The organism is Sutcliffiella cohnii, from assembly GCF_002250055.1.
In the GTDB taxonomy this organism is placed as follows: Bacteria; Bacillota; Bacilli; order Bacillales; family Bacillaceae_I; genus Sutcliffiella; species Sutcliffiella cohnii.
In genome coordinates, this window is sequence record NZ_CP018866.1 from 4,414,166 (window position 1) to 4,471,836 (window position 57,671).

52 protein-coding genes (1 of these 52 cut by a window edge) are annotated in these 57,671 nt (G+C 38.5%); 14 read left to right on the plus strand and 38 right to left on the minus strand.

The features are described from left to right. Nucleotides 1-131 precede the first annotated feature (131 nt). From glpX to BC6307_RS22140, 4 genes are all read right to left on the minus strand, one after another. Nucleotides 132-1,100, minus strand: coding sequence for a class II fructose-bisphosphatase (gene glpX / locus BC6307_RS22125; protein WP_066421513.1), 969 nt, complete (start codon nucleotides 1,098-1,100; stop codon nucleotides 132-134). Between the two features lie 381 nt (nucleotides 1,101-1,481). Further along, nucleotides 1,482-2,777 carry a UDP-N-acetylglucosamine 1-carboxyvinyltransferase gene (locus BC6307_RS22130; protein ID WP_066421510.1) on the minus strand — a complete coding sequence of 432 codons (1,296 nt, stop codon included), beginning with the start codon at nucleotides 2,775-2,777 and terminating at the stop codon, nucleotides 1,482-1,484. Between the two features lie 319 nt (nucleotides 2,778-3,096). Then, entirely contained in the window at nucleotides 3,097-3,954 is an 858-nt protein-coding gene (locus tag BC6307_RS22135; RefSeq protein ID WP_066421507.1) for a class II fructose-bisphosphate aldolase, read from the minus strand. 295 nt (nucleotides 3,955-4,249) lie between these two features. Next, nucleotides 4,250-4,618, minus strand: coding sequence for a response regulator (locus BC6307_RS22140; protein WP_066421505.1), 369 nt, complete (start codon nucleotides 4,616-4,618; stop codon nucleotides 4,250-4,252). Nucleotides 4,619-4,795: 177 nt separating this feature from the next. On the opposite strand from BC6307_RS22140, the gene BC6307_RS22145 reads away from it, so the two are divergent. Next, nucleotides 4,796-5,335: a DUF2529 domain-containing protein gene (locus BC6307_RS22145; protein WP_066421504.1), complete on the plus strand. Its 540-nt coding sequence runs from the start codon at nucleotides 4,796-4,798 to the stop codon at nucleotides 5,333-5,335. 91 nt (nucleotides 5,336-5,426) lie between these two features. Here the strand turns inward: BC6307_RS22145 and BC6307_RS22150 are convergent, their stop codons facing one another. The 10 genes from BC6307_RS22150 to BC6307_RS22195 all read right to left on the minus strand — a co-directional run bounded on the left by BC6307_RS22150 (nucleotide 5,427) and on the right by BC6307_RS22195 (nucleotide 20,393). After that, the gene (locus BC6307_RS22150) at nucleotides 5,427-7,040 is read right to left on the minus strand and encodes a CTP synthase (protein ID WP_066421499.1); all 1,614 of its coding nucleotides are present in this window, start codon (nucleotides 7,038-7,040) and stop codon (nucleotides 5,427-5,429) included. A gap of 428 nt (nucleotides 7,041-7,468) precedes the next feature. After that, nucleotides 7,469-8,032, minus strand: coding sequence for a DNA-directed RNA polymerase subunit delta (rpoE, locus tag BC6307_RS22155; RefSeq protein ID WP_066421496.1), 564 nt, complete (start codon nucleotides 8,030-8,032; stop codon nucleotides 7,469-7,471). A 761-nt stretch (nucleotides 8,033-8,793) separates the two neighbouring features. Next, nucleotides 8,794-12,045, minus strand: a complete 3,252-nt coding sequence (gene icmF / locus BC6307_RS22160) for a fused isobutyryl-CoA mutase/GTPase IcmF (protein WP_066420541.1) — start codon at nucleotides 12,043-12,045, stop codon at nucleotides 8,794-8,796. Next, a complete protein-coding gene (locus BC6307_RS22165) occupies nucleotides 12,045-12,677 on the minus strand; it encodes a TetR/AcrR family transcriptional regulator (RefSeq protein WP_066420539.1) in 633 nt (210 codons plus the stop codon). Before BC6307_RS22165 ends, icmF begins: the two co-directional genes overlap by 1 nt. 20 nt (nucleotides 12,678-12,697) lie before the next feature. Then, nucleotides 12,698-13,837: an acyl-CoA dehydrogenase gene (locus BC6307_RS22170; RefSeq protein WP_066420537.1), complete on the minus strand. Its 1,140-nt coding sequence runs from the start codon at nucleotides 13,835-13,837 to the stop codon at nucleotides 12,698-12,700. Nucleotides 13,838-14,103: 266 nt separating this feature from the next. After that, complete coding sequence (locus BC6307_RS22175; protein WP_066420535.1) at nucleotides 14,104-15,243, minus strand: acyl-CoA dehydrogenase; 1,140 nt, start codon at nucleotides 15,241-15,243, stop codon at nucleotides 14,104-14,106. A gap of 19 nt (nucleotides 15,244-15,262) precedes the next feature. Further along, nucleotides 15,263-16,114 (minus strand): 3-hydroxybutyryl-CoA dehydrogenase, encoded by an 852-nt coding sequence (locus BC6307_RS22180; RefSeq protein ID WP_066420533.1) that lies wholly within the window; start codon nucleotides 16,112-16,114, stop codon nucleotides 15,263-15,265. A 181-nt stretch (nucleotides 16,115-16,295) separates the two neighbouring features. After that, nucleotides 16,296-16,688 (minus strand): hypothetical protein, encoded by a 393-nt coding sequence (locus tag BC6307_RS22185; protein WP_094366237.1) that lies wholly within the window; start codon nucleotides 16,686-16,688, stop codon nucleotides 16,296-16,298. A gap of 235 nt (nucleotides 16,689-16,923) precedes the next feature. Beyond that, on the minus strand, nucleotides 16,924-18,108 hold the full coding sequence (locus BC6307_RS22190) for an acetyl-CoA C-acetyltransferase (RefSeq protein WP_066420530.1): 1,185 nt from the start codon (nucleotides 18,106-18,108) through the stop codon (nucleotides 16,924-16,926). A gap of 176 nt (nucleotides 18,109-18,284) precedes the next feature. Next, entirely contained in the window at nucleotides 18,285-20,393 is a 2,109-nt protein-coding gene (locus BC6307_RS22195; RefSeq protein ID WP_066420528.1) for a (Fe-S)-binding protein, read from the minus strand. 356 nt (nucleotides 20,394-20,749) lie between these two features. Here BC6307_RS22195 and cls point away from each other — a divergent pair, with 356 nt between their 5' ends. Further along, a complete protein-coding gene (cls, locus tag BC6307_RS22200) occupies nucleotides 20,750-21,952 on the plus strand; it encodes a cardiolipin synthase (RefSeq protein WP_066420526.1) in 1,203 nt (400 codons plus the stop codon). 18 nt (nucleotides 21,953-21,970) lie between these two features. Further along, nucleotides 21,971-22,924 (plus strand): UV DNA damage repair endonuclease UvsE, encoded by a 954-nt coding sequence (gene uvsE / locus BC6307_RS22205; RefSeq protein WP_066420524.1) that lies wholly within the window; start codon nucleotides 21,971-21,973, stop codon nucleotides 22,922-22,924. A 113-nt stretch (nucleotides 22,925-23,037) separates the two neighbouring features. On the opposite strand, the gene BC6307_RS22210 is transcribed toward uvsE, so the two are convergent. Continuing rightward, the gene (locus BC6307_RS22210) at nucleotides 23,038-23,208 is read right to left on the minus strand and encodes a XapX domain-containing protein (protein ID WP_066420522.1); all 171 of its coding nucleotides are present in this window, start codon (nucleotides 23,206-23,208) and stop codon (nucleotides 23,038-23,040) included. 172 nt (nucleotides 23,209-23,380) lie between these two features. Between BC6307_RS22210 and BC6307_RS22215 the strand changes: the two genes are divergently transcribed. After that, nucleotides 23,381-23,887 (plus strand): RNA polymerase sigma factor, encoded by a 507-nt coding sequence (locus BC6307_RS22215; RefSeq protein ID WP_066420520.1) that lies wholly within the window; start codon nucleotides 23,381-23,383, stop codon nucleotides 23,885-23,887. After that, nucleotides 23,880-24,641 carry a hypothetical protein gene (locus BC6307_RS22220; protein ID WP_066420518.1) on the plus strand — a complete coding sequence of 254 codons (762 nt, stop codon included), beginning with the start codon at nucleotides 23,880-23,882 and terminating at the stop codon, nucleotides 24,639-24,641. The genes BC6307_RS22215 and BC6307_RS22220 overlap by 8 nt, the downstream gene beginning before the upstream one ends. A 448-nt stretch (nucleotides 24,642-25,089) precedes the next feature. On the opposite strand, the gene argS is transcribed toward BC6307_RS22220, so the two are convergent. From argS to speE, 5 genes are all read right to left on the minus strand, one after another. Beyond that, complete coding sequence (gene argS / locus BC6307_RS22225) at nucleotides 25,090-26,760, minus strand: arginine--tRNA ligase (RefSeq protein WP_066421579.1); 1,671 nt, start codon at nucleotides 26,758-26,760, stop codon at nucleotides 25,090-25,092. Then, on the minus strand, nucleotides 26,757-27,209 hold the full coding sequence (locus tag BC6307_RS22230; protein ID WP_066421580.1) for a YwiB family protein: 453 nt from the start codon (nucleotides 27,207-27,209) through the stop codon (nucleotides 26,757-26,759). The genes argS and BC6307_RS22230 overlap by 4 nt, the downstream gene beginning before the upstream one ends. Before the next feature lie 135 nt (nucleotides 27,210-27,344). Beyond that, complete coding sequence (gene tnpB / locus BC6307_RS22235) at nucleotides 27,345-28,517, minus strand: IS200/IS605 family element RNA-guided endonuclease TnpB (RefSeq protein ID WP_066421582.1); 1,173 nt, start codon at nucleotides 28,515-28,517, stop codon at nucleotides 27,345-27,347. 494 nt (nucleotides 28,518-29,011) lie between these two features. Beyond that, a complete protein-coding gene (speB, locus tag BC6307_RS22240) occupies nucleotides 29,012-29,884 on the minus strand; it encodes an agmatinase (protein ID WP_066421584.1) in 873 nt (290 codons plus the stop codon). Nucleotides 29,885-29,944: 60 nt separating this feature from the next. Continuing rightward, nucleotides 29,945-30,772 carry a spermidine synthase gene (gene speE, locus BC6307_RS22245; RefSeq protein ID WP_066421586.1) on the minus strand — a complete coding sequence of 276 codons (828 nt, stop codon included), beginning with the start codon at nucleotides 30,770-30,772 and terminating at the stop codon, nucleotides 29,945-29,947. A 221-nt stretch (nucleotides 30,773-30,993) separates the two neighbouring features. Between speE and BC6307_RS22250 the strand changes: the two genes are divergently transcribed. Continuing rightward, entirely contained in the window at nucleotides 30,994-33,060 is a 2,067-nt protein-coding gene (locus tag BC6307_RS22250) for a transglycosylase domain-containing protein (protein WP_066421588.1), read from the plus strand. A 626-nt stretch (nucleotides 33,061-33,686) separates the two neighbouring features. Here BC6307_RS22250 and BC6307_RS22255 read toward each other — a convergent pair. Together BC6307_RS22255 and BC6307_RS22260 are read right to left on the minus strand one after the other, a co-directional pair. Beyond that, the gene (locus tag BC6307_RS22255) at nucleotides 33,687-34,190 is read right to left on the minus strand and encodes a YwhD family protein (RefSeq protein ID WP_066421838.1); all 504 of its coding nucleotides are present in this window, start codon (nucleotides 34,188-34,190) and stop codon (nucleotides 33,687-33,689) included. A gap of 13 nt (nucleotides 34,191-34,203) precedes the next feature. Next, a complete protein-coding gene (locus BC6307_RS22260; RefSeq protein ID WP_066421835.1) occupies nucleotides 34,204-34,878 on the minus strand; it encodes a site-2 protease family protein in 675 nt (224 codons plus the stop codon). Nucleotides 34,879-34,966: 88 nt separating this feature from the next. Between BC6307_RS22260 and BC6307_RS22265 the strand changes: the two genes are divergently transcribed. Further along, nucleotides 34,967-35,155, plus strand: a complete 189-nt coding sequence (locus BC6307_RS22265) for a 2-hydroxymuconate tautomerase (protein ID WP_066421832.1) — start codon at nucleotides 34,967-34,969, stop codon at nucleotides 35,153-35,155. 46 nt (nucleotides 35,156-35,201) lie between these two features. Here the strand turns inward: BC6307_RS22265 and BC6307_RS22270 are convergent, their stop codons facing one another. From BC6307_RS22270 to BC6307_RS22290, 5 genes are all read right to left on the minus strand, one after another. After that, nucleotides 35,202-35,654 carry a GNAT family N-acetyltransferase gene (locus BC6307_RS22270; RefSeq protein WP_066421830.1) on the minus strand — a complete coding sequence of 151 codons (453 nt, stop codon included), beginning with the start codon at nucleotides 35,652-35,654 and terminating at the stop codon, nucleotides 35,202-35,204. A gap of 15 nt (nucleotides 35,655-35,669) precedes the next feature. Next, on the minus strand, nucleotides 35,670-36,968 hold the full coding sequence (locus BC6307_RS22275; RefSeq protein WP_066421828.1) for a DUF2254 domain-containing protein: 1,299 nt from the start codon (nucleotides 36,966-36,968) through the stop codon (nucleotides 35,670-35,672). A gap of 84 nt (nucleotides 36,969-37,052) precedes the next feature. After that, nucleotides 37,053-37,559 (minus strand): YwgA family protein, encoded by a 507-nt coding sequence (locus BC6307_RS22280; RefSeq protein WP_066421827.1) that lies wholly within the window; start codon nucleotides 37,557-37,559, stop codon nucleotides 37,053-37,055. A 32-nt stretch (nucleotides 37,560-37,591) separates the two neighbouring features. Continuing rightward, nucleotides 37,592-38,890, minus strand: a complete 1,299-nt coding sequence (locus BC6307_RS22285; RefSeq protein WP_066421825.1) for an HD domain-containing protein — start codon at nucleotides 38,888-38,890, stop codon at nucleotides 37,592-37,594. A 498-nt stretch (nucleotides 38,891-39,388) separates the two neighbouring features. After that, the gene (locus tag BC6307_RS22290; RefSeq protein ID WP_066422044.1) at nucleotides 39,389-39,613 is read right to left on the minus strand and encodes a YuzB family protein; all 225 of its coding nucleotides are present in this window, start codon (nucleotides 39,611-39,613) and stop codon (nucleotides 39,389-39,391) included. 280 nt (nucleotides 39,614-39,893) lie between these two features. On the opposite strand from BC6307_RS22290, the gene BC6307_RS22295 reads away from it, so the two are divergent. Continuing rightward, a complete protein-coding gene (locus tag BC6307_RS22295; protein WP_066422041.1) occupies nucleotides 39,894-40,589 on the plus strand; it encodes an RsfA family transcriptional regulator in 696 nt (231 codons plus the stop codon). 439 nt (nucleotides 40,590-41,028) lie between these two features. Here the strand turns inward: BC6307_RS22295 and lipL are convergent, their stop codons facing one another. Both lipL and pta read right to left on the minus strand, forming a co-directional pair. Next, the gene (lipL, locus tag BC6307_RS22305) at nucleotides 41,029-41,880 is read right to left on the minus strand and encodes an octanoyl-[GcvH]:protein N-octanoyltransferase (RefSeq protein ID WP_066421942.1); all 852 of its coding nucleotides are present in this window, start codon (nucleotides 41,878-41,880) and stop codon (nucleotides 41,029-41,031) included. A 106-nt stretch (nucleotides 41,881-41,986) separates the two neighbouring features. Next, entirely contained in the window at nucleotides 41,987-42,961 is a 975-nt protein-coding gene (pta, locus tag BC6307_RS22310; RefSeq protein ID WP_066421944.1) for a phosphate acetyltransferase, read from the minus strand. A 309-nt stretch (nucleotides 42,962-43,270) separates the two neighbouring features. Here pta and hemQ point away from each other — a divergent pair, with 309 nt between their 5' ends. Continuing rightward, complete coding sequence (hemQ, locus tag BC6307_RS22315; protein WP_066421946.1) at nucleotides 43,271-44,014, plus strand: hydrogen peroxide-dependent heme synthase; 744 nt, start codon at nucleotides 43,271-43,273, stop codon at nucleotides 44,012-44,014. Nucleotides 44,015-44,341: 327 nt separating this feature from the next. Continuing rightward, on the plus strand, nucleotides 44,342-44,809 hold the full coding sequence (gerQ, locus tag BC6307_RS22320) for a spore coat protein GerQ (protein WP_174522399.1): 468 nt from the start codon (nucleotides 44,342-44,344) through the stop codon (nucleotides 44,807-44,809). Between the two features lie 543 nt (nucleotides 44,810-45,352). Here the strand turns inward: gerQ and BC6307_RS22325 are convergent. Continuing rightward, complete coding sequence (locus BC6307_RS22325; RefSeq protein WP_066416083.1) at nucleotides 45,353-45,721, minus strand: DUF423 domain-containing protein; 369 nt, start codon at nucleotides 45,719-45,721, stop codon at nucleotides 45,353-45,355. 75 nt (nucleotides 45,722-45,796) lie between these two features. Between BC6307_RS22325 and pxpB the strand changes: the two genes are divergently transcribed. The 3 genes from pxpB to BC6307_RS22340 are packed head-to-tail and all read left to right on the plus strand — an operon-like array spanning nucleotide 45,797 to nucleotide 48,178. After that, nucleotides 45,797-46,510, plus strand: a complete 714-nt coding sequence (pxpB, locus tag BC6307_RS22330; protein WP_066416081.1) for a 5-oxoprolinase subunit PxpB — start codon at nucleotides 45,797-45,799, stop codon at nucleotides 46,508-46,510. After that, nucleotides 46,497-47,267 (plus strand): LamB/YcsF family protein, encoded by a 771-nt coding sequence (locus BC6307_RS22335; RefSeq protein WP_066416078.1) that lies wholly within the window; start codon nucleotides 46,497-46,499, stop codon nucleotides 47,265-47,267. Before pxpB ends, BC6307_RS22335 begins: the two co-directional genes overlap by 14 nt. After that, on the plus strand, nucleotides 47,264-48,178 hold the full coding sequence (locus BC6307_RS22340; RefSeq protein ID WP_066416077.1) for a 5-oxoprolinase subunit C family protein: 915 nt from the start codon (nucleotides 47,264-47,266) through the stop codon (nucleotides 48,176-48,178). The genes BC6307_RS22335 and BC6307_RS22340 overlap by 4 nt, the downstream gene beginning before the upstream one ends. 49 nt (nucleotides 48,179-48,227) lie before the next feature. Here the strand turns inward: BC6307_RS22340 and BC6307_RS22345 are convergent, their stop codons facing one another. The 6 genes from BC6307_RS22345 to BC6307_RS22380 form a co-directional block, all read right to left on the minus strand. Continuing rightward, nucleotides 48,228-48,518, minus strand: coding sequence for a hypothetical protein (locus BC6307_RS22345; protein ID WP_066416075.1), 291 nt, complete (start codon nucleotides 48,516-48,518; stop codon nucleotides 48,228-48,230). 89 nt (nucleotides 48,519-48,607) lie between these two features. Further along, nucleotides 48,608-48,898 (minus strand): YwdI family protein, encoded by a 291-nt coding sequence (locus BC6307_RS22350; RefSeq protein WP_066416072.1) that lies wholly within the window; start codon nucleotides 48,896-48,898, stop codon nucleotides 48,608-48,610. Between the two features lie 16 nt (nucleotides 48,899-48,914). After that, complete coding sequence (locus BC6307_RS22355; protein ID WP_066416070.1) at nucleotides 48,915-49,436, minus strand: DUF420 domain-containing protein; 522 nt, start codon at nucleotides 49,434-49,436, stop codon at nucleotides 48,915-48,917. A 628-nt stretch (nucleotides 49,437-50,064) separates the two neighbouring features. Continuing rightward, on the minus strand, nucleotides 50,065-51,753 hold the full coding sequence (locus tag BC6307_RS22370; protein WP_066416066.1) for a methyl-accepting chemotaxis protein: 1,689 nt from the start codon (nucleotides 51,751-51,753) through the stop codon (nucleotides 50,065-50,067). 120 nt (nucleotides 51,754-51,873) lie between these two features. Next, entirely contained in the window at nucleotides 51,874-52,680 is an 807-nt protein-coding gene (locus BC6307_RS22375) for an ion transporter (RefSeq protein ID WP_066416064.1), read from the minus strand. A 13-nt stretch (nucleotides 52,681-52,693) separates the two neighbouring features. Further along, nucleotides 52,694-53,353 carry a uracil-DNA glycosylase gene (locus tag BC6307_RS22380; RefSeq protein WP_066416063.1) on the minus strand — a complete coding sequence of 220 codons (660 nt, stop codon included), beginning with the start codon at nucleotides 53,351-53,353 and terminating at the stop codon, nucleotides 52,694-52,696. A gap of 379 nt (nucleotides 53,354-53,732) precedes the next feature. On the opposite strand from BC6307_RS22380, the gene zwf reads away from it, so the two are divergent. Then, nucleotides 53,733-55,205, plus strand: coding sequence for a glucose-6-phosphate dehydrogenase (zwf, locus tag BC6307_RS22385; protein ID WP_066416087.1), 1,473 nt, complete (start codon nucleotides 53,733-53,735; stop codon nucleotides 55,203-55,205). 38 nt (nucleotides 55,206-55,243) lie between these two features. Here zwf and BC6307_RS22390 read toward each other — a convergent pair whose 3' ends face one another. Further along, on the minus strand, nucleotides 55,244-57,406 hold the full coding sequence (locus BC6307_RS22390; RefSeq protein WP_066416060.1) for a heavy metal translocating P-type ATPase: 2,163 nt from the start codon (nucleotides 57,404-57,406) through the stop codon (nucleotides 55,244-55,246). Continuing rightward, nucleotides 57,378-57,671, minus strand: the 3' portion of a protein-coding gene (locus tag BC6307_RS22395; protein WP_066416057.1) for an ArsR/SmtB family transcription factor. Its footprint extends 93 nt past the window's final position; 294 of the gene's 387 nt are visible here — the last part of the coding sequence; its start codon lies off the right edge, out of view; its stop codon occupies nucleotides 57,378-57,380. Before BC6307_RS22395 ends, BC6307_RS22390 begins: the two co-directional genes overlap by 29 nt.

A 57,671-nucleotide genomic window follows, 5' to 3' on the forward strand; every position in this document is an offset into this window, starting at 1 on the left:
GGACGGAACAGGAAGTTTGATAGGGCCTAAGCGCCGGAGCTAGACGTAACGTAAGTAAAGTTAGTAGTTATACACAAAATTTACTCGTTTATAGTTTCCTAAATGACAAGGAAAAAACCGCAAGCAAATGCTTACGGCTTGATTACTAAGTTAGGTTTTTTCTTAATGTTATGCTGTCCGTCAATAAATCGAACTGTGCCTGATTTTGCTCGCATTACTAATGAGTGGGTTGTTCCATTCGTTCCTTTAAATTGTACCCCTCTTAATAGCTCTCCATCTGTTACACCTGTAGCTGCAAAAATAGCATCGTCTCCACGAACTAAATCTTCCATGCGTAATACCGCGTTTACATCGGCAATTCCCATCTTTTTGCAACGAATTAATTCTTGTTCATTTTGTGGAAGAAGTTTTCCTTGGATTTCTCCACCTAAACATTTTAATGCTACTGCGGCAATTACTCCTTCTGGAGCACCACCTGAACCGAATAAAATATCAACACCAGTTGCATCAAAAGCCGTATTAATTGCTGCTGCAACATCACCATCATCTATTAATTTTATTCTTGCACCAGCTTCTCTTAATTCTGAAACAATCCGTTCATGACGAGGTCTATTTAAAATAACTGCCACAATATCTTCAATGTCTTTATTTTTTGCCTTTGCCACTGCTTTTAAATTATCAATTACAGGTGCATTTATATCTATCTGCCCGACTGCTTCTGGGCCAACTGCGATTTTATCCATATACATATCTGGAGCGTGTAGTAAATTCCCGTGGTCCGCAACTGCTAATACAGCAAGTGCGTTCCAGCCTCCAGAGGCAACAATGCTTGTACCTTCTAACGGATCTACCGCTACATCTACGCGCGGGCCATAGCCTGTTCCGAGCTTTTCTCCAATGTAAAGCATCGGTGCTTCATCCATTTCCCCTTCACCGATTACGACGGTACCTTTCATTGGAATCGTGTCAAATACGTCTCTCATTGCACTTGTAGCTGCTTCGTCGGCTTGTTCTTTGTTTCCACGGCCCATCCAACGAGCGGATGCTAAAGCTGCAGCTTCTGTTACACGTACTAGCTCCATTGATAAACTTCTTTCCATCGTATCCTCTCCCTATAAAGCACTCTTTATGACAATGTGATATACTATTATCTTTTATTAGTATATCACATTTATCAAGTAATGTTATACTGTTTTAGCATTTCTTTTTAATAAAATGATAGGTGCTGAAATGTGGTTTCGTGTCCGGGAGTGGTGAACCGTTGGCTTGGGTAAAATTGTACGATTTAGTTTTCAGGTTGAGATGCTTCGTTATCATAAGCTTGCTTTCCAGCAGGGAACCACGCTCAGGATTGATATGCTGACTTTTCCTTTCGGTATGCACCAGTTTCAATACTGTTTGCATCACTTTGAAGTGGCTTATGCACCAGTTTTTCCGCTCTTTGCACCACGCTCCCATTACAAAAAAAAAAACAGAACCCATTATGAGTTCTGCATTTGTTCTATTTCTTCTTCTGTTAATCTTTCACGCCAGATTGTTGCGCCTAGCCCTTTTAGTTTTTCTTCTAAATGGCTATAGCCACGATCAATATGTTCAAGACCTGTTACTTCTGTTAATCCTTCTGCCATTAATCCTGCAATGACTAGGGAAGCACCTGCACGAAGGTCACTAGCTTTTACCTTTGCTCCTTGTAGTTGCACAGAGCCATTAATGATAGCGGATCTGCCTTCTACTTTGATTTGTGCATTCATGCGACGTAGTTCATCCACATGTTTAAATCGCGCAGAGTAAATAGTATCCGTTACAATACTCGTTCCTTCTGCTTTCGTTAATAGTGCTGTCATCGGTTGTTGTAAATCAGTCGGAAATCCAGGGTGCACTAACGTTTTTACATCAACTGCTTTTAACTTTTCGCCAGGTACAACTAACACTTGATCTTGATTTGCATTAATATCTATTCTTACGCCCATTTCTCGAAGTTTCGCAATCAGTGGCTCGATATGAGTTGGAATTACATTATCTACAATCATTTCACTACCAGCTGCTGCAGCCATTATCATATATGTACCAGCTTCAATTCGATCTGGAATTATTGTGTGACGACAACCATGTAATGTTTCTACTCCGTCTATGCGGATGACATCTGTTCCTGCGCCTTTTATTTTTGCTCCCATACTCGTTAGTAAAGTTGCAACATCAATAATTTCGGGTTCTTTCGCTGCATTTTCAATAATCGTTCTACCTTTTGCTTTTACTGCGGCTAACATAATATTAATCGTTGCACCAACACTTACTACATCGAGGTAGATTCGTGCACCTTTTAACTCTTCCGCACGTAAATAAATAGCACCTTGCTCATTTGTTACTTCTGCACCTAAAGCTTCGAAGCCTTTTATATGTTGATCTATTGGTCGAGGTCCTAAGTGGCAGCCGCCTGGTAAACCGATGACAGCTTTTTTGAATCTTCCTAACATTGCTCCCATTAAATAATAAGAAGCACGTAGTTTTTTAACTTTCCCGTTCGGAAGTGGCATTGCGATCATATTTGCTGGATCAACAACTATGTCACCTTCTTCTGAAAGCTCAACTGTTCCACCAATTTCTTCTAACAAGCTACTTAAAATATCAACATCTGAAATTTTCGGTAACCCATCAATTCGAACCGGTGTTTCTGCTAAAATCGTTGCAGGAATTAAAGCTACTGCACTATTTTTCGCTCCACTAACACGTACCGTTCCATTTAATTTTGTTCCACCAATAATTTTTAACTTTTCCATATTTGACTCCCTTCAAGGCGAGGTTATGTCCAAATGTACTATTACTTAGTATACACAATTTCTGGCATTATCTAAAACAATATTTCTTGAATATTTTATTAATAATACCTTTTGACTAGTTATTATCGTGGAACTATCGAAGTATTTTACATTAATTCGATGAAAATGAAGCTGCGTGAAGCATAGTTTTAAAACGTGTTTTCTAGGGGAAATAAAGGATAGTCTGTAAGAAAAGAAAAAACCGCCATTCAAAAGAATGACAGCCTTTACCTTGTTGAAAAAATATTGTTGAAATGGTGATTGTTGCTTATTTTAAATATTACGCTTTGTTTGAAGAACCGAATTCGCGCATTTTACCTATTACTGTTGCTTTAATAGCGTCACGAGCTGGTCCTAAATATTTACGTGGATCGTATTCTTCAGGTTTAGCAGCTAACGTTTCGCGAACAGCTTTAGCAGATGCGATTTGGTTTTCTGTGTTTACGTTAATTTTTGCAGTACCGAATGAGATTGCTTTTTGAATGTCATGAGTTGGGATACCAGTACCACCATGAAGTACTAAAGGTACTCCAGCGCGGTTGTTGATTTCTTCCATCTCTTTGAATCCAAGGTTTGGTTCACCTTTATAAGGACCGTGTACAGATCCTAATGCAGGAGCTAAGCAATCGATTCCAGTGCGTTTCACTAGCTCTTCACACTCGTTCGGATCAGCGTAAATTACACCTTCCGCTACTACGTCATCTTCTTGTCCACCAACTACACCTAGCTCTGCTTCAACAGATACTCCGTGGAAGTGTGCTAGCTCAACAACTTTTGTAGTTGTTTCAATGTTTTCCTCGAAAGGATGGTGAGAAGCGTCAATCATTACGGAAGTAAATCCAGCATGAATTGCTTTCGCACAAGATTCAAAGCTAGAACCGTGGTCTAAATGAATTGCAACTGGAACTGTAATGCTATAGTCTTCCATTAAAGCTTTAACCATAGCTACAACTGTCTTAAATCCGCCCATATAACGAGCTGCACCTTCAGAAACTCCAAGGATAACCGGAGAGTTTTCTTCTTGTGCTGCTTGAAGAATTGCTTGAGTGAATTCTAAGTTATTTAAGTTGAACTGACCTACAGCATATCCTTCTGCATTTGCTTTCTTTAACATTTCTGTCATGGATACTAAAGGCATCGTTTAATCCTCCTTTATTTATATAAAACATTACTCGAAAAGTTATTTACCAATATAGTTTCACCTAAACAAAAAAGGCTATGTACATTCCTTGTATAAAAGGTAAAAAACTTGTCGACGAAATCTAACCGTTATTAGCATACCAACTAAATTTAAAATCGGCAATAACTTCAAACCGCTATCGACCGATGTAAGCGTTTAAATGTAAAATGTTTTTATTTTCTGCCACATTCCACTGTTTTTAGGCAAAATTTTACCCCTTACCTAAATGGAAGGGGATATGTAAATATTAGCTTTACACTTTTTTAGGCATGTACTTTCGGACAGCCTCTCTTAATTCATCAATATCAAATGGCTTTGCAAAATGTGTAATTGCACCTAAATCTTTTGATTCTTGAATCATATCAAGTTCACCGTAAGCAGTCATTATAATTACTTGAAAGTCTTTATTAATGGCTTTTAAACGTTTTAAAATTTCAATACCGTCCATGCCAGGAATTTTCATATCAAGTAATATAAGATCTGGCGTATGCTTTTCTACGATGTCAAGTGCTTGATAACCGTTAGCAGCTTGAAATGTAGTGTACCCTTCCTTCTGGAATACTTCGTTCAATAAGATTCTAATTCCATATTGATCATCAACAATAAGTAGTTTATTCCCCATCTTGAACACACCTCATTTCTTTCTGTATAATAAATGCATCTTTTACTTTTATTCTACTATCAAAACATATTTTCCTTCTTTTTGAAAAAAAATTTCTACATATTACAATATATTACACTACTTTTACAGGTGTATAAAGGTACAGAACGATATATTAGAAAGATAGGTGTATTCATTTTGTTAAAAATATTTACTACACAATTACAAGGTTCTTTTCAAAAAATCGCTAAAGAAGAAGAGTTTTCATTTGAGGACGGTGCTCGTTTACTAGCTCAAGCTATCGTAGGAGAAGGTGATATTTATATTTATGGTGCTCGCGAAATGAAAGCTGTCGTAGCAGAAGCGATAGAAGGGGTTGAAACGTTACCACGAGGAAAAGAATTACATCGTGATCTCGCATCCTCTATTTCAATAGCTGACCGTGCATTAATTGTCACGAGATATGATAATGACGAAGAAGCTATCAGAATTGCTAACACTTTAACACAAAACGGGGTTGGGGTTGTTGCAATTTCTACAATTTCTGATAAAAAAGAGGGAAAAACAGAGCGTTCTTTATCCGAAATTGCAGATGTGCATATTGATTTACGGTTGAAAAGAGGACTTATTCCAGATGATGACGGCTCACGTTTCGGTTTCCCAACTAGTATGCTTGCCCTCTATGCGTATTATGGAATTGCTTTTACGTTGAAAGAAACATTAGATGAATTAGAATAGTAAATATTATTTGCCTAGAGCTGTATACAGTTTTAGGCTTTTTTATTCCAGAAAAAAGGAGTCACCTCAGGTCGGCAACTCCTTTCATTCATTATTTTGTTAGTACTTCTGCTTTTTTCAAAGAAGCTTGAACAAAGTCACGGAAAAGTGGTTGTGGTCTGTTCGGTCTTGATTTAAATTCTGGGTGGAATTGACACGCTAAAAACCATGGATGATCTTTTATTTCTACAATTTCCACTAAACGTCCATCTGGGCTAGTCCCAGAGAATATAAATCCTGCCTCTTCCATTTGTTGACGATATTCGTTATTGAATTCGTAACGGTGACGGTGACGCTCGTATACTACTTCTTCCCCGTAAGCTTCTTTTGCTAACGTACCTTCATTTAATTTACATGCATATAAACCTAGGCGAAGTGTTCCACCTAAATCTTCAATATCTTTTTGCTCTGGAAGCAAGTCGATAATAGGGTGCTTTGTTTCTGGGTTTAATTCAGATGAATGAGCATCTTTCAACCCTAATACGTTACGAGCATACTCGACGGAAGCTAATTGCATACCTAAGCAAATTCCAAAGAAAGGCACTTTATTTTCACGCGCATATCGAGTTGCAGCAATTTTCCCTTCCACTCCGCGGTCACCGAATCCACCTGGTACTAAAATTCCGTCCACGTCACGAAGTACGCTTGCTACGTTCTCTTCTGTCACTTCTTCTGAATTGATCCACTTAATGCTAATATCGGAATCAAATTGGTAACCTGCATGGCGTAAAGATTCTGCTACAGAAATGTATGCATCTTGTAACTCTACATACTTCCCTACTAGTCCAATTGTTGTAACTTTTTTCAAGTTACGTACTTTGTTTACTAACTGCTCCCAATCAGACATATCCGCGTCATTGCAAATAAGCTTTAAATGTTCACATACGATTTGGTCCATCTTTTGTTCTTGATAAGATAGCGGAACTGCATATAACGTATCTGCATCGATTGACTCAATAACCGCTCTTTCATCAATATCACAAAATAGAGCAATTTTATCCTTCATATCTTGAGAAATTGGGTGCTCGGAACGTAAAACGATTAAGTTTGGTTGAATACCTAAGCTACGTAATTCTTTCACACTATGTTGAGTAGGCTTCGTTTTTAGCTCTCCAGCTGCATTTAAATACGGAACTAATGTACAGTGGATATACATAACATTATCACGGCCGATATCACTCTTAATTTGGCGAATCGCTTCAAGGAACGGTAGTGATTCAATATCTCCAACAGTTCCACCAATTTCAGTTATAACTACATCTGCTTTCGTTTCGCGACCAGCACGGAACACCCGCTCTTTAATTTCGTTTGTAATATGCGGGATTACTTGGACTGTTCCACCTAAATAGTCTCCACGGCGCTCTTTTTTAATAACAGTTGAATAAATCTTCCCTGTTGTCACGTTACTATATTTATTTAAGTTAATGTCGATAAAACGCTCGTAATGACCTAAGTCTAGATCCGTTTCTGCCCCATCATCCGTTACGAAAACTTCACCGTGCTGATACGGACTCATCGTTCCTGGGTCAACGTTAATGTACGGATCAAATTTTTGAATCGTTACACTTAATCCTCTGTTTTTTAATAGTCTTCCTAATGATGCTGCTGTAATTCCTTTTCCTAATGATGATACAACACCACCGGTTACGAAAATATACTTTGTCATGTGGTCTCCCCCTCAAATATTATGTGATTCTTATTGTCTGGCGGTTTTCAACTTCTATTGAAATTGCCTATTTCACACCTTTTCCGGTATGTAACTAGTTGGTTATTGGGGCTTATTTTTGGATTCTCACTTTTCCTTTAGCTTTCCCATCCAAAATTATTTCACCACTCTTTTGATTAGAAAAAACAGAAAAGTTACGTCGCTGTGGAGCTATAAAAAATTATAAAAAGCGGATGCGCTCTTTATCGTTTTGCTCTTTTATGCGCGTCCCGCTTTATTTTCTGAAAAAATAAAAAACGCCCCCGTTACCGATTAGGTAAGGGAGCGTGTATTGTATAAGTGCTTTCTCTTTTTTAAAGAGCCCAAAAAAGATTCTACCTACGAACAGAATAAAAGTCAAGCACATTCCTTTAAAATGTTACACGGTATTATAATTCTTCTTCCTCTTCTTCGAGTTCCTCTTCTTCTTCGTCTAACTCATCAAATTCTTCTTCATCTTCGATAATTTCTAGATCATCGTCATCTGCGTCGTCATCTGCGTCGTCATCATCATCTAGGTCGTCGACTAGATCGTCATCTTCTAAGTCTTCTTCCTCGTAATCGTCTAAATCATCGAATTCTAAATCTTCTTCGTCTAGCTCATCGAAATCGTCCAACTCAATATCGTCATCAAGTTGTTTTTTCGATTTTTTCTTCGTTTTTGCTTTTACCTGAGGTGTTGTTTCTTCCTCGATTTGGTCATACGGATACCATTCGCGAAGTCCCCACTGATTTTCTCCAATACAAATAAAACGTCCATCAATATTTAAGTCTGTATAAAATTGTGCAATTTTTGGACGTACTTCTTCATCAGATAATCCAAGGATTTGTTTTACGTCATCCAATAGTTCGCCGAACGTATAGGATTTTTTTTGTGTAATTAGTAATTCAGATGCAACTTCAATTAGTGACATTTCCTCTAATTGTTCTTTCGTTAGATGGTCAAGAGCCATGTCAGCACATCCTTTCTATGTATATCATATTAAAATAGTACCATTACTATTTCTATTAACCATATAAAACCATACCATTCATTATAAACAAAAATTAATTGTTTAATCCAGCCTTAAATGATTGTTTATGTAAAAATGTTTATTTAAATGAAAAGAAACTACGGCGTTCGTCATTGTTCGACGAACGCCTTGGTTAGTATTTCTGTTATTATCGTCCGTTTCACTACGCTACAGGTACTCGCTTCCTTCCACTCACAGTTCTAAATCTTGAAAGTCAAAACATAGTAGCAGTTTGTACGGGCGTGAGCAAAGCGCCTCCGCTTTTCTGATTGTCCAGCTGCGGGCGTTAGCGGCTAACAAACTTCCCAGTCCGTCCGTACGATAAGTCAACATCGGCTCCTTTCACTCGCCGTGTTTCCTTTATCTCCTACCGGACTGGTCCAGTTTGTACGGGCCTGAGCAAAGCGCCTCCGCTTTTCGCATTGTCCAGCTCCGGGCGTTAGCGGCTAACAAACTTCCCAGTCCGTCCGTACGATAAGTCAACATCGGCTCCTTTCACTCGCCGTGTTTCCTTTATCTCCTACCGGACTGGTCCAGTTTGTACGCCGCTGATCGAACGCCCTCCGCTTTTCTGATTGTCCAGCTGCAGGGGCTAGCGGCTCTTTGGTCTAAGTCAGTCACTTCCGGTGGGCAAAAAGCGCCCACCTGCAGCGCCTGCCTTATGCTTGTCGCCGCTAAACGAGCCCCTTCCGCATTTCTATCTACATATTCCTTCTGTATTGCCCGCCTACTTGGTAGAGGGCGTTGGTGATTTGGCCCAAGGAAGCTACTTTTACTGTTTCCATTAGTTCTTCGAAGATGTTGCCTCCGCTTATGGCAGTTTGTTGTAGTTTTTGTAGTGCTTCTGCCAGTTGGTCTTCATGTTCTGTTTGGAATTGTCTTAAGTTGCGAATTTGTGTTTCTTTTTCCTCTTCTGTTGAACGAGCTAGCTCGATGGAGTTTAACTCTTCTTCAGATGGCGGGTTCGGGTTTTTATATGTGTTTACCCCGATTATCGGCAATTCGCCTGTATGTTTTTTCATTTCATAATACATCGATTCGTCTTGGATCTTCCCACGCTGGTATTGCGTTTCCATTGCACCTAACACACCGCCACGGTCATTTAAGCGATCGAATTCTTGCAGAACTGCTTCCTCTACTAAATCTGTTAACTCTTCGACGATAAACGCCCCTTGTAACGGGTTTTCGTTCTTCGTTAAGCCATGCTCTTTCGTAATAATCATTTGAATCGCCATTGCACGACGGACCGATTCTTCCGTTGGTGTCGTAATCGCCTCGTCGTAAGCATTCGTATGAAGCGAGTTACAGTTATCTTGTAGTGCCATTAATGCTTGTAACGTTGTTCGAATATCGTTAAAGTCAATTTCTTGCGCATGCAACGATCGACCTGATGTTTGAATATGGTATTTTAGTTTTTGACTGCGCTCATTTGCACCGTATTTATTTTTCATAACCGTTGACCAAATACGGCGAGCAACACGACCAATAACTGTGTATTCTGGGTCTAATCCGTTACTAAAGAAGAATGAAAGGTTAGGCGCAAAGTCATCTATATTCATTCCACGGCTTAAATAATACTCTACATACGTAAAGCCATTTGCAAGCGTGAAGGCAAGTTGAGAAATTGGGTTTGCTCCCGCTTCGGCAATGTGATAACCAGAAATTGAAACGGAATAATAGTTTCGTACTTTATGGTCGATGAAATATTGTTGAATATCTCCCATCATCCGCAATGCAAATTCTGTTGAGAAAATACATGTGTTTTGTCCTTGGTCTTCTTTCAAAATATCGGCTTGCACTGTTCCACGTACTGTTTTTAATGTCCATTCTCTTACTTCTGTATACTCTTCTACTGTTAGTACCCTACCAAGCTCTTCTTCTTTTTTCTTCACTTGTTGGTCTATAGCAGTGTTCATAAACATCGCTAATATAATCGGTGCTGGACCGTTAATCGTCATCGACACAGACGTAGAAGGCGCGCACAAATCAAATCCGTCATACAGTTTTTTCATATCCTCTAGCGTACAAATACTAACACCACTATTTCCGATTTTCCCATAAATATCTGGGCGGTGGTCCGGATCTTCTCCATAAAGAGTTACCGAGTCAAACGCTGTACTTAAACGTTTCGCTGTATCATCTTTACTTAAATAGTGGAAACGACGATTTGTTCTTTCAGGAGTTCCTTCGCCAGCAAATTGACGTTTCGGATCTTCCCCTTCCCGTTTAAACGGAAACACTCCTGCCGTATAAGGGAATTCTCCTGGAACATTTTCTTTATATACCCATTTTAATATTTCCCCATAGTCTACATATTTCGGTAAAACTACTTTCGGAATGGAAAGGCCTGATAAGCTTTTCGTTGTAAGCTTTGTAATAATTTCTTTGTCACGGATTCTCGTTATAAATTGATCACCAGAATATGCTTCTCGTTTCGCATCCCACGATTCTAGTACTTTTTTAGATGTTGGAGTTAGTTGTTGCGCATATTCTTCTCGTAATTGTTGTAGTTCTTGCTTTAGCTCCGCTTTTCCAGCTACTGATGCTGCTTCCATTGCTCCATCTAACTGAAACAGTTTACGGGCAATCTCCACTTGCGCTTGCGCATCCTTATGATAGTTTCGAACTGTTTCGGAAATCTCACGTAAATAATAGCGACGGTCGTTCGGAATAATAATATTTTGTTTTTCTACTTCTTTTGATACTGGCAAACTCGATGAGTAAGTTGTTCCTGCTTTTTCATTTATTTTTTCTAGAAGAGCTGCAAATAACGTATTCGTACCTAAATCGTTAAACTGGCTCGCAATGGTTCCGTACACCGGCATTTCATCTAGCTCTTTATCCCATAATAAACGGCTTCTTTGGTACTGCTTTTGAACTTGACGTTTTGCATCCTCAGAGCCTTTTCGTTCAAATTTATTAATCACAATTAAGTCTGCGTAATCGATCATATCTATTTTTTCAAGCTGTGACGGAGCACCAAATTCGCTCGTCATTACATACATAGAAAGATCGGTAATTTCTGTTATCGCAGCATCTCCTTGACCGATACCACTCGTTTCGACAATAACTAAATCAAAGCCTGCTGCTTTTACAACAGAAATAGCATCCCGTATCGCTAACGATAGCTCGGAACGCGAGCCTCTTGTTGCAAGGGAGCGCATATAAACTCTTGGGTTGAAAATAGCGTTCATCCGAATGCGGTCTCCTAATAGTGCTCCACCTGTTTTTTGCTTTGTCGGATCAACCGAAAGGATAGCAATTTTCTTTTCCGGCACTTCGTTTAAAAAGCGTCGAATCAGTTCATCTGTTAATGAGCTTTTCCCAGCTCCGCCTGTTCCTGTAATTCCTAATACTGGTGAATTGGACTGCATCGCTTTTACTTGCTCTAACATTGCTTGCGCCGTTGATGCTACTTCCGCTTCTGCCGAAAGACCTACTTCTGCTAATGTTATCAGTCTACCAATTAGACGATGATTATCAGCGTCTAATTGCTCTACATCAACGTCCAAGCCTTCTCCAGGTAAAAAGTCACAATCTCTTACCATTAAATCTATCATTCCTTGAAGGCCATACTCCCGACCGTCATCCGGTGAAAAAATACGAGCAATCCCGTATTCATGGAGTTCCTTTATTTCTTCTGGAATGATAACACCGCCTCCACCACCGTAAATTCGGATGTGTGGCGCGCCTTTTTCTTTTAATAAGTCATACATATATTTAAAATATTCTACGTGACCACCTTGGTAAGATGATATAGCAATTCCTTGCACATCTTCTTGAATAGCCGCATTTACAATTTCTTCAACAGAACGGTTATGTCCTAAATGAATGACTTCCGCTCCACTTCCTTGTAAAATACGACGCATAATATTAATCGATGCATCATGACCGTCAAAAAGACTGGAAGCCGTTACGAAACGGATATGGTGTTTTCGTTTATACGTTTCCATTATTTTTTCTCCCCCTTCATAAGACCGTGTAACAATATTTCAAGTTGAAGCTCTATATACTCATTTAAATTAAATTGCTTTTGTAATGCCCAACGTCGGAATCCCCACATCTGACCTTGGACGAACAAATTGTGTGCAAGTAGCGAAATTTCTTTTTCCGAGACAGGTAAATTTTCATATTCAACACAATTGCGGATTACCCGTTCAAACATGCCTACCATTTGTAATTCTTTATTTAACACGTATGGAAGTGCGTCTTTTGATAAAGATTTTGCCTCCTGGTACATAACAAGTACTTCATCTTGCATTTCATCCATTACATGAAAATAATAATATATTGCTGATTTTAAGCTTTTTAAGCATCCTCGGTTCATATCTAACTCTTGCTGTAACCGCTCTCCAACTTGGTCATAAATGCGGTCACAAACGAGATACAATACGTCCTCTTTCGTACGAATGTATTCATACAGTGTGCCAATACTAAATCCAGCCTCTTTTGCAAGCTCTCTCGTCGTTGTACGGTGAAAGCCTTTTTCTTTAAAAAGGCTCACCGCTCCTTTAATCATTTGATCTCTTCTTTTTTCAATTAACTTTTCATCTTTCACCGACGCATGTACTTGCCTTTTTTTCATTAAAGCTCCCACCTATTCGGTTACTTCGTGATCATACGAGAAATAACGAGACGCTGAATTTCTTGTGTACCTTCATAAATTTGGGTAATTTTTGCATCTCTCATATAGCGCTCAACTGGATAGTCTTTCGTATAACCGTATCCACCAAAAATTTGTACCGCTTCTGTCGTAACTTTCATTGCAGTATCACCAGCTAACAGTTTAGACATTGCTGATTCTTTTCCGTAAGAAAGACCTTCTGATTCTCTCCACGCTGCTTGATAAGTTAATAGTCTAGAAGCTTCAATAGATGTTGCCATATCTGCTAGTTTAAAGCTTACACCTTGTTGAGCTGAGATCGGTTTACCGAATTGAACGCGCTCTTTTGCATAAGCGATCGCTGCGTCTAATGCGCCTTGTGCGATACCAACTGCTTGCGCAGCAATGCCGTTACGTCCACCGTCTAGAGTTGTCATCGCGACTTTGAACCCTTCACCTTCTGCACCAAGCATGTTTTCTTTCGGTACGCGACACTCTTCAAAAATAATTTCCGTTGTAGGTGAAGAACGAATTCCTAACTTCTTTTCCTTCTTTCCAACAGAGAATCCAGGGAAGTCACTTTCGATAATGAATGCAGATGTTCCTTTATGTTTAGAAGTTGGATCTGTTAATGCAAACACCACATAGATGTCCGCAATTCCACCGTTTGTAATGAATATTTTAGAACCGTTTAATACGTAATGGTCTCCGTCTAATCTAGCCGTTGTTCTCATTGCACCTGCATCTGAGCCTGATCCTGGCTCAGTTAGTCCGTAGCCACCAATTTTCGTACCTTGTGCTAGTGGCACTAAATATTTTTGCTTTTGCTCTTCTGTACCATATTTGTAAATCGGCCAGCTCGCTAACGATGTGTGCGCGGATAAGGTTACTCCTGTAGATGCACATACACGAGAAAGCTCTTCAACTGCGATACAATATGCTAAATAGTCACTGCCAATTCCGCCGTACTCTTCCGGAAAAGGTATTCCTGTTAGACCAAGGTCCGCCATTTTATTGAATATTTCCATATCGAAGCGCTCTTCTTCGTCACGCTCTGCTGCTGTTGGTTCTACTTCGTTTCTTGCAAAGTCTCTTACCATTTTGCGAATCATTTCATGTTCTTCTGATAATAAAAAGTTCATTTGTTTCCCTCCGTTTTTTCGTTAGTATCTATCCTTGAACAAAGATTAATATTTCTAAGTTTGTCCGTTACACTACGCTGCAGGTACTCGCTTTCCGCGGGGAGAAACGGGAGCCTCCTCGGGCTTTGCCCTGTGGGGTCTCCCGATTCCTCTTCTTCCCGCAGGAGTCTCGCACCTTCCGCTTCGTTCCACTCATAAGTTTAATGCAAAACCTTATTCTAACTTTGGAACTCTTATTGGCACGGCACGGAAATTAGTCCGCCATATTACTTTAATAAATGTTTACTAATTACTAACCGTTGAATTTCACTTGTTCCTTCGTATATTTCACAAACTTTCGCATCGCGGAAAAAGCGTTCTACTGGATAATCTTTCGTATATCCGTAGCCACCGAATATTTGCACTGCTTCCGTAGCAACTTCCATTGCCGTTTTAGATGCAAAAAGCTTTGCAATCGACGCTTCTTTTCCACATGGAAAACCTTTGGAGCGTAAATTTGCCGCCCGATATACTAATAGTTTTGCAGCTTCAACCGCGGTTGCCATATCTGCTAATTTAAAACCTACACCTTGTTGTGCTGCGATTGGCTTTCCGAATTGAGCACGCTCTTTCGCATACGCAACTGCCGCTTCTAGCGCGGCTTCGGCAATTCCTAAAGATTGCGCAGCTATTCCAATTCGACCAACATCTAAGTTAGACATAGCATTTTTAAAGCCTTCTCCTTCTGCACCGAGTAAATTTTCGACTGGTACTTTCGCTTCTTCAAATGTTAGTTGTACAGTGCGAGAGCCGTGAAGTCCCATTTTATGTTCGTCTTTTCCGATAATAAAACCTGGTGTATCCTTCTCGACAATAAAAGCAGAAATTCCTTTTGTCCCGAGCTCCGGATTAGTGGAAGCGTAAACAATATAAGTGTCTGCTTCTCCACCGTTCGTAATAAATACTTTTGAGCCGTTTAAAATGTAGTGATCATCTTTCAACACGGCACGGGTCTTTAAGCTACCAGCATCTGAACCTGAACTTGGCTCTGTTAAACAGAACGCCCCTAAATACTCACCGCTCGCTAATTTGGTAACATATTTTTTCTTTTGTTCTTCTGTTCCAAAGTATAGAATCGGATTCGTGCCGACTGACGTATGAACACTTAAAATAACGCCGACTGTTGCACTCACCTTTGAAAGTTCATTAATCGCAATAATGTAGGACGTAAAATCCATCCCTGCCCCACCGTATTCTTCTGGAATGGTTATACCCATTAATCCAAGTTCAGCCATTTTCTTTAAAATGCCTCTAGGAAATTCACCATCTTCTTCCATTTTTTCTACGAACGGAGCAATTTCTGCTTCTGCAAAGTCTCTGACCATTTTTCGCATCATTTCTTGTTCTTCTGTAAAGCGTAAATTCATGATGATCCAACTCCTATGTCTATGAATAAGTGTAAAATCCTCTTCCTGTTTTCTTACCAAGCCAACCAGCCTTTACGTATTTACGCAATAACGGACAAGGGCGGTATTTATCGTCTCCAAAGCCTTCGTGTAATGTTTCCATAATATAAAGGCAAGTATCTAACCCGATAAAATCAGCTAAAGTTAAAGGGCCCATCGGATGATTCATACCGAGTTTCATCACTTCGTCTACTGCTTCTGGTGTAGCTACTCCTTCGTAAACTGTGTAGATTGCCTCGTTAATCATTGGCATTAAAACGCGGTTTGAAACGAATCCTGGGAAGTCGTTTACTTCAACTGGTACTTTTGCTAATTTTTTCGTCATATCTTCAATTGAGTTGTATACTTCATCTGCTGTTTGTAGGCCGCGTATAATTTCGACTAGTTTCATCACCGGAACTGGGTTCATAAAGTGCATACCGATTACTTTTTCTGGTCTGGACGTTACTGCCGCAATTTCTGTAATTGGTAGAGATGATGTATTAGTGGCTAAAATCGCATGTGCTGGTGCATGTTGGTCCAGTGTTTTAAAAATACTTTTCTTAATGTCCATGTTTTCGACTGCTGCTTCGATGACGATATCTACTGAACTAGCATCTTCTATCGCTTGTGTCCAAGTAAGGCGGTTTACTGTTGCCTCTTTTTCTTCTTCTGTCATTCGGCCTTTTTCTACGTTGCGGTTTAAGTTTTTAGTGATGTTCGCAAGGCCCTTGTCTAGTGATTCTTGTTTAACGTCGTTTACGATTACATCGTATCCTGCTTGTGCGCAAACTTGGGCAATGCCTGATCCCATTTGGCCCGCGCCGATTACCATTACTTTTTGAATACTCATTTATTTGTTCGCTCCTTTTTTCAGATTCTATTTATTTTAGGTTTGATAGTTTGGATATTTTTGTTCTATTTCTCTGTAGGTGCTCGCTTGTTATTGGGATGTTTAGCTACGGTGGCTTCCGCTTCCGTTTTGTGCCAACAGCCTTACTTTTTGTGTCAGCTGATTTCGGTTTTGCGCCAACTCACTCGCCTTTTGTGCCAATTGATTTCGGTTTTGCGCCAACTGAAGTCAGTTTTACGCCAACTGCTACGCTTTTTCGGCCAACTGAGCTCGTTTTCACGCCAACTGCAATGCTTTTTCGGCCTACCGAGCTCGTTTTCACGCCAACTGCGGCGCTTTTCCGGCCAACTGAGCTCACTTTCACGCCAACTGCTACGCTTTTTCGGCCAACTGAACTCGCTTTCACGCCAACTGCAATGCTTTTTCGGCCTACCGAGCTCGTTTTCACGCCAATTGCGACGCTTTTTCGGCCTACCGAGCTCACTTTCACGCCAACTGCGGCGCTTTTTCGGCCAACTGAGCTCACTTTCACGCCAACTGCGACGCTTTTTCGGCCAACTGAGCTCGTTTTCACGCCAACTGCGATGTTTTTTCAGCCAACTGAGCTCACTTTCACGCCAACTGCGGCGCTTTTCCGGCCAACTGAGCTCACTTTCACGCCAACTGCGACGCTTTTTCGGCCAACCAAACTCACTTTCACGCCAACCGCTACGCTTTTTCAGCCAACCGAACTCGCATTCACGCCAACCAAACTCACTTTCACGCCAACGACCTCACCTTTTGCGCCATCCGACTTCGGTTTTGCGCCTTTACCCCTTCACTTCAACTAAAATCGCATCGCCTTGGCCGCCACCGCTGCAGATGGAGGCGATCCCTAAGCCGCCGCCGCGACGTTTTAGTTCATGGATTAACGAAATAATGATGCGTGCGCCGCTTGCTCCGATTGGATGTCCAAGTGCAACTGCGCCACCGTTTACGTTTACTTTCTCTAAGTCTAGTCCTGCGATTTTAGCTGATGCTAGCGCAACTGCTGCGAATGCTTCATTTATTTCAAAGAGGTCAATCTCTTCCACTGTTTTGCTTGTTTTGCGTAGTAATTCTTCAATGACTAGTCCTGGTGTTTTTGGAAAATCCTTTGCTTCGACAGCGATGGATGCATGACCTAAAATAGTTGCCATTACTTCTTTTCCTTCTTGTGCAGCACGATCTTCACTCATTAATACAAGTGCTGCGGCTCCGTCGTTTACACCTGGTGCATTTCCAGCTGTAATCGTTCCATCGTGTCCAAATACTGGGTTTAATTTTGCTAACTTTTCTAAAGAGGTATCTTTCCGAGGTGATTCGTCTGTAGAGACCGTTATTGGATCTCCTTTTCTTTGTGGTATTTCAACTGATACAATTTCTTGAGCCCAAACGCCCTTTTCTGTTGCGGCAATTGCTCGTTCATGACTTCTAAATGACCATGCATCTTGTTCTTCACGTGATATTTCCAATTCCTTCGCAACACCGTTTCCGTATGTCCCCATATGAACACCTGTGAAACTACATGTTAAGCCGTCGTAAATCATTAAATCTTTCACTGCACTATCGCCCATACGAAGTCCCCAACGGGCTTTCGGTAAAATGTAAGGGGCATTGCTCATCGATTCCATTCCTCCAGCTACAATCACTTCTTCGTCCCCAGAGCGAATCATTAAGTCGCCTAATGTGACTGCTCTCATTCCAGAAGCACATACTTTATTGATTGTTTCTGTTTTCACATTCCACGGAAGTCCAGCTTTACGTGCTGCTTGACGTGAAGGTATTTGGCCTTGGCCACCTTGTAACACGGTTCCGTAAATAACTTCATCTACTGATTCAGGAGCGACTCCTGCCCGATTTAGTGCCTCTTTAATCGTAATTGCTCCAAGGTCTGATGCTGTTAATGTACTTAAACTTCCCCCATATCTACCAATCGGTGTGCGAACTCCACTAACGATAACTGTTTTCCCCATGTTTCATCCCCCGTTTTTCATATAGTTTGTTAACGCTTACAAGGTATTTTAAAAAAATATTTTTTGGATAAGGTTTCGACTGAACGCTCGCTCAGTTCCTAATCAAAGAGCATGGTGTATGTTAAAAATCAACATACACCCCTACTTTATAATATGCAATCTAGTAATCTTGTATTCTATGATGCTTGCGGAGTTCCAAAAATTGCTTTTTCTAAAAGCTCTGCAACATCGTATGTGCTTACTGTTTCATCTACTTCCATCGCTTTCGTTCCGTCAGACATCATCGTTAAGCAATAAGGACATCCTGAACTGATGACGGATGGATTTACTGCTAGCGCCTGTTCTGTACGAGCAACGTTAATACGAGTACCTACTGTTTCTTCTGACCACATTAGTCCTCCACCAGCTCCACAGCACATTCCTGATTCGCGGTTACGTTCCATTTCTACTAGCTTCACACCCGGTATTGCTTTTAAAATTTCACGTGGTGGATCGTACACTTCGTTATATCTTCCTAAGTAACAAGAGTCATGGAAAGTGATCGTTTCATTAACTTCGACAGTCGGTTTTAATTTTCCTGCCTGTACAAGCTCTGCTAACACTTCTGTATGATGGAATACTTCTGCTTCTAATCCGAAGTCAGGGTATTCATTTTTAAAGATGTTATATGCATGCGGATCAATCGTAACAATTTTCTTCACTTCATTTTTCTCAAACTCTGCAATATTGTTTGTCGCTAATTCTTGGAATAAAAACTCATTTCCAAGTCGGCGTGGTGTATCCCCAGAGTTTTTCTCCTTATTTCCTAAAATCGCGAACTTCACGCCAGCTTCATTTAAAAGTTTAGCAAACGCAATCGCGATCTTTTGAGAACGGTTGTCGAAAGAGCCCATTGCTCCAACCCAGAATAAATATTCGAACTCTTCCCCAGACTTTTTCATTTCTTTTACTGTTGGGATAGATACTTCTGGTGCTGCATCTCTCCAGTTTTCACGCTCTTTACGGTTTAATCCCCAAGGGTTACCTTGACGCTCGATGTTTGTCATGGCACGTTGAGCTTCTGGATCCATTTTACCTTCTGTTAATACTAAGTAACGGCGAAGGTCAATAATTTTATCAACATGCTCGTTCATAACTGGACATTGGTCTTCACAGTTACGGCAAGTTGTACACGCCCAAATTTCTTCTTCTGTAATCACATCGCCAATTAAACTTGGGCTGTATTCCATTGTTGCTGCACTTTCTTGCATTCCTTTACCTGCAGCAGCAAGTGCGATTTTGTTTCCTTCAGTGTTATTAAACGCAAAAGTTGGTACCCATGGAGTACGGGAAGTAACCGCTGCACCTGTATTCGTTAAATGGTCACGTAATTTTACGATTAAATCCATTGGGGAAAGCATTTTACCTGTTCCTGTTGCTGGACACATATTTGTACAACGTCCACATTCTACACAAGCGTATAAATCAACTAACTGATGTTGTGTAAAGTCTTCAATTTTTCCAACACCAAATGTTTCTTGTGATTCGTCTTCAAAGTCGATTTTTTCTAATTTACCTGGGCTTGATGTACGGTTAATAAATACGTTTACTGGACCAGCAATTAAATGGAAGTGCTTCGATTGTGGTACGTAAACTAAGAATGCTAATAAAATAAGTAAGTGTAGCCACCAACCTACGTAAAATAGCGTGATTGCTGTAGTTGTATTCACCCAACTAAAAAGGAATGCAAAAGCTGATGCAATTGGTTCACTCCAAGTTAGTCCATGATCATGCCAGATAAGTCCCATTCCATTTGAAAAAAGAACGGATAACATTAAACCACCGATAAAGATTAATACTAACCCAGATTTAAAGCCGCGTTTTAAACGAACTAATTTTTCAATGTAACGGCGGTGGAAAGCCCAAACAACCGCTACAAGAATCATTAAAGTTACGATTTCTTGGAAAAACGTAAAGGCAGGATATAACGGCCCTAACGGTAAGTGAGCGTTCGGTGCTAATCCTTTAATAATTAAATCAATTGCTCCTAATTGAACTAATAGAAAGCCATAAAAGAACATAATGTGCATAATGCCACTTTTTTTATCTTTCAGTAGCTTCTTTTGGCCAAAAACGTTGACTAAAAGCTTTTCCCATCTCTCTTTAACCTTCGCGTCGAATTCTACTTTTTTCCCGAGCTTAATGTACTCGATTCTTGTACGAACAACGTATACAAAAAGAGATACTGCGTAAGCGGTTACAACTATAAATAGAATCCAGTTCGCAATTAGTAAATAAGTCGACAAGTGATGATGCCCCCTTCTTGTAGTTATTTCTATCAAATATTCTGAACTTTATTGTAATTCTATCATATAAGTGAATGAGCGTTCAGTCAATATAGAAAATGAAATTCTTTTACAATTATGTATATAAGCTTTAGTTGAAAATAATGATACCTTTTCATCATTACTTAATTATTTCCAACAACAGTTAGACAAAATAAAACGGCGGTTTTCGGCTACACTAAAAGGAAGAATAAAGTGGAGCTAACAATCAGTTGGGGTTATTCCTCCCTACTAATTGTTAATTGAATGAATCGGGTTATGTCCAGGGAATTTATGGACAGTTAACACCGAGATAATTGCTGGAGGGATTACTCTATATGGTCATCATCACCGTCGTTTTGTTTGCCCTTTTTTTACTAATCATGTTGGCGATTCTCGACTTTAAATTAGGAAGAAAAAAGCATTTAGCGGAAGTAGAACATGATGTGTTCCCAAAAAGAAAGAGTAACATTTCGCTTTTTACTGATGGTGGTACTTTATTTAAACATATGTACGATGATTTACGAGAAGCAAAAGAGCATATTCATGCGCTTTTTTATATCGTACGAGAAGACCATATTAGTAAGGAGTTTTTAAGCATACTAAAAGAAAAAGCTGAAGAAGGACTCGAAGTTCGATTATTAATGGATTGGGGCGGCTCATTTAAATTTAAGAAAGAAACGGTGCAACAATTAAAAGGTAGCGGAGTGGAAGTATACTTTTGTCATCCACCTAAGTTCCCCCACCTTTTTTATAGTATAAATGAGCGTAATCACCGTAAAATTACTGTTATCGATGGAAAGATAGGATATGTAGGTGGGTATAACGTCGGAAAAGAATATGTTGGCCAAGATTCGAAAATGGGTGTATGGCGTGACTATCACTTAAAAGTTACTGGCGAAGGGGTAAAAGATTTACAATTTCAATTTTTGCAGGATTGGAAAGATGACACCGGGATTGATTTACGAGAAAATAATCAGTATTATCCGCCATTAACTCCAGGCGAAATTACACATCAGTTCATTCCTACTAATGGTGCCTTTCTAACAGAAACTTTCGTATCATTAATTAAAAAAGCGAAAAAACAAATTATTATTGCTACTCCTTATTTTATTCCGAGTGATGAATTAATCAAAGAATTGTTTAATGCTTTAAATAGAGGGGTAAAAGTTAGTGTTTTAGTTCCTCAAAAGGAAGATCATTTACTATTACGTGATGCAGGGTTTAACTATTTCCCTGCACTTATGCAAGCAGGTGCTACGATTTATCGCTTTTATTACGGCTTTTACCACGCTAAAGTAATGGTCATTGACGAGGAGATTTGCGATATTGGAACTGCAAATTTCGATAAGCGAAGTTTGTTTTTAAACCATGAAATTAATTGTTTAATATACGATTCTGAATTTGTTCAATGTGTACTTCATGAGATTCAGGAAGATATGCATAATTCAGAAGTGTTAACACCTGATTATTTAAAGAAACGTTCTTTCTTAGCAAAAGGAAAGCAACGAGTAGCGAAAATATTATCTCCTTTATTATGAACTGGGAGGGAAAAACCGGTGCTAATTCGATTTGGCTTTGTCTCCCAATCTGTTCTCCTGTGGGAAGCATCGCCGTCCAAAACATTAACATTTACAAGATATAAACAGTTAGAAAAGGTAGAAAGAGATGCGAAGTTAAAGGAAGTTACGAAAATAAATTTACAAAACACATTACGTACCATTTATTATTGTATCGCCCATGAAATTCCCGTATTTCGCTTTTCTTCCTCGCTAGTACCACTTGCTACTCATCCCGAAGTGAAGTGGGATTATTTATCTACGTTTCGAAACGATTTTCAAAAGATAGGCGACCTCGTCAAACAGTATAATATGCGGACAAGCTTTCATCCTAACCAATTTACGTTATTTACGAGTGATAAAGAACATATTACCGCGAACGCCCTAGAAGATATGATTTATCACTATGACATGTTAGATGCAATGGGATTAGGTGAAAGTGGAACGATGAATATACACGTTGGCGGGGCTTACGGGAATAAAGAAAAAGCTGTGGAACGATTTTATGAAAACATAAAAAGGCTACCAAGTGATGTTTTTTCACGAATGACGTTAGAGAATGATGATAAAACATATACAACCGAAGAAACGTTAGAAATTTGTGAAAAGCTTGGTATACCGTTGGCGTTTGATTTTCATCACGAGTTTGCCAACCCGAGTAATACAGCTTGGGAAGAGCTGTTACCACGTGTTTATAAAACGTGGGACCGACTTGGGATTGTTCCAAAAGTGCATATATCTTCTCCTATTTCCCAAACAAAAATTAGACACCATGCTGATTACGTGGATCTATCCTTTATTATGCCTTTTGTGAAAATCGCTCTAGATATAGGACAGGATATTGACTTTATGATTGAAGCAAAACGAAAAGATGACGCCGCACTTTTACTAGCGGAAGAAATCGGAAAAATCCGTGGATTGAAGCGTGTGGCTGGAGGAATTGTGGAGGCGTGATAAAGCCGGTAATCTTTTATTGGATTACCGGCTTTTTTACATGGTGATTGTAACATGTGAAATATTTTATTGATGCACTTCAAACCTGAACCGTCCTACCGTTGATCTCAAGTTTACCTTGTGAATAACGGTATGATGAACTCATGTAGCTTAAAGCCTAAGTAAATACCGACGATACCGATAATTCCAGCTAATGCAGGTGGTGCAGGGATTGGTAGTCTTAACAAGGCAAAAATAAACCCTACGATTAAGCCAGTAAAAAGAGCTAAAATAACTTCCTTCATGATGACATTCCCCTTTTCTCTTTGGTGTATAGTTACAGTATCACCAAAAAGGTTCTATCTTATTGAAACCCTTTTAAATTTATCAATTTTCAAAAAGACGTTTAAAAAACTGCGATAAACAAGAAATGATATCGTCTAATTATATATAGGTAGGCAAAACAGGGGGAGTTGCATGTCTAAAGAAGAAAAAATATCTCAATGGTTTTTTGAATATAGTGATGACATTTACCAATTTTTACTGTATAAGTTGGGTTCACCTGATGTTGAAGATCTAGTTCAAGAAGTTTTCATCCGAGCGTTAAAATCGCTGAAAACATTTAAAGGTAATTCAAGTCCAAAAACATGGCTTTACTCTATTGCTAGAAATATTGCCATTGATGAAATAAGAAAACGCAAAAGGGAGAAATGGAAATCACTTTTACTATTAGATAACGAACAAAGTACGAACATGTCACCGGAAGAATTGTATTTTTTATCAGAGGAACATAAAGTACTTATCGCGACTATTTATTCTTTAAAAAGTAATTATCAAGACGTTTTAATTATGCGTGGAATGAAAGAATTAACCGTTGAAGAAACAGCTAACATTTTAGGGTGGACAGAGGAAAGAGTGCGGTCCACTCATTACCGAGCCAAGCAAGCTCTACATGCGAAGTTAGGAGGGGATAGCGTTGAATAATAAGTTGGATGATTTAGATGAAAGGTTAAAGTCGGTTCCGAAGCCTACTTTAAAGCTAGAGCTCAAGCAAAAAATGCACGAAAAAATTATAAGTCCAAAAGAAGCAATGACCGATAAAATTTTAGCTTTCTTATTGTCGATCATTTTTATTTGGATTGGGTTTATGATTACCGGAAATACAGTTGAACGGTTTATTTTTTATCCTTTGGATCCTCTAATAACTAATGAGTCTATTTACAAAGGGATTACAACGTTATTAACAATCATCATCATACTATTAGTTTTTATTCTATCCTACTGGCTAGCATGTAAAGTGAGCGATTACGTTACAACATTTAGATGGAGTTTTTCCATTAAAGTTTTATTAGTACTCGTGCTCATTTTGCTAGTAAGCCATAAACTTTTTGCTCCGTATTTTTATACTGAACAATATTTAAAAAGTCGTGCGGAATCAGTTATCCAAATGGAATACGATCTCTATGATGAAAACTTATCACAAGAAGAATTTAATAAAAAAGCTAAAAAAGTGTACGGAATGGACCGTGTTTTAACAGATCATTACAAAAGAGATGTTGAGCTTATCGAGTTAAATGAAATTAGCTTTGAGCGAAGATACGCACGGTTTATTTACAAAGTAGCCGTTACTGAAAAAGTGACCATTAACGGTAAAGAGGAGCTGAGTACAAACATATACAAGTACGAATTCTACTCTAAAAATGGATTATTTTACTTGAATGGGTGGAGCATGAATTAGGAGTCAGTGTTGTCACTGACCCCTTTTGTGCTGCTTTTCCGCCTATGTGCCTAAGCGGCCAATTTATGTGTATTACATAAATTAAAACCTGTCAGTGATAAATAAAATGAGTCCGGTGATAAATAAATTCAAGTCATTGATAAATAAAACGAGTTCGGTGATAAATAAATTCATCTCATTGATAAATAAACTGAGTTCGGTGATAAATAAATTCATCTCATTGATAAATAAACTGAGTTCGGTGATAAATAAATTCATCTCATTGATAAATAAACTGAGTTCGGTGATAAATAAATTCATCTCATTGATAAATAAACTGAGTTCGGTGATAAATAAAACGAGTTCGGTGATGAATATAATCACGTTGTTGTTAAATAAACTACTCAAACGAACCGATATTGAGAAAAAACCCTCCACCAACAACCGGCAGAAGGCTTTCCTGATAAGATTACATTTGCTCTGGAGCTGATACTCCGATTAGTTTTAGTGCGTCTTTCATTGTAATTTGAACAGCTTTCATTAATGCTAAACGAGCTGTAGATTTTTCTTTATTGTCTGCATCTAATACTTTTTCGGCATTGTAGAAGCTATGAAGTGCAGATGCTAAATCAAAAATGTAGTTCGTTATGCGGTGTGGAATACGTTTTTGTGCCGCTTCACTTACCGCTAATGGGTATTCTCCTAATTTCTTAAGCAAGTCCATTTCTTTTTCAGAAGAAACATGCTGTAATTCTAATTCGCCGTCCAGTGAAAGTCCTAGCTCTTCTCCTTGGCGAAGCATGCTGCAAATACGAGCATGTGCATATTGTGCATAGAATACTGGGTTTTCATTCGATTGAGATACAGCAAGGTCCATATCAAAGTCCATATGCGTGTCGGCACTGCGCATTGCGAAGAAGTAACGAACTGCATCAAGACCTACTTCTTCCATTAGGTCACGCATCGTTACTGCCTTTCCTGTACGCTTACTCATTTTCATCTTTTCGCCGTTTTGGAATAAGTGCACGAGCTGAATAATTTCCACTTCTAATGCATCTTTACCAAAACCAAGCGCTTCAATCGCAGCTTTCATACGCGGAATATACCCGTGATGGTCTGCTCCCCAAATGTTGATTAATTTATCATGTCCACGCTTTAGTTTATCTTGGTGGTACGCGATATCTGGCGTTAAGTACGTGTAAGAGCCGTCATTTTTAATTAATACACGGTCTTTGTCATCACCATATGTCGTAGAACGGAACCATGTTGCTCCTTCTTCTTCATAGATGTGACCTTGTTCACGTAATGTCGCTAATGCCTCATCGATTTTCCCGTTATTATATAGGGATGTTTCAGAATACCAAACATCAAAACTCACACGGAACTCTTCTAAATCTTTTTGCAGTTTACCCATTTCATACTTCAAGCCGTATTCACGGAAAAACTTCAGACGGTCCTCTTCGGATTCGTGAACAAACTTATCGCCGAATTCCTCTTTTAATGTTTTTCCAATTTCGATAATGTCCGCACCATGGTAACCATCTTCTGGCATTTCTTTATCCATACCGAGCGCTTGGAAGTAGCGAGCTTCTACAGAAAGAGCTAAGTTGTTAATTTGGTTACCAGCATCGTTAATGTAATACTCTCTCGTTACGTCATAGCCTGCTTTTTCTAAAACGTTACATAAAGAATCACCAACTGCCGCACCACGCGCATGACCTAAATGTAAGTTCCCTGTAGGGTTAGCAGAAACGAACTCGACATTCACTTTCTCCCCTTGTCCTACATTTGTTTTTCCGTAATCTGTGCCTTGGTCAAGAATTGTTGGGATTAAATCTGTTAGGTAAGAATTGTTCATGTAGAAGTTAATGAAACCTGGTCCTGCAATATCAATTTTCTCAATAGATGCTTTTGATTGGTCAAAGTTGTTTACGATTTCCTCTGCAATCATACGCGGTGCTTTTTTTGCTACACGTGCTAGTTGCATCGCCATATTCGTAGAGTAGTCCCCGTTTGCTTTTTCTTTCGGTGTTTCTAATACAACGGAAGGGATTTGCTCTTCCGTTGCAAGACCTGCTTTTATTACGGATTGTTTTATTTCTTCTTTTAAACGTTCTTGCACTTGTTCTACTATGTTCATATTGATGAAACCTCCTCATAATGTAACGTAATAAAGTATGTACCCGCTGATTGACCGTGTACGGTTAACTCGTATTCCATTTGGAACGATCCCCGTTTATTTATGTCATCCTTCATGAGCGTCATTTTATTCGTTTCAATCGTAAGCTGAAATGTACCAAGTTCATTTTCATATATACCAGCCGTTTGTTCCCCAAGGCGGTATGTTTGCCTCATTTTAATCGCACCTGCACGACTTACCCACGCTTCTTGGTCCGATAGTTTATAAATAACGTTCACTGTTCCGACAGAAGGTTGCTCCTCCGTAAAAACTATAAACATTTGATTCCCTTTTATGTAGTAATGTCCTTCTGTTTGAAAAGAAATAACTTCTTTTTCACCTTCATGATGTATTTCTGATCTAAATGAAATATTAATAGGGATTTTTTCTCCCTCAACATGTTTTCTCATAAATTACACGTCCTATTAAATGCTTTGTTTCTATCATTCATTATAACCTTATAAGTTTGAACTACTCCACCTTTATTTCTTACGAAATTTGAAGATGGAGATTCCTAAGAACACCAGCGTAACCGCTAGTTTTGATTAGGCTATCCCCGTCGCACCTACGGTTAGAAGTCTTATCGCTTCATTTCTAAGATTTTGTCCTGCGTTAACATCTCTTTGGTGATGGACTCCACACTTGCACGTCCACTCACGCAAATTCAGATCTTTAACGTCTTTGTTTTTGTTGCCACAATTCGAACACAGCTGAGAGCTGGGGAAGGCTTTACTTACTTCCACTACGGTCTTACCGTACCATTCAGCCTTGTACGTTAACATGGTCTTGAATTGATACCATGATACATCAGCAATGGATTTAGCAGTCTTCTTGTTTTTCATCATGTTCGTTACATGCAGACTCTCGATTCCGATAACATCGTGGTTTTTGATGATATCCGTAGAGGTCTTATGCAAGAAATCTGTACGTGCATTTTTGATTTTTTCATGAATACGAGCAACCTTTTTTCTTTGTTTATGCCAGTTGCTTGAACCAATGACCCGCCTCGATAGAATTTGTTGGGCTTTTATCAGCTTTTGTTCTAATGACTTAAAATAGCGGTTGTTTCTGTATATCGTCCCATCCGCAAGGGTAGCAAAAGCTTTTATTCCTAAATCAACGCCTGTTTGAGAGTTTGTTTTTGGTAGTTGAACGACTTCTACTTCCGCAAGTATAGACACAAAGTATTTTCCACTTGGGTTGCGCCTTATCGTCGCATTGATAATTCGACCATCTACTTCACGACTTTTCGCAAACCGAACTAGACCAAGTTTAGGAAGCTTGATGTGTTTATCAAGAACGGCAATATTTTTGTTGGTTTGCTTAGTGGTATAGGATTGTACCTTGTTCTTCTTGCTTTTAAACGTAGGCGCTTTATTTTGATTCTTGTAATACCGTTGATACGAATCTGCTAAATTTTCAACGGACTTTTGAAGGGAAATACTGTCCACTTCTTTTAAGAAAGGATAGTACTCTTTTAACTGGCGAACCGCCTTAATGGAATCATATTTATTGAAAAAGTCACCTTTCCAGTTGTTAGATGGTAACTGCCCGTTTTGTTTCATTTCCTCTACGATGTGCCAATAAGCGTCCTTTTGCTTCTGTTTAGCAAGGAAGAAATTGAACACGAATCTGGAACAACCTATCGTCTTATTGATTAACTCCATTTGTCTTTGATTAGGGAAGATACGAAATTTATACCCCTTTTTGACTAGCATGAACTCACCTCACCATCTAGGAACATACGTTCTAATTATACCATGACAGTGAGTGTTTTGGCTATCGCCAAACGACATTCATCTCCCCCTTATCGCTGAGCTAAGGCTCTTCACGCGATTGAAGAGGGAGTCTTCTGTCGGAAAACGATAAAAATCGAGAGAAACTCTTATAAATTTTTAATAAGTTTTTTATTAGGGAAATTTGAACACTTATTTAGGAGAGGTAGTCTAGGACATAATAAACTATTTGCTGCCTGCACTCTTCTAGTATCCCTATTGCATTTAATCAACAGAAAGTGAACCCCCACCCATTGACCTGATAAATCAAATACGGGTGAGGGTTCGCTTTCGACACATACCTATTGTTTTCGTGTTCGGGGGATCTCCTCTGAACACATGCTGGTTAAGAATGCTCGCAAAATTCTCGGTTTATTAATTATTATACTTTTTAAAGAGTTAATTAATTACCCAAGCCATAAAAGAGTCTATTTTCTTTATTTCACAAACCCCAAAATCATTTCTCTTATTATTTTACTCGCTGTGTTTGCTGTTTGTTCAGAAGCATCATATATTGGAGCAACTTCTACTAGGTCACAACCGACTACATTTACTTCTGATCTAGCTATTGCATGAATAGAAGCAAGTAGTTCACGAGATGTTATTCCACCTGCGTCTACTGTTCCAGTGCCTGGTGCATGAGCAGGGTCAAGAACATCAATGTCGATTGTTACATAAACTGGACGACCAGCTAACGTTGGAAGAATCTCTTTTAACGGCTCTAACACTTCGAATTTCGAAATGTGCATGCCTACTTCTTTTGCCCATTGGAATTCTTCTTTCATACCTGAACGAATACCGAAAGAATACACATTCGTTGGACCGATATGGTCAGCAATTTTTTTAATTGGTGTAGAGTGAGATAACGGCTCCCCTTCATAATGGTCGCGTAAATCTGTATGAGCATCCATATGAATGATCGCTAGGTTAGGATATTTTTTTGCCACTGCTTTCATAACAGGCCAAGATACTAAATGCTCTCCTCCCATACCGAGTGGGAACTTCCCTGCAGCCATTAAACCATCAATATATTCTTCAATCATATCAATACTTTTTTGCGGATTTCCGAACGGTAGTGGAATATCTCCTGCATCAAAATATTTTACTTCTTCTAGCTCACGGTCTAAATACGGACTATATTCTTCTAATCCAATAGATACTTCACGAATACGAGATGGACCAAAACGAGATCCCGGACGATAGCTTACTGTCCAATCCATCGGCATACCGTAAATAACTGCTTGGCTTTCCTCATAGTTCGGATGACTTTTTATAAAAACATTACCTGAATAAGCTTCATCAAAACGCATGTATAGGAACCTCCTCATAATAGGGGTCAGTAATTACCCTGACCCCCAATACTTTTTTATTTATTTTGTTAAATCCGCCACGAACTTCGGCAACACAAACGCTGCTTTATGAAGTTCTTTCGTATAGTATTTTGTATCAATTTCATGGAAACGATCTTCGCTAACTTCTAATGGATCATATTTTTTAGATCCAATTGTAAATGTCCACATTCCACTTGGGTATGTAGGGATGTTCGCAATATAAAGACGTGTAATTGGGAAGATTTCACGAACATCGCGTTGAACGTTGCGAATTAAATCTGGTGTAAACCATGGGTTGTCCGACTGAGCAACAAATACACCGTCTTCTTTTAACGCTCTAGAGATTCCTGCATAGAAACCTTTTGTGAATAAGTTTACTGCTGGTCCTACTGGCTCTGTAGAATCAACCATAATAACGTCATACTTATTTTCACTTTCTGCAATATGCATAAAGCCGTCGCCTACTTGTACGTCTACACGAGGATCGTCTAATTTTCCAGCAATTTCAGGTAAGAACTTTTTAGAGTACTCGATTACTTTTCCATCAATATCTACTAGTGTTGCTTTTTTCACACTAGGATGTTTTAACACTTCACGAATTACTCCTCCGTCTCCACCACCTACAACTAGTACGTTTTCTGGATTTGGATGTGTGAATAACGGAACGTGTGCTACCATTTCGTGATATACCCACTCATCCTTTTGTGAAGTCATGACCATTCCATCTAGTAATAACATATTGCCAAACTCTTCTGTTTCAACCATATCAAGCTTTTGAAAATCCGTTTGTTCTGTATGTAAAGTCTTGTTGATTTTCATTGTAATTCCAAAGTTTTCTGTTTGTTTTTCAGTAAACCATAATCCCATTTTATTCAATCTTCCTTTCTCGTTATCGTATCTATTTCTTCATTTACTATCGTTCCCCAACGAACAACATTAAAACAATTTTCATGTAACAAGAAAAAAGTATAGATGAAACTATCAAAAATTCAAGAAAAATATTTTATTTTCATAAAAAAATGTTTAAAAGGGGCGAAACCTTTTCATACTAAAAGTATTAGTATGCCTTTTGGAGGGTATAAAAAACGATGGAAATTATAACTAATGACCGGCTACAGTCGTGGATCAAATATATTCGTGCTTTTCTTTTTATATCCGTAATCCTATTAATCTCCTTCTTTCTGTTTATCGGATCTATTTTTATATATGCAAAATCAAAAGGAGCTCCTCCACTTTGGGTGACGCAATCGTCTATCATTTATGCTAGTGATGGATCGATTATTGGAGAAGCACATAATGGAGAAAAACGTTATTGGGTTAGTTTAGAAGACATTTCTCCAAACGTCATTGACGCTACGCTCGCCGTTGAAGACCGTCGTTTTTATGAACATAGTGGCTTTGACTATCGTCGTATTGTTGGTGCGATTTTAGCGGATATAAAAGCTAGAGCAAAAGTACAAGGTGCAAGTACGATTACGCAACAATATGCCCGCAACTTATTTTTAAATCACGAAAAAACTGTTACGAGAAAATGGAATGAAGCTTTATACACGATTCGACTTGAGGCGAATTACTCAAAAGATGAAATATTAGAAGGATATTTAAATACAATCTATTACGGCCACGGTGCGTACGGTATTGAGTCAGCCGCTCATTACTACTTTGGGAAAACTGCTAGTGAGTTAACGTTAGCAGAAGCTAGTATGCTTGCCGGCATTCCTAAGGGACCAAATATTTTCTCTCCATTTATTAATGAAGAACGAGCTGAAGCACGACAACGGGTTGTGTTACAGTCAATGGTCGCAAACGGCAACATATCTGAAACCTTAGCAAAAGAAGCTGCCGAACATTCGTTACAGTTTGGAGAACGCGAGCATTTACCGACAGAGTATATGGCTCCTTATTTTCAAGACGCTGTCCGCTCGGTGCTTCGTAATGAACTAGGGTTAGGAGAAGAACTAGTAAAAGGTGGACTACACATTTACACTACGTTAAATCCAAGGCTACAACATATTGCCGAACAGCAAATTGCCGAAGAATTGGATGAGGAATCTGACATTCAAGTTGGGTTTATCGCGATGGATCCACAATCAGGTAGAGTAGAAGCTTTAGTAGGTGGACGAGATTATGAAGAAAGTCCGTTTAACCGTGTAACGCAAGCGATGCGTCAGCCAGGATCGACGTTTAAACCGTTACTATATTATCAAGCGCTAGAAAATGGGTTTACTCCTTCGACTCCGTTTCGAAGTGAGCGAACAACGTTTCAGTTTGATAACGGGCGGGCTAGCTATACGCCTCATAATTACAAAGACTATTATGCAAATAGCGAAGTGCCGCTCATGCAGGCATTACCAGTTTCAGATAACATTTACGCTGTGAAAACGCATTTATATTTAGGAGAAGAGCAGCTATTAGAAACAGCTAGAAAATTCGGTATTCACTCCCCTTTACAAGCAGTACCTGCGCTAGCACTAGGTAGTTCACCCGTTCGAGTGATTGAAATGGCGAATGCGTTTAGTATGCTTGCTAATGGTGGTACGAATGTTACTCCTATTTTTATTGATAAAATTGTCAATTACCGTGGAGAAGTTTTATTTGAAAGTTCACCAGAAAAGGAAAGAGTGTTAGATCCTGATATTACATTTGTGTTAAATCATATGATGACTGGAATGTTTGACCGTCGCTTAAATGGATATATGTCTGTTACTGGTAATAGTCTCGTTTCGCAACTTTCTAGACCGTATGCCGGGAAGTCTGGAACAACACCGACAGATAGTTGGATGATTGGCTATACACCAGAGCTATTAAGTGCAGTTTGGACAGGATATGATCAAAATCAACCACTTCAACAACGAGAGCAACGATATACGAAAAATATATGGGCAGAGTTTATGGAGGAAGCACTAGAAGAAAAGTCCGTTACAGTGTTTCGTCCAACAGATGGTGTGGTAGGAGTACAAGTAAACCCAGAGAGTGGCTTACTAGCAAGTAAAGAGTGTCCTGGTTCTCGCTTAACTTATTACGTGAAAGGGACAGAGCCAACCGAATACTGTCAAAAGCACGGCGAAGAAACTGAACAACAAATTGAACAACTAGAAAAACGTGAACAAGAAGGCGGAAAATCATGGTGGCAAAAATTCATCCCTTGGCTATAAGAAAAGCGGAGGGCGCTCGTTTAGCGGCGACAAGCACAAGGCAAGCGCTGTAGAAGGGCGCTTTTTGCCCTTCGGAAGCGATTGACTTGTGACCTCGAGCCGCTAGCGCCCGGAGCTAGACAATAAGAAAAGCGCAGGCGGCTCGTTCTGGCCCGACAAGCATAAGACAGGCGCTGCAGGTGGGCGCTTTTTGCCCACCGGAAGTGACTGGCTTATGACCTCGAGGGCCAAGCCGCCGGAGCTAGACAGAAGAAAAGCGCAGGCGGCTCGTTCTGGCCCGACAAGCATAAGACAGGCGCTGCAGGTGGGCGCTTTTTGCCCACCGGAAGTGACTGGCTTATGACCTCGAGGGCCAAGCCGCCGGAGCTAGACAGAAGAAAAGCGCAGGCGGCTCGATCAGGCCCGTACAAACTGGACCATTCCGAACAGAAATACATGCACGTGAGAGATTCTCCTTAACAAAAGTAAAAACCCCGAGATTAAAAATCTCGGGGTTTTTAGTGTCCTAGTTTCCATGTGATACCACATGTAAGTTTAGTTTACTTTTTTTACTACAATAACTCAAGTAGGTTAGAAGGACGTTCAATAATCTGTCACATATTTTTTCTCAGAAAGGTATTGACAACCTATTCTACGGCTAATCCGTTTTTTAATTCCTCACTTGAGCGCTCCCACAAACCTGGTTCATGATTGATTAAATAGTTTTTCAAAATAGTTTTAGACCGATCATCCATAAAGTCGACCATTATATGGCGCTTCATCGATTTATCCATTTTATTCACATGCTCTGGTAACGATTTATAGCCACGACGCGCCTCACGATCAACTGTCATTTCGCACGCGGTGACACCTGCATAATATGGGCCTTCTTGTTTACGATCAATCGTCACCCATACGAGCCAATATAGCTTTGGATTTGGTACTTCATCTCGATTCGGAATAAACTTAATTCCTTTTTCTACCGTGCTTCTTGCATGCATAGCACCGATATCTACAAACGCTTCCCCAGCTTCGACATCTACAAACACAGGTGAAACATTTTCTAAACTAAGCGCTCCAACGCCAAACCCTTTATGGCCATCTGTTGGGTCATTTTTTATAATATTAAAGCCAATTGGTTTCTTTTCCATCAAAAATTCCTCCTTACAGCATTAAAAGTGTTGCTAGAAAATCAAAAATTCCTTTTTCAATTGTCGGATAAACGGTGCTAAAAAGTAGTCCAATCGTAACATCATATAGTGGCCTAATAAGTACTAACGCTAAGAAAAAAATCATTCCGAACGGTTCTAATTTTGTTAATTGTGGTCGTACCCTATTTGGAACTAAATCATGAATTATTCGATAACCGTCTAACGGTGGAATTGGTAGCAAGTTAAATATAAATAAGATTATATTTAACATAACAAACACCGAAAAGAACGTTTCAATTGCTCTCCAAGCTGTCGCAGAGACCGTTTCATATAGCCCAAACTTGATAAGGACTAGGAATAAAAACGCTCCAATAATTGCTAAAAATAGGTTACTTAAAGGTCCAGCAATCGATACTAAAACACCTGCAAGTCGAGGGCGTTTAAAGAAAAAACGATTAACAGGCACTGGTTTTGCCCACCCAAAGCCGACTAAGAAAATTAAAATTGTTCCTAATGGATCTAAATGAGCCATCGGCGATAACGTTAATCGACCTTGTTTAGCTGCTGTTGAATCTCCAAATTTATACGCAACAAAAGCATGAGCGTATTCATGAAGTGTAAATGCAAAAATTAACGTAATAGCGACAAATGGAATGAGTTCGAGTGGAAAAGCTAAAAAACCTTCCAAAGTTGTTCCCCTTTTCTATACCTTTTTCTTCTTTCAGTATACAATATTTAGTGATAAGAAAGAAACTTTCATAATAGGAGGATTTACTATGCCATACGTTACAGTAAAAATGCTAGAAGGTCGTTCAGAAGAACAAAAAAGAGCGCTCGTTGAAAAAGTAACCGCTGCTGTTAGCGAGACTACTGGTGCTTCTGAAGATAAAGTAGTTGTATTCATCGAAGAAATGTCTAAAAACCATTATGCTATTGGTGGCAAACGTTTAAGCGACGAAGCATAACATTACCAGTGCCTAGCTCCTCCATATTGAAGTTGCTAGGCCGAATTTATAATTCTTGAGCTAACCTAACCATATCCCTACAAACAATTCCATTTTCAATAATTGGTTGATTATATTCAGCAAAATAATCTTTTATAATATGTTCCATCCTAAACCCTAATTTTTGATACAGTGCTAGTTGGTCTAAACTCGAATTACCGGTTCCAACTTCTATTCGTTTATAACCCGCTTGCCTAGCTGTATGTAAACTATGCTCCACTAACCTTTTCCCAATACCTTTTCCTTGCCAGTCTTCACTAACAGCAATATTAATAAGTTCTGTCGTTATTTCATTTATTTGAATTCGTACATAAACACCTACAACATGATTATTTATTTCTGCTATGTACATTTCACCCTTTTGATAATATTCCTTCACCTTTTGCTCAGATGGATCTGCCAGCAATAATAAATCCATCGGTACAACTTCCCCTTGCTCCCACTTTCGAATACTTTCCATCCCATTTTTCCCCTTTTAAATATTTAATACTTTAGTTAAGTGCTGTTTTAACGACGTTAACCTTTTACAATCTAAAGGATGTAGTCCCTCTTCTTTTATAACAGCTGTTAAATATTCCGACATAACAAGTAGCTTTTTCTTCGTAGGTTGATTACTACCTTCTCCAACTAATATAAAACATTCTAATATAGTAAACATAACAGAAAGATCCTCTTTTCCATAGTTTCTAATTTGATAGAATGTCGTATATAGTAAGTCCTCTAAAGTTTTAACCGGGATTGCTACTTTTTCTACTCCTTTGTCATTACAGTATAGCTCCATATTTGCATCCACTTTCGCATACGTTAATATTAACTTACTCATATAACGAATACAGCTATTTGCCGTGTTCGGATCATTAATACCTGGTGAAATTGCCCGAAGTGCCACTTCTACTAATTTTTGAAGAGCAAAGCTTTCATCCTGAATTGGTGTTCGCTCTGTACCCACGACAACTGCCTTATAAAGCTCCTCTTCCTTTATTTTTTGGGGCTCTTTTAAAAAGTAGATGGAACATATATCGCTATGCTCCGTCACGAAATCACCAATTTGCTTATGAAATTCAATAAATAATTGGTACTTTTCCGCTAGTGCTATCCATTGCTCAACATCAATCAATTGTATATAACCGGTACTTGGGGCTTTTATGTTTTTTATTTCGGAAAAATAAAAATGATCGACACTTAATTGCTCCTTATATTTAAGCTTCCCCTCTAACCTCCACTGCTCTTTGCGTTCCATTCGATCTAAACCTTCTTGCACGAGTTTTTCAATCAGTTTACTTACTTGAATAGAGTTAGCAACGTGTTGGATAAAAATAACGAAAATCCCTAAGCATAAAACAGCTAATAGGACACCTACAAATGCTGCTATTACCGGCTGATCATCAAACCATTCTCTCATAAATAAAAGTGCTAGAATAGAATACAGAAAACCACCGATAAAGATACCTAACACACGTAACGTTTTACGGTCTGTTATAAAGTCTTGAAGAGTTCGTGGAGAAAATTGAGTAGAATAAGTTGTCAATACAACCATGATGGTAGAAAACGTAATGGTCGTCATCGTTAACAATGCGGTTGCAATGGCTGCAAGTGTTGTTTTCGCTAACTCAACGTTTGTAAAAAACAATTTTGGTAGATGCATCATGAATTTAGGTGCAAGGAATATATCAAACATAACAACTAGAATGGTTAGTATGATGCTTAAAGAAGCGTATAGAGTTGGAATATACCAAATACTTTTTCGAACTCTCAACAAAAATTTGTCGCCCATGATTATCCCTCCTTTATAACTTCATACGTTTAGTTTTCACTTACTCGCTCCCTTTTCATGCAAAAAAGCTAAACCTATTTAGGCTTAGCTTTTAATTTGCTTTCTTAAATTCTCTATATAAGAATAAGCTTCTTCCACTTCTTCTTCTGTGTATCGTTGCTTACTTTTTAACGTGAATACTTTTTCTTTCACTTCTTCTTTATCTAAATTCTCGAAAAAAAGGACAGTTGAAACGAGCTCTAAAAAACGAGAGCTTTGGTTGTTCATATCTAGCATACAGTCTTCAAACTTCGTTAATGGAAGCTCAAAATTAGCTAGAAATTCTTCTCCCGATTCTGTTAACGAATAACGATATTGAGAGTAGCCACCTTTGTTTTCTTTTAACTCGTGTAAGAACCCTAAGTTACAAAGCTCTTCTACTCGAAGTGTTACTTCCTCAGAGTACGGCCCGTAAAAATGGAAGTTATATTTCTCGTAAAATGGATAATCTAATTTTTTCGCTATATATACCATTTTTTGCAGCTTTTTTCTCCCAATTACTTCCCCTGCAGCCGCAAATACCTTCATTAGTTTCGCGTGATCTTTCAACAAACCCGTTCATCTCCTCTTACCTTAGACGTTGCCTATATTCCTAAAATCTCTAATATTTTTCTCTTTATCGTTTTTTTCGTTGATACATCTTGTAGTAAATCTAATGGAAAATATAATTTATGATCCGTTCTTCTTTTTCCTGAGATAGCATCTACAATTTCAGATTCTCGGGATAGTTCACGCACCTCACCTGTTGGCATTAATAGATGAATTGGTAAACGTTCTTCTTCCTCTCCAGGACGATAAAAATCGTACGGTAAATCAGATGAAGAATCTACTACTAAGTAGTATTCAGGATCTAACCCAGCTTTTTTAAAGAGGTTGTTTAATTCCATTAAATCTTTCATTTGTGTAGTTGGATTAAATTCGACATATTTAAATAAGTTTCTGTTCATAAAACGTCGACATAGGTCACTCAAAATCGGATCATCCTCTTCTTCCCACGCTTGGAAGTAATAATGGATAATGGATTCATCGAGCTTTAAGTAGTCTTGAAGTGTTAATTCATCTTCAAATATAGAATAGAAGTGTATCGGTTGATGTTTAAAATTGTAGAATTCTTCATGTAGCTGTTTAGCGCGATGTAATATTTTTGTTAAAATCACTTCTGCACTACGTGTTACAGGATGAAAATATACTTGCCAATACATTTGGTAGCGGCTCATAATATAATCTTCTACTGCATGCATTCCACTTGATTTAATTACTACTTGATCCTCTCGAGGACGCATAACACGTAAAATTCTTTCCATATCGAAATGACCGTAGCTTACTCCTGTAAAATACGCATCACGTTGGAGGTAATCCATTCTGTCGGCATCAATTTGGCTAGAAATTAAACTAACTACCATTTTGTTTTTGTACGTTTTCGCAATTACTTCTGCAACATGTTTCGGAAATTCTTCCTTTACGTTTCGAAGTACTGCATTCACTTCTGTGTCACCAAGAATAATGGCTCTTGTAAAATCTTCATGATCCAGATGAAACACTTTTTCGAACGAATGAGAAAAAGGACCGTGTCCTAAGTCGTGAAGCAATGCTGCACAAAGGCACAATAAACGTTCATTCGAATCCCACTCTGGTCTACCTTCAAACCCATCGTCAATAATTCGGCGAACAATTTCATACACACCTAGAGAGTGGTTTAGCCGACTATGCTCTGCGCCATGGAACGTTAAATACGTTGTTCCTAATTGACGAATTCGGCGTAGGCGTTGAAACTCTTTCGTCCCGATTAAGTCCCAAATAACACGGTCACGAACGTGTACATAACGATGTACAGGGTCTTTAAATACTTTTTCTTCATTTAGTTTTTCAGTTGCATAGCTCATCCGCTTTACCTCTTTACAAGCAACTCGTCTATGAATCGCTATTATTTTCCGTTCTATCTGCGGGAATAAATCTATTATAATGCTTTTATTTTTAAGATGAAATGCTCGAATTTTTCAAGAAATGACCATTTTTCTATTTTATTTTACGTATTTTTGCCTTTTTCTACACATTCTATTGAATCTAGTTTTTTATTATTTTTTCGTCTACTTTGAAAATAGGATGGTAGTCCGTTTCACTTCACTACAGACACTTGCTTTCCGCGGGGAGGGAGTCGAGCCTCCTCGGCTGCGCCTGTGGGGTCTCGACCTTCCCTCTATCTCCCGCTGGAGTCAAGTGTCTTCCGCTCCGTTCCACTCACGGCTTTTGAATTTGAAAGGTAAAACATTTAACTGTTCAAAAGAAAGCCACCATCTTCATTCTCTATGATGTGAAGTTTTAGTTCGATAAATTGATATATAGAAAGAAAAAAATCACCTTAGGGAATGTCAAAGGCGATTTTATTTGTTTAATTTTTTTTCTATTTTTTCGATTAGTTCGTCTTCTGTTGGTGCTGATAGAGGACGGTTATTAACAAAAGCAAAGGATTTCTTTCTACCCGGTCCACAATATGATTGACAGCCGATGTCAATTGCTGCTTCGGCGTCTACTTTTTTTAATTTAGGCACTAACGTTTTTATATTTGTAGCCTGGCAATCGTCACAGATCCGAAATTCATTCGCCATGGTCTATTACAATCCCTTCTTCCACGATATAAAAGACGTAAAGGAACCACGTCTCTTTTTCACTAAGAGGTATTGTACATGTATTTGCAAGACAATGCAAGAGAGTTGAAGTTGGTAAATTCCTGTTTATTTACATTGTTTCCTTAGCTAAATTGCATGAATCTATTAATTTTTCTACTAATATGTATAAATATTTTTCCAGTTGACCACAATAATCGTAGGGATGTTTTATTCTTTCAAAACATGAAAAACAAGATATATAGAAAGGTGTGGTCAATACATGAAAGAACGTCAAGATGCATGGTCTGAAGAGGATGACTTACTATTAGCCGAAACAGTATTAAGACATGTTCGTGAAGGAAGCACGCAATTGAATGCGTTTGAGGAAGTCGGTGATAAATTAAACCGTACTTCTGCAGCATGTGGCTTCCGATGGAATGCGGTTGTACGTCATAATTACGAAAAGGCGTTACAATTAGCAAAAAAGCAGCGTAAACAAAGACAACGCGCGCTAGGACAACCTACTAAAAAGTTATTATATACACCACCTGAGCCAACTTTAGAAGATATTCCTTTTGTGCTAGAGCAAAATACTAGCCCTAGCCCGATGGCCGAAATGGCGCAGGAAACTGTTCCTACTATGACTTCTTCTAAACCGAGAAGTAATAGTATGACGGTTGAGGATGTGATTGCTTTCTTACAATCAATAAAACATTCAAACGTACGTCAATCGGCGTTAGAGCGTGAAAATGAAAGACTAGCAAAAGAAAATGAAGAATTTGCAAGAAAGAATGCGGAGCTAGAAAAACGTATTCAAAAGTTAAGGGAAGAACAGGATACTGTTCAAGAAGATTACGAAACTTTAATGAAAATCATGAACCGCGCACGCAAGCTCGTATTATTTGATGAGGATGAAAGAGTGCCGTCAAAGTTTATGATGGACCGAAACGGTAATTTAGAGAAACTAGCGGAATAATAATATAAAAAACATCCAAACAATTGGTTTCATTCATTGTTTGGATGTTTTTTCTTTTGAAAATTATAGATTGGGTGGCAAGAAATATGTGTGTCGTCGTATTTTTTTTCAGCAGTCGGAGTTTATTTACGTGTTTCCTGTAATTTTTAGATGCGTTTGAAAATTTAATTGACGCACTTCCTTGATTTTTTGGCGCACCTGCAAAATTATTGACGCACTTCCACGGTTTTTTGACGCACTTGGAAAATTTATTGACGCACTTCCGCGGTTTTTTGACGCACTTGGAAAATTTATTGACGCACTTCCACGGTTTTTTGACGCACCTGCAAAATTTATTGAAGCACTTCCGCGGTTTTTTGACACTCCTGCAAAATTTATTGACGCACTTCTGCGTTATTTTGACGCACCATCACCCTCAGGCTGTTCATCTCCTGATCCTTTATCGAACGTGTTCTAAGAGCTTGTTGTTCCGTTCTAGAACGCGATTAAAGTATTGTTGATACAGTGTTATTTCTTCCCCATCTAGTTGGCTTGAAATTAATCGGTCTCCAAGGTAGTTTAATGCGTGAAGAAGTCGTAACATTGTGTCTTGAACGGTTAATGGTGTTTGCAGTAAATCGGATAGCGATGCCATTACTTCTGGTTTAATGTTGGGCACGTCGAATTTTAACCCTTGTTCATGGCGAGATGCTTTTTCGTAAAACTGCCGTATCATATCAGCGCGGTTCTCTTTTTGTTCTCGGACGCTTAAATATATTTGCACGGCAACACCATTTTTTATTCTGCGCTGCGAAATTCCAGCAAACTTTTTATGATCGATACTTAAATCATAGCTTCCCGGGCAATAAGAGCCTACTATTTCTTTCGCCTCAATCCTAGCAGGAAAATCACGGAACATATACTTAATTAATTCCCACATCGCATCATAGCCTCTACTTATATCAATTCCTTTTTCGGCTTCAGGGAAAATAAGTGAAATATTCAATACATCTTCGTCTAGTACGACTGCTAAACCGCCTGAATTACGTACTATCACTTCATATCCTAAAGAGTTCAAATATGAAATCCCATCTTGTAAATAAGGTAATCTAGTATCTTGAACACCTAACACAACTGTATTTTGATGAACCCAAGTCCGGCATACAGCTCCAGAAATTCCTTTTCCAACAGACGTACATAACGTATCGTCCATCGCAAAAGATTGTAACGCTTGAAATGTTGGACCTAATGAAGATTGGTCAATAATCCTCCAAGACGGTTGTTTCAGTATATTTAATTCGTTATTATCCATTTGTTCATGCTCCTGCAATTTAGTTTTCCTTCCTATAAGTTTACACGAAAATGAATAAAAGAAAAAATACCATCGCCCTTTTTCAGAACAATGGTATTTTGTCATGTTATTGTACAGCTTGACCAGCTGTAATTAACGCTAATTTATAAACATCTTCTGTACTACAACCACGAGAAAGATCGTTTACTGGTTTGTTTAAACCTTGAAGGATTGGACCTACCGCTTCAAAATTACCTAAACGTTGTGCAATTTTGTATCCAATGTTACCAGCTTCTAAACTTGGGAATACAAAAATATTCGCATCGCCTTTAATTTCAGAACCTGGAGCTTTTTTCTCTGCTACAGATGGAACAAATGCTGCGTCAAATTGGAATTCTCCGTCTAGCGTTAAGTTCGGCTCACGGTCTTTTGCAATTTGGACTGCTTCCACTACGCGTTCTGTTTCTGAAGATTTTGCAGAACCTTTTGTTGAAAAGCTAAGCATCGCAACACGTGGTTCAATGCCGAACATTTGAGCAGTTGCTGCACTTTCGATTGCGATTTCAGCTAGATCTTTACTATCTGGTGCAATGTTAATCGCACAGTCTGCGAACACATATTTCTCATCGCCACGAACCATAATGAATACACCAGAAGTTTTACTTACGCCTTCCTTCGTTTTTATAATTTGAAGAGCAGGTCTAACTGTATCTGCCGTTGAATGTGCTGCCCCACTTACTAAACCGTGTGCTTTGTTTACATGCACAAGCATAGTACCGAAGTAGTTTGGAGTTTGTAGAATTTTTCTAGCATCTTCTTCTGTTGCTTTTCCTTTTCGACGCTCAACAAACGCAGTTACTAACTCATCCATTTCACCGTATGTAGCTGGGTCATATAAATCGATCGCCTCTAAAGAAAGACCTAATTGATCCGCTAATCCTTTTACTTCCGTTTCAGAACCGATAACAATCGGCTTCACAATTTTTTCTTCCCCTAAACGTACTGCTGCTGATAATACACGCTCATCGTTTCCTTCTGGAAATACGATACTAATGCTTTTACCAGCTAATTTATCCTTTAAAGCTGCAAATAAATCGCTCACAAAAGTCACTCCTTGATAATGTTTTAATCTAATCTACCCTTAAGGATACTGCAACGAAAAGGAAAAGCAACTACTTACCCTTGCTGACAACGCTTCCAAATTAAATTCTTTATTTTTTAAAAAAACAAACAATTTCTATAACCTTTCCTCTTCTATTTTCTCTAGGATACCGTTTCGTATTCATAAATACGTCACACATTTTTAAGGTTTTATAAAGAGGTAGTAAGGGCAAACTGTGATATAGTAAGGATATATACATAAAGGCTTGTCCTTTTTTAATAATATGAATTTTTAAAAGGAGAGATTTACATGAGTGAAGCAGCACAAACGCTTGATGGTTGGTATTGTCTACACGATTTCCGTACTATCGATTGGGGAGTTTGGAAAACATTATCAAATGAAGAACGTCAAGCAGCGATCAATGAGTTTTTAGGTTTAGTAGAAAAATGGAATACTGTTGAAAAAGCGAAAAATGGTAGTCATGCGCTTTATTCCATCGTTGGTCAAAAAGCTGATTTTATGATGATGATTTTACGCCCAACTCTAGAAGAATTAAATGAAATCGAAAATGAGTTTAATAAATCACTTCTAGCACAATATACGGTTCCTACGTATTCCTATGTATCTATCGTAGAATTGAGTAACTACTTACCTGCTGGGGAAAATCCGTACGAAAACCCACAAATTTTAGCGAGATTATATCCAGAGTTACCGAAAGCAAAACACGTTTGTTTCTATCCAATGGATAAAAAACGTGACGGCAACGATAACTGGTACATGCTGCCAATGGAAGAGCGCCGAAGCTTAATGCGTAGCCACGGGATGATTGGTCGTTCATATGCTGGGAAAGTAAAGCAAGTTATTACTGGTTCTGTCGGTTTTGATGACTACGAGTGGGGAGTAACATTATTTTCCGATGATGCTCTTCAATTTAAAAAGTTAGTATACGAAATGCGCTTTGACGAAGTAAGTGCTCGTTATGGCGACTTCGGAACTTTCTTTGTTGGAAATATTTTAGAAGAAGATAAAGTAAATACACTTTTTTCTATTTAAACATCAATTTCGCTAGGTACGTGATACCTAGCGTTTTTTTCTGGGCAAAATATTTTTTAACATACTACTAAATAGCTCCCTCTGTTTTTCTTTACACTTCTTAATAGAAATAGGTTCCTCGATTCTCTTCTATCTTTTTACAAAATTAGAAAGCATATATTTTCTACCTTCTTCATACAATCAAGTAGTGTAAATTCATTATTGTATGAATGTCTCTTACCGTCCTTTTTAACGTATTGTGTTTTTATGCCAAATCAATTTCTTTCTCTAGCTTATAAGCTTTACAACTATAGAGAGAAAGCAGAAATTAAGAGGAGGTTTTGTTTCATGAAAGGTCAATTTCCAAGTGGGGGATATCCTCAAATGGGATATAGCTCGAATCCTTATGCCCAATATTATGGGGGACAACCGGGTATGGCTGCTGGATTTTCGCCGGGGCAAGTAGCTGGGCAACAAACTGGTTATAAAATGCCTTCTTTTCAAGCAGCTCCGCAAGACGTACCGGGCATGTTACCGTTAGAGCAATCTTATGTTGAAAATATTTTACGTTTAAACAGAGGGAAGCTTGCTACTGTTTATATGACTTTTGAAAATAATAGAGAGTGGAATGCGAAAATTTTCAAAGGGATTATTGAGGCTGCCGGGCGTGATCATCTGATTTTAAGTGATCCACAGACTGGTAAACGTTATTTATTGTTGATGGTATACTTAGATTATGTAACATTTGATGAAGAAATTGAATACGATTATCCGTTTGGTGCTGCTCCTGGGCTGTCTGCTTATCCCTCAAGGTAATTAGAATACTTATTGTGTGAAAAGAGACTGTCACTTTTGTGGCAGTCTCTTTTTTTTAATTGTCTACCTTAAATAAAGGTTGAGGTAAAAAGTTATCCGTTCCTCTTCGCTACGAGAACTTGCTTTCCGCGGGGAGATGTCTAGCTCCAGCGCATTGGCCCTATCAAACTTCCCAGTCCGTCCGTACGATAAGTCAACATCGACTCAACTAACGTTTCGTCGTGTTTCCTTTATCTCCTACCGGACTGCTCCAGTTTGTACGGGCCAGACCGATGCGCCTACGCTTTTCGTGGAGTCGAGCCTCCTCGGCTGCGCCTGTGGGGTCTCGACCTTCCCTCTTCTTCCCGCCGGAGTCAAGTTCTCTCCGCTCCGAGTCACTCACGGTTCTATACTGGATAAGCCTTCACTCTATTTTCATATTTCATGGTGCAAACTTCCCTTTTACATGGCAGTCACCTTTAAACCATAGAGTTATGTAAAAACTGCCCTGTTTCACTTCGCTACTTTTATATGTCTACTCTGTAAGCAATCTAATTTGTGTTGTTATGCTTTAAGTGCTGAGATGATAATTAGTGTCCAGGCAATTAAAAAGGCTACTCCGCCTAGTGGGGTGATTGCTCCTAGAATTTTTATTCCAGAGGTGCTTAGTACGTAAAGGCTCCCTGAGAATAGAATGATTCCAATAAACATTGACCAACCAGCGGCGTTTAGTAACGATGTTTGGCCCCATCTGTCTATTAAAAACGCAATGACGAAAAGTCCTCCAGCGTGAAACATTTGGTAGGTTACACCTGTTTTCCACACTTCTAACATATCGTTTGAAATTTTCCCTTCTAATCCGTGAGCACCGAACGCTCCTAATGCTACTGCTAAAAATGCATTAACTGCTGCAAGTATAATAAATAAACTCATTTTGTACATGCCTCCTTATCTCTATATTATAATAAGAGAAAAGTAAATTTCCTAATGAAATGAGGGTGGAAGAGCATGAAAATCAATTACCAACCGATTGGCGACCAAGCAATTAGAATTGAATTTCCTAAAAGTAGCTCTGCGTATATTCCTTCTATCCTACCATTACTACGTCAAAAAGATATTTACGGAGTAACGGATATTACCCCAGGACTCACTACTATCACTGTTTACTATCAATATCCACAAACTAACTATTATCGTTTAGAGGAAATACTAACAAAGCTATTACAAAATATCGACATTGAAAAAGCTACTGGCCTTTTGCGAAAAGTTATCGTACCGGTTTTATACGATGGACCTGATTTAAAAGAAGTAGCTGATTACCATCAAAAAAAGGTAAGTACGATCATCGAGGAGCATACACAACCTTTCTACCGAGTAGCGATGTTAGGATTTTTACCTGGCTTCCCATATTTAACCGGCCTATCAAACTACTTACATACTCCAAGACGGCAAGACCCCCGTCTACTAGTCGATGCTGGCTCTGTTGGGATTGGTGGAGAGCAAACAGGAATTTATCCGATAAACTCTCCTGGAGGTTGGAACATTATCGGAAAAACCCCACTTCCCCTGTTTCAACCGGAAAGTAAAGAGCCGTTTCTTTTTCAGGAGGGAGACACCGTTCAATTCATTTCTATTACAGAAACAGAATGGAGTTCCTGGGTGAAGAAAGTAAATGAAAATAGGAATTGGCGAAAGGAGATTATTTCGCATGAAAACGATTGATTTAAATTGCGACCTAGGAGAGAGCTTCGGTCCATACAAAATAGGAAATGATGAAAAAATAATACCGTACGTTTCTTCTATTAACATTGCATGTGGATTTCACGCTGGAGATCCAGCTGTGATGGAGCGGACAGTAAGACTTGCAAAAGAAAATGGGGTGAGTATCGGTGCTCATCCCGGTTTTCAAGATTTGTCACACTTCGGACGAAGAAACTTACCTGTTACATCGAAGGAAGCGTACCAACTCGTCTTATATCAACTTGGAGCACTGCATGCATTTTGCCGGGCATACGATGTACCGTTACATCACGTAAAACCACACGGGGCACTTTATAACGTTGCTGCGGAAAATAAAAAAATTGCCGGGGCAATTGCCGATGCTATTAAACATTTTGATGATTCGTTAATATTGTATGGTTTAAGTGGAAGTTTATTAATTCAAGCTGGAAAAGAAGCAGGATTACAAACAGCATCTGAAGTATTTGCCGACCGCACGTACGTTGCGAGCGGGGCATTATCTCCAAGATCATTGGACGGGGCAGTTATTCATGATAGCGAAAAAGTGTTAAGTCAAGTACGTCAGATGATTAGTCACGGAAAGGTTACAACTTTAGAAGGAAAAGAAATTAGTATTAAAGCTGATACGATTTGCTTACACGGTGATAATAAAGATGCATTACTGCTAGGAAAACAGATCTATTCCATGCTAAAAGAAGAAGGGTTTTCTGTACAGTCTGTAGCGAGGTGGAAACAATGACTTATCCCCTCTTTATCGTAAAGAAAAAAGGGCTACTCACTAGCTTTCAAGATAGTGGACGACTTGGCTATCAGGCAAAAGGTGTAGTAGTTTCCGGTGTGATGGATTCATATTCTTTTGAACAGGCTAATAGGCTCGTCGGCAATGATCGAAACGAGGCATGTATGGAAATGGGGTTAATAGGACCAACATTACAATTGCTTGCAGACGAAGCAATGATAGCTGTATGTGGAGCAAATATAAACCCTAGACTTAATGGCGTTGCCTTCCCAATGTGGAAATCGATAAAGGTGCAAAAAGGAGATGTTCTTTCTTTTCCAGGCACAAGTGAAGGTATTTACGCTTATTTAGCCGTTCGTGGTGGTTTTTCTGTTGTGGAAGTGCTCGGTAGTAAATCTTACTACAATAAGGCTAACATCGGTACAGCCATTCATGATGGAGATACGCTGTACGGACAGAAGCTTTCTACTTATAGGAACAGGTTTCTTTCCCAAAAAATGATTCCGTCTTTTCCGAAAGAACAAACTGTACGGGTAATTCCCGGTCCACATGAAAAACACTTTACAAACGATAGCCTTCAACGTTTCTTTTCTACTACGTATACAGTTAAACAAACGGATCGAATGGGAGCACGATTAGATGGGCAACCACTCGAAGTAGTTGGAAGTGGAGATATTTCATCTGATGCTATACCATTTGGTGGTATTCAAGTTCCTCGTAATGGGCTACCACTCGTACTTCTTGCTGATCGGCAAACGACTGGTGGATATCCTCGTATCGGGACTATCATAAAAGCTGACATTCGAAAACTTGCCCAGCTTCCTCCAGGCGGGAAAATTCGTTTTCAGCGAACTACATTAGAAGAAGCATACAAGCTTAACTCCTGCTCTTTAAATACAACTACTGAATAAAATAAAACGCCCTATGGTTCATGGCTACTATGGACCGAGGGCGTTTTGTTTATCTAGTATGAAGATATATTTTTAACGCTTGTTTAAGCTCATCATCTCTATAATTGGATTCAATATTGTAATGATCACCGTCTAAATGTGCTACAAAGTTTTTGTAACCGTGAGAATGGAGAAAATCGTTCACACTTGTAATATCTTCAGACGATGTTAATAATGGCTTTTGTCCAACATAATCACCATTCACATATACTTCATAGCGATCATGTGAAATCTTTGTAAAATTCTCGTTTTGATTAAATAACCCTAAACCAACAAACGTTGTATTGCCAGTTCCTTGCAAAGTAAACACCTCCCATGCTTGTTGGGTGTTTATATTGTTGCACTACTCATAAAAAATATGATGGTAACATGCGGTAGTTTAGGAAGAGATTAAAAATCAAATATCGAGTCACCATTCGCATCTGATTCTGCCATTGGTTTTGTTTGAATCGTTTGAGGTGGTTGCCCAACTACATTGGTAGCAAATGTTGGTGCCTTAGGTGTAGTTGTTGCAAAAGGTTGACGTTCTACTTCACTTTTTCTTTCATCAGCTAAAGCCAGCTCACATAGTGATTTAATCGCAGCAAGTCTCTCTCGCTGTTCACTTATTTTTGTTGTTTGTTTTGCTCGATTTACTTCGAGCTCTACTTGTTCCAATACTTTCGTTAATGAAATAGTCATGCTTCTTACTCCTTATTTAATAATATGGCGAAATCATTAAGTAAACGAGAACACCAGTTAAACTAACATATAACCATATCGGCATTGTCCATCTCGAAATTTTACGGTGTTTTTCTTTTTGCATCGTAATTCCGTATGCAAAGGAAAACAGTGCGAGAGGGACGATGATAGCTGCAAGTACTATATGTGTAAGAAGGATAAAGAAATAAATAGATCGGATTATTCCTTCTCCACCAAAAGGTGTTGATTCTGTTAAGGCATGGTACGTTACGTACGTTACTAAAAATAATGCTGTAGTCGTAAATGCTGCGTAAATGAAACGACGATGAATCGTAATATTTTTATTCTTTATCGCAACGAGTGCACCAATTAAAAATAGAAAGGTAAAGCTATTGAAAATTGCGTTCATCATTGGTAATACGGTTAAGTCTCTGTTAGCAAATTGTTCTTGTTCGGGTAAGAAAAATAAAATGACGACTAGTGCGTTTATTGCGATGGAAAGGCCGATAACCCATGGCCATATTTTTTTCTTTTGCATAGTTGATCTCCTTTATTAAAAGATGCTCTTAGATAGGGTGGTCGGTGCCAAAAAGAGCTAACACCCCGATTGGTTCAACTAACAATCAGTGTACCATTGATTGAAGTTTCACTTTATCCATTTTTTCTTTTATCTGTATAGTTCATACATGGACTACCTGATGATCGGAATACTGTAAGTGAGGGCATTGTGCTCGTTTTGAAACCGAATGCGCGGCAGCCTTTTGGGTATTTCCTATCCCAAGTGACGTAATAATGTTTACAGTGTAAGCAGTTTATTCTTTTTTCATTTGTCATCGTTCGACAAACCTCCCCTTTGCCTATTGTAGCACGATTTGTAGGGAAGTTCTTTTGGAAAGTGCTTCGGATTATTACTATTTAGTTACTGGTGGCTCATAAATTGATTCCCGTGGCACAAAACGCAGAGCGATTGGCTCATAAATGGATTCCCATGGCACAATTCGCGGAGCAGTTGGCTCAAAAACTAATCTCGGTGGCACAAAAAATGGGGCTCTATTTTTCAATGGATCTTTGTAAAAGGCAAATATCCAAACCACTCCAAAACAAATACAAAAAAGTGGAGAAATCTACGCGCTTCCCCACTTCCTTTAAATTTAACTAGCCCAACTTTATTTAATACTTCTCATATTTTGTTCTAGTTGGTTTGATGTTTCTTGTAATAGATCTGATGTTTTCTTTATTTGATAAGATATGTTTACTTGTTTGTCTGTCGTTGCAACTACTTGTTCCATTTGTTTTGTTGCATCTGCAGATGAAGTGACAAGGTCATTAACCGAATGAACGATGTCGGTCACTCCTAAACTAATTTCCTCCATCGCAACGGTAATATGTGATCCTTGTTCCAGTAGGTTACCACTGCTTACTGCAATTTGATTAAAAATAGAGGACGATCGTTTATTCTGTTCATTAGTATGCTGTAATTGCCCTTTGAATTGTAGAAACTCCGTTGATATTTCTTTAGCGTTCCCTTCTACAGTGCCGATAATTTGTTTAATTTCATTTGCAAATTCATCTGTTTGTTTCGATAGTTTACGGATTTCCGTTGCAACAACAGCAAAACCTTTCCCCGCTTCACCTGCTCTTGCTGCCTCAATCGATGCATTTAATGCTAACAAGTTGGTTTGATTCGTAATCTCATTAATATTAGCTAAAAACGTTTGGGCCGCTTCAATACTATCTGTAATGAGTTCGAACTGTTGTACTAATTTTTCTGTATCATCCGTAAATTTCTGCATTTGTTGTGCAACTTCATTTAATGCTCCCGAACCTTTTTCGGACATCGTGTTCATTTCTTTTAGGTTGTTTTTCATTTCATCGACGATGCTATAAATTTCTTCTGTACTAGCAGAAGCTTCCTCTGTAACGGCAGAAATAGCCGACGTTCCTTCATATTGAGCAGCTACTTTTTCCGTTGCCCCCGTTGATTGGTCTTTAATTGTTGATGATAGTCCGATATTACGTTCGGACGCGTCTATTAAATCGACCATTACTTGCTGTAGCTTTTCATTTGCTTGCTTACTTCCTGTTAATAGTAAATCTATTTTCTGGCCCATTTCTGTTAATGAAATTTCCACTTGTCCAAATTCGTCTCCTCTTTTATCCTTGGACAACAATTCCAGCTCAAAATTACCTTCCTGATACGCTTTTACTCTCTTCATTAATTGATTTATCCCTTTCGTTAAGGAACGGCCAAACGATAAAAGCGCTATCATTGGTAATAACACGATAACAACCATAACCGCAAAAATTAATGAGTTACTCGTTTGAAGCGTTTGTACAAGCATAGTTCGCTCTAGTTCATTATTAGTTTGAAGGAAATTCATTATTTCCGTATTGGCTCTTTCTAATTGCGTTCTTGCGCTTGCTAATTGTTCAGAAACAGGTACACGGTAACGGTCGATGTTCGCTCCATTATTCACATCACGAATGAGTGAAAATTGGTCATCTATCGTTTTTATTGATAAGGAAAAATATTGTTGCCAATGTGCTAGCTCCTCGTATTGAAGAAAATAATTTTCAAATTCTTGAAAGTATTGCTCGCTTGCCTGGATGTTTCCTTCTACTGTTTCAATATGTTTAATGGAGTACCCTGTACTCAGAAGGTGATACATATTCGACAACGTTGTTTGATAGGATTGATACAACTGAAAATACGATTCATTTAATAGTGCTGTTTCATCCATTTTTGTTGTACTTGTTTCGACTCTTGTATTCGCAACCCAAATGATGCTTGATGCAAGCACTCCAATAATTCCAAGAGTTATTGCTAGTAAAAATAGCTTCTTTTTAATGCTCATCCGTTGAACCCCCTCCATAGTGAAACCGTTTGCACAAACTTGTTTATTTATCTATCTTTTATATCGACCATTAAAACCTTTTCTTTACATAAAAAAGAGGAAAAGATAAAATTCTTCTCCTCACTTTTTCACATCTTTTTGTAATAACAATTGTTTCAATTCTGCAATTTCATTCGAGAGTTTATCTAGCTCTTTTCTCGTTAACTCTACTTTATCCTCTTTCCTCTCTTCTTCTCTCGTTTCCTGTATGTTGTTTAAAAGTTCCCCTACTACTAAGTTCAATACGATAAACGTTCCGATAAGAATAAACGAAATGAAATAAATCCAAGAAAGAGGGCTCGCTTCAAATATTGGCCGGAAAATACCACTCGCCCACGACTCTAGCGTAATAACTTGAAATAGTGTGATAAACGCTAAATGCAAGGACCCAAAATATTCAGGTGAAATTTCTCGGTAAAATAGGACACCTAATACAGCAAAAATATAAAATAGTAACCCTAGTAGGATCATAATCGTACCGAGTGATGGGATTGTCTTTAAAAATGCTGTAACTAATCGCTGCAAGGATGGAATAACCGTAATCGCTCTTAATACTCGGAATACACGTAAAATACGGATTGCGGATAAGAAGTACGTGCCACTAAATAATAAAACTCCTGCGACTATAATAAAATCAAAAACGTTCCAGCTACTTTTAAAGAAATGAAATAATTTCTTTTCTGATAGCATTCTCATCGCAATTTCTATCGTAAAGAACCAAAGGAAGAAAACTTCGAAAAGTTGAAAAATAGATTCGTTTTCACTATATAAAACAGGGTACGTTTCTAATCCAATCATTATCGCGTTTAAAAGAATAACAGTGATAACAATATTCGTAAAATATTTATGTTCCACAATCTTTCTTACGTTGTTTTTTAATTGTTTCAACCTTCCACCACCTCTATATCTCCCACTGAATTTTCGTTATATTTTTTGATTGTAAAAAAGCATTTGTTTTAGAAAATGGCTTGCTGCCAAAAAAACCTCTTCTCGCTGACAGAGGGCTCGGATGAACACTTTTCAAAATATAATGATGTTCATTTGTAATAAGCGTTTCTTTTTGTTGCGCCTGTTTTCCCCATAAAATAAAGACAATTGGCTTTTTCCGCTCATTTAACCTTTTAATAATTTGGTCGGTTAGCGTTTCCCACCCTTTTCCTTTATGGGAATTGGCTTCTCCTTCTCGAACCGTTAAAACCGTATTAAGCAATAAAACTCCTTGCTTTGCCCACGGAAGTAAATAACCATGTTTAGGATATGGAACAGATAAATCTTCTTCTAATTCTTTGAACATATTTCGTAACGATGGAGGTATCGGTGAACCTGGCAGAACAGAAAAACTTAAGCCATGCGCTTGTCCTTGACCGTGATAAGGGTCTTGTCCAAAAATAACGACCTTTACCTCTTCATAAGGAGTCGCTTCGAGGCTAGTAAAAATTTGTTCTTTAGCTGGATAAACCGTATACTTTTTATATTCATTATCAATAAATTTCATTAGTTGTGTATAATAAGGTTTGCTCTCTTCTTCACGCAACAGCTTATTCCAAACAGGACAATTCATGTTTCTCTCCTAATATAAAAAAATTCCCTTATTACTTTACCATATATTTTGTATTTTTGGTGAAAATAAAGCTTAAGGGCTACTAATATAGCTTGGTATTAATTCACTGACAATTGTTATTAATTCTGCTACTATTATATAAATAGCTTTTTAAACGAATTTTCGACATATACAGACATTTTATTATGCACTTTTAAAAGTATTGTAATATAATTCTTTTAAAAGCTGAACGACTAAGACCTTCCCATATCATCTTTTTACATATTGTTATATTATAATATGGTATTTCTCGTGTTAGTAGGAGATATTAGGAGAAGTTACGTTTACACCATAAAAGTGATTTTATTTTTTACATAAAAGAGAGGTTCTTACTGTGAGTATGATAGAAAACCCTAAATCGATTATTGTTATTTTTGGAGCAACTGGAGATCTTGCAAAAAGAAAACTATTTCCTTCTATTTACCGACTGTATAAAAACGGTAGTATTTCGAAAAATTTTGCGGTTATTGGCGTTGCACGTTCACCTTTAAGTAATGAAGATTTCCGTGCAAATGTAACAAAATCAGTACAAAGCGCTGGCTCTACTAATGAGGTAGAGGAGTTCAGTTCACACTTTTATTACCAACCGTTCGATGTAACAAGCAGTTCCTCCTATCAAGCTTTAAAACAATTAATGGGGACTCTTGATGGTGATTATAACACGGACGGCAATCGTATCTTTTACTTAGCGATGGCTCCTGAGTTTTTCGGTACAATTGCATCTAACCTTAAAGCTGAAGGTTTAACGGAAACATCAGGTTGGAAACGATTAGTGATTGAAAAGCCGTTTGGACGTGATTTACCTTCTGCGCAAAAACTAAATAGTGAATTACGAGAGGCTTTTGACGAATCAGAAATATACCGAATTGATCATTACTTAGGTAAAGAGATGGTGCAAAACATTGAAGTTATCCGTTTCTCGAATGCGATATTCGAACCGTTATGGAATAACCGATACATATCTAACATTCAAATTACATCTAGTGAAACGTTAGGTGTAGAAGACCGCGGAAGATATTACGAAAGCTCCGGTGCCCTTCGCGATATGGTGCAAAACCATATGCTACAAATGGTTGCGCTTCTGGCGATGGAGCCACCCATTAAGTTAAATCCGCGTGAAATTCGTAGTGAAAAAGTAAAAGTGTTACGGGCATTACGTCCGTTCTCACAAGATGAAGTGGATGATTATTTCGTTCGCGGTCAATATAGCGCTGGATTGATGGACGAAAAAGAAGTGAAAGGTTATCGCGAAGAAAAATCGGTAGATCCTGATTCTAATACCGAAACATTCGTAGCTGGAAAACTTCTTATTGATAATTTCCGTTGGGCTGGAGTACCTTTTTATATTCGTACTGGTAAACGAATGGCGGCAAAATCAACGAAAATTATCGTTCAGTTTAAAGATATACCGATGAACCTATATTATAATCGTGGTGAAAAAGTAGAACCTAACCTTCTCGTTATCCATATACAGCCGGAGGAAGGAATTACGTTGCACCTTAATGTTAAAAAATCAGGTAAAGACATTTCCACTACACCAATTAAGCTTGCTTATAGTAGTTCTAGTATTGATGGAATTAACACTCCTGAGGCGTATGAGCGTTTAATTTACGATTGCATGCGAGGAGATATGACGAACTTTACTCATTGGGACGAAGTTGCTTTATCATGGAGCTTTATAGACCAAATTTCACAAGCGTGGGAAAGTACAAAAGCATATGACTTCCCTAACTATGAGTCTGGCTCAATGGGGCCTAAAAAAGCGGATGAGCTTCTTCAAAATGAAGGTACTCATTGGTGGCCAGTTCAATAATTAAAAAAAGACCGTTACAACGGTCTTTTTTCTTTTATCTATTCCTTTACTCTCATCAGTCGCATACTATTTAAGGCCACTAAAATGGTTGCCCCCATATCTGAAAGAATCGCAATCCATAATGTTAACCAACCAGGAATGACTAGTAACAACGCAATAAATTTTATTGAAATCGCAAATGCAATGTTCATCTTTATAATATTTAATGCTTTTCGGCTTAATTTAACTGTAAATGGAAGCTTTCTTAAATCGTCCGCCATTAACGCTACGTCAGCTGTTTCTAATGCCGTATCAGTACCTGCTCCGCCCATCGCTATTCCGACAGTAGAAGCGGCTAGTGCAGGAGCGTCGTTAATACCGTCCCCAATCATTGCAACGTTTCCATATTCTGCTCTTAACTGTTTAATATAATCTAACTTATCTTGCGGCAATAGCTCCGCTTTAATATCGGTAACGCCAACATGATTCCCAATTGCATTTGCTGTTCCTTTATTGTCACCGGTAAGCATAATTGTTTTTCTAATGCCAAGTCCGTGCAGCTTTTGGATCACTTCTTGACTTGATTCTCTCACTTCATCTGCAACAGCTATGACAGCTAATATTGTTTTTTCCGTCCCAACTACCATTACTGTTTTTCCTTGACCTTGGAGATTTAGTACCGCTTCTTCTATTTCAGAAGTAAAAAGAGACGAAGAAAGGTTACGAAAGAGCGTTGGACTTCCGATATAGTAAGAGACGCCATCTATCGTTCCTTTAAGGCCTTTTCCTGTTATGGATGTAAAATCGCTCACATGAACATCATGAAAAGGAATATTCTCCTCATTAGCCTTCTTAATGATGGCTGACGCTAGAGGATGTTGGGAACGGTACTCTAGAGCCGTTATGTTTGCTAGCAAGTCACGCTCGTTCATTACATTATTAAATACGGTAAAGTCTGTTACAACTGGGATCCCTTTCGTTAGTGTCCCTGTTTTATCAAATGCTACCGCATTTAACGCACCGATTTGTTCTAAATAAATTCCACCTTTTATGAGCACTCCATTTTTGGCAGCATTTCCAATAGCTGATACTATTGAAATAGGAGTAGAAATAACTAACGCACACGGACAACCTACCACTAGAACCGCTAAGCCTTGATAAACCCATGCTTCCCAACTACCGTTAAAAAATATTGGTGGGACAATTGCAACTAATGCCGCCACAACCATAATTGCTGGTGTGTAATATTTAGCAAATTTATCGATAAAAGCTTGTGCAGGGGCACGTTCACCCTGCGCTTCTTCAACAAGGTGGATAATTTTCGAAATAGTAGTATCTTCTACTAATTTCGTTATTTTCACCTCTAATAGTCCTTCTTCGTTTAACGTTCCTGCAAAAACTTCATCATCAACTGTCTTTTCCATCGGAACGGATTCGCCTGTTATCGCTGCTTGATTCACGGCTGAGTAACCTTGGACAACTACACCGTCCATTGCAATCTTTTGCCCTGGCTTCACGATCATAATGTCACCAACTTTTATATCGGCAACAGAAACAACTATCTCATGTCCATTACGACGAATTAGTGCTTCTTTAGGGGCGATATCCATTAATGACCGAATCGATTGACGTGCACGGTCCATTGAGAAACGTTCAAGTGCCTCACTTAAAGCAAAAAGAATGACTACAACCGCAACTTCTCCCCACTCACCAATAATCGCCCCACCTATAACAGCTACCGTCATAAGTGTTCTCATATCAAACTCTAGTCGTAATAAATTTTGAAATCCGACTTTAAAGAGAGGTAGCCCTCCGATTACCATTGATGCTAAAAATAAAAGTATCGTTACAACATTTTCTTCCCCGTTTACAAAGAATGATACGTAACCAAGTACTAAAAGTAACGTTGCGTGTAGTAACGTACTATGCTTTTTTAAGAAAGGTATTTTCTCAACAGTATTTTCTTCTTTATTTGATTGTTGCTGTATTTTAGACTTTTCAGGTTCTAATTTTAAATTCTCAAATGCACCTGCTTTTTCGAGTTCTTCAATAGACGCTTCTCCGTATACGGAAATTTTAGATGCTCCAAAATTCACCTTTGCATCTTCTACGCCCGGAAGTTCCTTTACATTTCGCTCAAATTTACCAGCACAATTTGCACAAGTAAAACCATTTACTCGGTATACCGTTTTCTCATTGTTTAACCTTGCTGGCTCGCTCATTTTCGGCAACCTCCTTTTGATGAGCAAAAGCAACTTCAATTAACTGCCGCACATGATCATCATCTAACGAATAATAAACTAATTTTCCCTTTTTTTCGTATTTTGCTAACCCTAAATTTTTTAGCAATCTTAAGTGATGAGATGTTGTCGCTATTGTAGCACCGACAATATTGGCTACATCGCATACACAAAGTTCGTCCTCTATTGATAATGCATAAGCTATTTTAATACGTGTATCATCCGATAAAGCTTTAAAAATTTTCGC

What these genes read in the sequence shown, in the direction of transcription:
- glpX (WP_066421513.1), bottom strand. Translation starts at nt 1,100, where the DNA reads ATGGAAAGAAGTTTATCAATGGAGCTAGTACGTGTAACAGAAGCTGCA.
- BC6307_RS22130 (WP_066421510.1), bottom strand. Translation starts at nt 2,777, where the DNA reads ATGGAAAAGTTAAAAATTATTGGTGGAACAAAATTAAATGGAACGGTA.
- BC6307_RS22135 (WP_066421507.1), bottom strand. Translation starts at nt 3,954, where the DNA reads ATGCCTTTAGTATCCATGACAGAAATGTTAAAGAAAGCAAATGCAGAA.
- BC6307_RS22140 (WP_066421505.1), bottom strand. Translation starts at nt 4,618, where the DNA reads ATGGGGAATAAACTACTTATTGTTGATGATCAATATGGAATTAGAATC.
- BC6307_RS22150 (WP_066421499.1), bottom strand. Translation starts at nt 7,040, where the DNA reads ATGACAAAGTATATTTTCGTAACCGGTGGTGTTGTATCATCATTAGGA.
- rpoE (WP_066421496.1), bottom strand. Translation starts at nt 8,032, where the DNA reads ATGGCTCTTGACCATCTAACGAAAGAACAATTAGAGGAAATGTCACTA.
- icmF (WP_066420541.1), bottom strand. Translation starts at nt 12,045, where the DNA reads ATGGAAACGTATAAACGAAAACACCATATCCGTTTCGTAACGGCTTCC.
- BC6307_RS22165 (WP_066420539.1), bottom strand. Translation starts at nt 12,677, where the DNA reads ATGAAAAAAAGGCAAGTACATGCGTCGGTGAAAGATGAAAAGTTAATT.
- BC6307_RS22170 (WP_066420537.1), bottom strand. Translation starts at nt 13,837, where the DNA reads ATGAACTTTTTATTATCAGAAGAACATGAAATGATTCGCAAAATGGTA.
- BC6307_RS22175 (WP_066420535.1), bottom strand. Translation starts at nt 15,243, where the DNA reads ATGAATTTACGCTTTACAGAAGAACAAGAAATGATGCGAAAAATGGTC.
- BC6307_RS22180 (WP_066420533.1), bottom strand. Translation starts at nt 16,114, where the DNA reads ATGAGTATTCAAAAAGTAATGGTAATCGGCGCGGGCCAAATGGGATCA.
- BC6307_RS22190 (WP_066420530.1), bottom strand. Translation starts at nt 18,108, where the DNA reads ATGGGGAAAACAGTTATCGTTAGTGGAGTTCGCACACCGATTGGTAGA.
- cls (WP_066420526.1), top strand. Translation starts at nt 20,750, where the DNA reads ATGGTCATCATCACCGTCGTTTTGTTTGCCCTTTTTTTACTAATCATG.
- BC6307_RS22210 (WP_066420522.1), bottom strand. Translation starts at nt 23,208, where the DNA reads ATGAAGGAAGTTATTTTAGCTCTTTTTACTGGCTTAATCGTAGGGTTT.
- BC6307_RS22215 (WP_066420520.1), top strand. Translation starts at nt 23,381, where the DNA reads ATGTCTAAAGAAGAAAAAATATCTCAATGGTTTTTTGAATATAGTGAT.
- argS (WP_066421579.1), bottom strand. Translation starts at nt 26,760, where the DNA reads ATGAACATAGTAGAACAAGTGCAAGAACGTTTAAAAGAAGAAATAAAA.
- BC6307_RS22230 (WP_066421580.1), bottom strand. Translation starts at nt 27,209, where the DNA reads ATGAGAAAACATGTTGAGGGAGAAAAAATCCCTATTAATATTTCATTT.
- tnpB (WP_066421582.1), bottom strand. Translation starts at nt 28,517, where the DNA reads ATGCTAGTCAAAAAGGGGTATAAATTTCGTATCTTCCCTAATCAAAGA.
- speB (WP_066421584.1), bottom strand. Translation starts at nt 29,884, where the DNA reads ATGCGTTTTGATGAAGCTTATTCAGGTAATGTTTTTATAAAAAGTCAT.
- speE (WP_066421586.1), bottom strand. Translation starts at nt 30,772, where the DNA reads ATGGGATTATGGTTTACTGAAAAACAAACAGAAAACTTTGGAATTACA.
- BC6307_RS22250 (WP_066421588.1), top strand. Translation starts at nt 30,994, where the DNA reads ATGGAAATTATAACTAATGACCGGCTACAGTCGTGGATCAAATATATT.
- BC6307_RS22255 (WP_066421838.1), bottom strand. Translation starts at nt 34,190, where the DNA reads ATGGAAAAGAAACCAATTGGCTTTAATATTATAAAAAATGACCCAACA.
- BC6307_RS22265 (WP_066421832.1), top strand. Translation starts at nt 34,967, where the DNA reads ATGCCATACGTTACAGTAAAAATGCTAGAAGGTCGTTCAGAAGAACAA.
- BC6307_RS22270 (WP_066421830.1), bottom strand. Translation starts at nt 35,654, where the DNA reads ATGGAAAGTATTCGAAAGTGGGAGCAAGGGGAAGTTGTACCGATGGAT.
- BC6307_RS22275 (WP_066421828.1), bottom strand. Translation starts at nt 36,968, where the DNA reads ATGGGCGACAAATTTTTGTTGAGAGTTCGAAAAAGTATTTGGTATATT.
- BC6307_RS22285 (WP_066421825.1), bottom strand. Translation starts at nt 38,890, where the DNA reads ATGAGCTATGCAACTGAAAAACTAAATGAAGAAAAAGTATTTAAAGAC.
- BC6307_RS22290 (WP_066422044.1), bottom strand. Translation starts at nt 39,613, where the DNA reads ATGGCGAATGAATTTCGGATCTGTGACGATTGCCAGGCTACAAATATA.
- BC6307_RS22295 (WP_066422041.1), top strand. Translation starts at nt 39,894, where the DNA reads ATGAAAGAACGTCAAGATGCATGGTCTGAAGAGGATGACTTACTATTA.
- lipL (WP_066421942.1), bottom strand. Translation starts at nt 41,880, where the DNA reads ATGGATAATAACGAATTAAATATACTGAAACAACCGTCTTGGAGGATT.
- hemQ (WP_066421946.1), top strand. Translation starts at nt 43,271, where the DNA reads ATGAGTGAAGCAGCACAAACGCTTGATGGTTGGTATTGTCTACACGAT.
- gerQ (WP_174522399.1), top strand. Translation starts at nt 44,342, where the DNA reads ATGAAAGGTCAATTTCCAAGTGGGGGATATCCTCAAATGGGATATAGC.
- BC6307_RS22325 (WP_066416083.1), bottom strand. Translation starts at nt 45,721, where the DNA reads ATGAGTTTATTTATTATACTTGCAGCAGTTAATGCATTTTTAGCAGTA.
- pxpB (WP_066416081.1), top strand. Translation starts at nt 45,797, where the DNA reads ATGAAAATCAATTACCAACCGATTGGCGACCAAGCAATTAGAATTGAA.
- BC6307_RS22335 (WP_066416078.1), top strand. Translation starts at nt 46,497, where the DNA reads ATGAAAACGATTGATTTAAATTGCGACCTAGGAGAGAGCTTCGGTCCA.
- BC6307_RS22340 (WP_066416077.1), top strand. Translation starts at nt 47,264, where the DNA reads ATGACTTATCCCCTCTTTATCGTAAAGAAAAAAGGGCTACTCACTAGC.
- BC6307_RS22350 (WP_066416072.1), bottom strand. Translation starts at nt 48,898, where the DNA reads ATGACTATTTCATTAACGAAAGTATTGGAACAAGTAGAGCTCGAAGTA.
- BC6307_RS22355 (WP_066416070.1), bottom strand. Translation starts at nt 49,436, where the DNA reads ATGCAAAAGAAAAAAATATGGCCATGGGTTATCGGCCTTTCCATCGCA.
- BC6307_RS22370 (WP_066416066.1), bottom strand. Translation starts at nt 51,753, where the DNA reads ATGAGCATTAAAAAGAAGCTATTTTTACTAGCAATAACTCTTGGAATT.
- BC6307_RS22380 (WP_066416063.1), bottom strand. Translation starts at nt 53,353, where the DNA reads ATGAATTGTCCTGTTTGGAATAAGCTGTTGCGTGAAGAAGAGAGCAAA.
- zwf (WP_066416087.1), top strand. Translation starts at nt 53,733, where the DNA reads ATGATAGAAAACCCTAAATCGATTATTGTTATTTTTGGAGCAACTGGA.
- BC6307_RS22390 (WP_066416060.1), bottom strand. Translation starts at nt 57,406, where the DNA reads ATGAGCGAGCCAGCAAGGTTAAACAATGAGAAAACGGTATACCGAGTA.